Raw genomic sequence first — 57,671 nt, 5'->3', positions numbered from 1 at the left:
TTTAAACCCGCTGAAACCTAATTTCTGAGATAAATTGATAATCACCGTTTTGGAAACAAACGTTTTGGCGACTAATTCATTAATATTTAACCAGGGAATATCGGCAATATTTTCCGTAAGATATTTTAATACTTTCTTCTCACTGACGGTTAAGTTGTCGTAATTCTTCAGAAAATCCAGCATATCCGGCACTCCCCCATTTCAGCAGCGGTATCTCTCAATAATACCTCATAATGATGATAAACAGTGGGATATTATAAAATACAAACCGGCCAGACAAAAAAAACCCGTAACCAATCAGGTTACGGGCTTTTTCAGCAAACAATTGCAGTCAGACTACATGATTACATCATGCCGCCCATACCGCCCATGCCGCCCATACCACCAGCTGCACCTAAATCCATTTTGTCGTCTTTAGGCAGTTCAGTGATCATCGCTTCAGTGGTGATCATCAGACCCGCGATAGAACCGGCGAACTGCAGAGCAGAACGGGTTACTTTAGTCGGATCCAGGATACCCATTGCGATCATGTCGCCGTATTCTTCGGTTGCTGCGTTGTAACCGTAGTTACCTTTGCCGCCTTTCACGGTGTTAACAACAACAGATGGTTCTTCACCTGCGTTTTCAACGATCTGACGCATAGGTGCTTCCATTGCGCGCAGCGCAACACGGATACCCACGTTCTGATCTTCGTTATCACCGGTCAGGGCAGTCAGAGCAGCCGCAACGCGGACTAATGCAGTACCGCCGCCGGCAACCACACCTTCTTCAACGGCTGCGCGGGTTGCGTGCAGAGCATCGTCAACACGGGCGCGTTTTTCTTTCATTTCAACTTCAGTTGCCGCACCGACTTTGATAACAGCAACACCGCCTGCCAGTTTCGCTACGCGCTCCTGCAGTTTTTCACGGTCGTAATCTGAGGTTGAATCTTCGATCTGCTGACGGATCTGACCAACGCGTGCTGCGATAGTCTCTTCGTCACCCACACCATCAATGATAGTGGTGGTATCTTTGTTGATAACAATACGTTTTGCCTGACCCAGGTCTTCCAGAGTTGCTTTTTCCAGCTCCATACCGATCTCTTCAGAGATAACAGTACCGTTGGTCAGGGTTGCGATATCCTGCAGCATCGCTTTACGGCGGTCGCCGAAGCCCGGTGCTTTCACCGCAGCCACTTTCACGATACCGCGCATGGTGTTAACCACCAGTGTTGCCAGTGCTTCACCTTCAACATCTTCCGCGATGATCATCAGCGGTTTGCTTGCTTTGGCAACGCCTTCCAGAACCGGCAGCAGTTCACGGATGTTGGAGATTTTTTTGTCAACCAGCAGGATGTACGGGTTTTCTAATTCAACAGAACCGGTTTCCGGTTTGTTGATGAAATACGGGGAGAGGTAACCGCGGTCGAACTGCATACCTTCAACAACATCCAGTTCGTCTTCCAGGCCGGTGCCTTCTTCGACAGTGATAACGCCTTCTTTGCCGACTTTATCCATCGCTTCCGCAATCAGTTTACCGACGGTTTCATCGGAGTTTGCAGAGATAGTACCTACCTGCGCGATTGCAGTGGTGTCAGAGCATGGTGCAGACAGTTTTTTCAGTTCTTCAACGGCTGCAACAACGGCTTTATCGATACCGCGTTTCAGATCCATCGGGTTCATGCCCGCAGCAACGGCTTTCAGGCCTTCAGTGATGATAGACTGAGCCAGTACGGTTGCAGTGGTGGTACCGTCGCCCGCAGCGTCGTTCGCTTTGGAGGCAACTTCTTTCACCATCTGTGCACCCATGTTTTCGAACTTGTCGTCCAGCTCGATTTCACGCGCAACAGACACACCATCTTTAGTGATAACCGGTGCGCCGAATGATTTGTCTAACACCACGTTACGGCCTTTCGGACCTAAAGTAACTTTTACTGCGTCTGCCAGAACATTGACACCACGGAGCATTTTAACACGGGCGTCGTTACCGAATTTTACGTCTTTAGCTGCCATTATTTCTATTCCTTCGAATGCTTTTATGGTTTAAGAAGATCTGAGTACAACCAGTACGGTGTAATTATGCTTCGACAATCGCCAGGATGTCGCTTTCAGACATAATCAGCACTTCTTCATTATCAATTTTTTCAGCTTTTACGCCGTAGCCATCATTGAAAATCACGATATCACCGACTTTAACGTCGAGTGGTTTCATTTCGCCGTTTTCCAGGATGCGACCGTTACCTGTTGCCAGCACTTCACCACGGGTCGATTTACCTGCCGCTGTACCGGTCAGGACGATCCCGCCCGCTGATTTCGCTTCAACTTCTTTACGCTTAACAATAACACGGTCGTGCAAAGGACGAATTTTCATTGATAGATCTCCTGTAAAAAAATCCGTATCAAATAACGTGGATTAAAGGTTCAGGCCGGATACTAATACCATTGCCATGTTTGAGCAGATGGGGTCAGTTCCGGACAAGTTCAAGGGGGCAGAGATGAAAAAAATACGAAATTTCACGGTCTCTGTCCAAACTGTTCAGATATCAGGGTTTATCCTGCGGATTATCATCGTTGTGCGACGTCGGTGACTGGTTGAGCCGCTGTGATGATGTATCACCACGGCGCTCAAACTCCCCTTCGTACACATTCCCACGGTTTGCCGCATTGCCGGCGAACGGGTTCGTCCGCGGCTGATACACGCGGATAAACGGCAGCACACGGGACACCAGCAGTTTCTGTACCGGCGGCAGCAACAGCAGCAACCCTAAGAAATCGGTGAAAAAGCCCGGCAGAACCAGCAGGATCCCGGCCAGCACCAGAGAGACGCTTTTGATCATCTCTGCCGCAGGACTCTCACCCGCCTGAATTTTCTGCTGAATCAGACTCAGATTACGCATTCCCTGATTGCGCACCAGAGATACGCCGAGACAGGATGTCAGCACCACCAGCACCAGTGTCATAAACACACCGATGGCGGATGCCACGTGAACAAAAATGACCGCCTCAATATAGATCAGCAGACAAATGAGGATAAGGGGTAACCAACGCATAACGTCTTCCTTATGTGGTGCACTGTGATGTAAAAAACCGCCCCTTTGTCAGCCTTTGTGAACTACTTCTAAGAGACGCGCTGTAAATTCGATTTTTAGTCATGCATGTTCATAATGATGGGGTCATTTCAGACGTTTTCAAGCGCAGCATGTGCCGGAATCGCACATGATATTTGTGATTTATCGCACATAAGAGTGATAATAGTGCAAACATTTCAGTTAATAAGTGATCTGGCTAAAAGGATTCAACGCAAATACAGAATATCATCACTGAGAATGCAATAAACTAAGTGATACTCTCTATTAATATCGGACAAAATAATATAATTGCTGTCTTTACTATTAAGTAAGACAACCATTCAATCAAAGAAGGTTCTCATGTCAAATAATTTTCGTATCGAAGAAGACCTGCTGGGTAAACGCGAAGTACCGGACGATGTGTATTATGGTGTCCATACACTGCGGGCTATCGAAAATTTCTATATCAGCGACCGTACAATCAATGATGTCCCGGAATTTATCCGTGGCATGGTGATGGTGAAAAAAGCCGCTGCCATGGCGAATAAAGAACTACACACTATTCCGCGTGCGATTGCGGATACCATCATCAAAGCCTGCGATGAAGTCCTGATCCACGGTAAATGTATGGATCAGTTCCCTGTGGATGTTTTCCAGGGTGGTGCCGGTACCTCACTGAATATGAACACAAACGAAGTGCTGGCAAATATCGGCCTGGAACTGATGGGCCACAAAAAAGGGGAATATGAGTTCCTCAACCCGAATGATCACCTGAACAAAGCCCAGTCCACTAACGACGCTTACCCGACCGGCTTCCGTATCGCCGTCTATAATTCAATTACCCAGCTGATTAAATCCGTTGAGTATCTGAAAGGCGTATTTGATACCAAAGCAAATGAATTCAAAGACATCCTGAAAATGGGTCGCACCCAGTTACAGGATGCGGTTCCGATGACATTAGGCCAGGAATTTCACGCCTTTGCCATCCTGATGAAAGAAGAAGTCAAAAACCTGCACCACTCTGCACAACTGGTGCTGGAAGTGAACCTGGGTGCCACCGCGATTGGTACCGGGCTGAACACCGCACCGGGCTATCAGAAACTGGCGGTGGAAAAACTGGCGGAAGTGACCGGTCTGCCGTGTGTGCCGGCAGAAGATCTGATCGAAGCAACCTCTGACTGCGGTGCTTACGTGATGCTGCACAGTGCACTGAAACGCCTGGCTATGAAGCTCTCCAAAATCTGTAATGACCTGCGTCTGCTCTCCTCCGGTCCGCGTGCGGGTCTCAAAGAGATCAATCTGCCGGAAATGCAGGCGGGTTCTTCTATCATGCCGGCAAAAGTGAACCCGGTGATTCCGGAAGTGGTAAACCAGGCGTGTTTCAAAGTCATCGGTAACGACGTCTGCGTCACCATGGCCGCCGAAGCGGGTCAGTTACAGCTGAACGTGATGGAACCGGCTATCGGCCAGGCGATGTTTGAATCTATTTCTCTGCTGAGCAACGCCTGCCGCAACCTGGGTGAGAAATGCGTTTCCGGTATTACCGCCAACAAAGAAATTTGTGAAGCGTATGTGTTCAACTCTATCGGTATCGTGACTTACCTGAACCCGTTCATCGGTCACCATAACGGGGATATCGTCGGTAAGATTTGTGCGGAAACCGGCAAGAGTGTGCGCGAAGTGGTTCTGGAGCGCGGTCTTCTGACAGAAGCTGAGCTGGATGATATTTTCTCAATTGAGAACTTAAAGAATCCGGCCTATAAAGCAAAACGCTTTGATGACTAATATAATAATAAGAAATACATAGAACACAAAAGCACGTCATCGCAAGGTAACGTGCTTTTTTATTACCCTACTACAAAAATTTAACATTTTTCTACGGGATTTTACAGGAGCACTTATGCTAGCCATCGAATTTATTATCGTACTGCTGGCCATTTATCTCGGGGCGCGCCTCGGAGGGATAGGTATCGGTTTTGCCGGCGGACTGGGGGTTCTCGCCCTCGCCGCCATCGGCGTGAAACCGGGCAGCATCCCGTTCGACGTTATCTCCATTATAATGGCTGTTATCGCTGCAATCTCTGCCATGCAGGTCGCGGGCGGGCTGGATTATCTGGTTCAGCAGACTGAAAAACTGCTGCGCCGCAATCCGCGCTATATCACCATCCTCGCCCCGATCGTCACCTATTTTCTGACACTGTTTGCCGGTACCGGTAATATTTCACTGGCTACCCTGCCGGTGATCACCGAAGTTGCCAAAGAACAGGGGATTAAACCTTCCCGTCCGCTTTCCACCGCTGTTGTGGCCGCGCAGATAGGGATCACCGCATCACCGATTTCAGCGGCGGTGGTGTATATGTCATCGGTCATGGAGCCGATGGGCGTCAGTTACCTGCATCTGCTGATGATCCTGCTGCCATCCACCTTTGTCGCGATCATCCTGATGTCCTTTATTGTGTCCTGGCTGTTTGATGACAGACTCGCCGATGACCCGGTCTTTAAGAAACGCCTTGCTGAAGGCGTGGTGGAACTGAACCGCAGTGAAAAAGCCGCCATCAAACCGGCTGCCAAACTGTCTGTTCTCCTGTTCCTGCTCGGTGTCCTGTCCGTTGTGGTCTTTGCGGTTGTCAACAGTAAGAGTGTCGGGCTGTTGTCTGAACCGATTATGTCCACCACCAACGCCATTCTGATTATCATGCTCAGTGTCGCGACACTTATTACCCTGATATGCAAGGTAGAGACGGATATCATCCTGAACTCCAGCACCTTTAAAGCCGGGATGAGCGCCTGTATCTGTATCCTGGGTGTGGCGTGGCTGGGCGATACTTTCGTTCAGGCTAACCTGGAGTGGATCAAACTGACTGCCGGTGATTTAATCACGCAGCATCCGTGGCTGCTGGCAGTTATTTTCTTCTTTTGTTCTGCCCTGCTCTATTCACAGGCAGCCACCGCCAAAGCGCTGATGCCGATGGCACTGGCGCTGGGTGTCACACCACTGACTGCCATTGCCTCTTTCTCTGCGGTTTCCGGTCTGTTTATCCTGCCGACCTACCCGACACTGGTCGCGGCGGTTCAGATGGATGACACCGGGACCACCCGTATCGGCAAACTGGTCTTCAACCACCCGTTCTTTATCCCGGGCACCATTGGTGTCGCACTGTCGGTCTGCTTCGGCTTCCTGATCGGCAGTGTCGTTCTGTAATTCCCTACACTGATAAATCCGCCCTCCCGGGCGGATTTTATTTTCCCGCGTCTCTCGCCTTTCATCAGCACTCACGTTATTCTGGATCATATGCCTTTATCAGGGAGAACCTGCTGTGCAACGTGAAGACGTCCTCAATCAGGCACTGAGTCTGCTGGAAAACCACGGCCTTCTGATGTCTGAAGCCACCCTCAACGATAACCTGGATATTGATCCCGAACGCCTGCGGATTTTCTGGCCGACCCGTAATGACCTGCTCTACGACTGCCTGCGTTACCACGGTAATCAGATTGACATCTGGCAGCGCCGCGTTCTGCTGGATGAGTCTCTGTCCTGTGAAGATAAACTGCTTGCCCGTTACACGGCACTGGCGGAACGGGTCCGCGAAAACCGTTTTCCGGGGTGTCTGTTTATCGCGGCCAGCAGCGCATTTCCTGATGCGGATCACCCTATCCATCAGTTATCCCGCCAGCAGAAACAAAGTGCCTTTGCATTCACCACTGAGCTGCTCAGAGAGCTGGATATTGATGATTGTGATATGGTGGCCCGTCAGCTGGAACTGATTCTGGAAGGATGCCTGAGCAAACTGCTGATATCCCGCAGTACCGATGATATCGCCACCGCCCGGCGGCTGGCAGAAGATGTGCTGACTATCGCCCGCTGCCGTAAAAACGGCGCACTCAGCTGATTTATTCACCACATGCATAAATTGCGTCCGTATTCTGCATAAAAAGAGCACACTCACACTTTTTTTATGGTTTTTTGACAGAAAGGCATTGACGCAAACCACGGAATACGGTTTAATGCGCCCCGTTGCCCGGATAGCTCAGTCGGTAGAGCAGGGGATTGAAAATCCCCGTGTCCTTGGTTCGATTCCGAGTCCGGGCACCAAATTCATGTCAACGGACCTCTACGGAGGTCCGTTTTCGTTTATAAAGCCCGCCAGATATCTACTTCTCCGTAGTTCTTCATTCAACCCAACTCAACCAAATTCTACCCGCATCAAGTCACTTGCGCGGGTACAAATGAGGGTATACCCTGATTCGACAGGAATTTGTACCCTCTCGTCTTCCGGAGACCCCTTTTATGGCACTTACTGACGCTAAGATTCGGGCTGCAAAACCACAAGAAAAACCCTATAAACTTGCTGATTCCGGCAACATGTTTTTACTTGTTCATCCCAACGGCTCACGTTACTGGCGACTCCGTTACCGCTTTCAGGGAAAAGAAAAAACATTGGCTCTGGGAATTTATCCTGAATTATCCCTTTCTGACGCACGTGATAAAAGAGACAGTGCACGTAAGCAGATTGCTGAGGGTATCGACCCTTGTGAACAGAAACGGATAAAGAAAGCTTTACCAGACGCTTCACAAAGCTTTGAAGCTATTGCCGGACTTTGGCATAAAAGCAACAAAACCTGGTCAGAATCCCACAGGGAAAAAACATGGAAAAGCCTTCAGACGCATGTTTTTCCTTATATTGGTTCACGGGATATTACATCACTGAAAACACCTGATTTACTCATTCCGGTTAAAGCTGCTGAAGCAAAAGAGATTTATGAAGTAGCAGCCCGCCTTCAGCAAAGAATCTCAGCTATCATGCGATATGCCGCACAGTCTGGGATCATTGATTATAATCCCGCTACCGATATGGCGGGGGCGCTGGCCACGGTTAAACGGCAGCACAGACCTGCATTGCCACTGAGTCGGATATCTGAGTTGCTGGAACGTATTGATACTTACCGGGGGCAAATCATGACCAGATTGGCAACACAACTTTCTTTGCTGATATTTATCCGCTCCAGTGAATTTCGCTTTGCCCGCTGGCCTGAGATAGATTTCGAAAAAGCTATGTGGACTATCCCTCCGGAACGGGAACCAATTAAAGGCGTAAAATTCTCTCATCGTGGTTCAAAAATGCGTACAGAGCATCTGGTGCCACTCTCTACTCAGGCACTGGATATTCTGCGGGTAATCCACACTATCAGCGGTGAACATGAATTGATCTTCACAGGTGATCACACCCCCTGGAAACCGATGAGTGAAAATACAGTAAATAATGCATTACGACTTATGGGATACGATACGAAAGTTGATGTTTGTGGTCACGGTTTCAGAGCTATGGCCTGCAGTTCATTGATCGAATCAGGATTATGGTCAAGAGATGCGGTAGAACGCCAGATGAGTCACCAGGAACGTAATGGCGTACGTGCAGCTTATATTCACAAAGCGGAGTTTCTTGAAGAACGCAGACTGATGCTGCAATGGTGGGCTGATTTCCTGGATGCTAACAGAGAGCAAACCATTTCCCCTTTTGATTATGCAAAAGTAAATAACCCAATGGATATCAATAAACAGAATTGATTCGTAGTGCGTACAAGAGTTTTTCACCACGCGACGAGCACGATTTTGCATGAGAAGGTCTATAACTCTGCCTGGATTGAAACTTAGCTCGCGCATATCGATAGGAACGCGAGGCGTGGCACGAATAGGCATATCAGTGTTTGGATGGATGCAGTGGTATGCAGACCATATGGAGGAATTGGAGGGAAGCTTGGATAATGTTGTTAATGTGAATTTTAAGTAATTCTTAATAGCCATCCTTACGCCTGGGCGTAAGGATGGCTATAGCGATGTGTTTTATTTTTTATATTATAAAATATGTAAGGTATTTTAGCTGTATGGATAATGATCTCTGAAAGTGAATGGGACTTTTTTCCGAGATACTTACACCAGCACTAGGCTGGATACCATTGATATAACAAATGATTAGCAACAGTATGATGCTTTTCATAATTCCCTTTTTAGATGTTTAAACAGTATCGCTGAATAATAGATAGTGCAAATTTTATAGCTTTTCCCCTCTGGGTGTTACAGGTCGAGGTTTTACTGATTAGCTATATAATGACGGTGGTTATTTCTCTCAGTCCTACATGTGGTCGAAATCATAAAATTACTCCACAGTGTGCCACCCAGGCCCTGCACCCTACTTATTACACCCGCGTCACCCGTGGCGTTGTCGGTACCCATGTATGCCCCCGAGCCGGTGCCCTCTACGGAGAAAAGGGTGGCTGGAAATTCAAGCGTCTGGACAGGTTCGATGTTGATAGCTCAAACGGTTGGGGTGACGCTGCACAGGACAAAGGACCACATACGCCATCGATTCCGGTTATTCGACACATGTCTGGTCTGTTTCGTTTTGGACCAGCGACGCGTTTGTTCATAAAGCCGCCGGACCTTTTCGGGGTGGCTGGCCAGTGCGCGGGGAGCACCCAGCCAGTCAAAGCCCTTCCTCACCTTACCAATAAATGTTTTTCCCGGATGTTTCTCAACCCCTAATGACACAAGATATTCGCTGAGTCGTTTCACCAGCTTGCGTAACTTCCGGCAGGAGTGGGTTAAAATAATAAAATAGTTCATATAATGTCCATAATAATATTTTTTGTTAAGCAAAATTTTTGTGTCATGTGTCATGTGTCATTTGTCATGTGGTCAAATTTATTAAACCACTACCGTCATGATATTGTTTACCTCTGACTGAAATAATCCTCTATCATTGTAGCAGTGTCATAGCGGGGACTGTTATCCGGATCACTGTTACAGGTAAAATCTGAAAAAAACTCGGTAATACTGCATTCAAACAACAGACTTAACCGATAGGTCGTATCTGTACATACCGGATTTACGCCTCTTTCATAACGGGACATCTGAGGCGGTGATACCCCCAAACAATGTGCAGCCTCTGTAATACTGATACATTGGTTACGGCGGGCCTCTCTGACTTTTTTTCCTACAGACACACTTATTTCAGTCATATTGAACAGACTCTCATCTATCTGGTTAATATAGAATGTAATTTTTCATAGAATAATAACCGGTATTATTTTTTAACTGTACCTGCTGATTTCTTTATGCTGACATTCTGTATTGGCTTTATCTCATTAATTCTGTCCTTAGTCTGTTCCCTGCTGTCCTCTATCTGATGTTGCATCTCTTTTGTGTCGGTATTCAGCAGCTTACCAGTACTGTCGAGTATTTGCTGTTTAGCTGCTTCCCCGGCATTGCATTTACCGGAAACTCCTACTTTTTCATCCAGTATCTTATTACGCGTCGCCTTCTTAAAATCACATCCCGCCGATACCGATACCGACAAACAAAGAGAAAAGATAATTATTTTTTCAGCATTTTCAATTCCTGTAATTTTTAATTTTTCAGCCATTATAAGGCTTCGCCTGATATCACATCACAGGATTACACCAGATATATAAATACGTGATATATACCATTGTCGTTTCAGCTCCCGCTCTGTGGAAACACCTATTTTCTGTTTCTCTCTGTTACAATATTTTTCCTGCAGGACCGTCCCGGATATTCTTAGTTATCAATGACACACCACAAAAAATATTGCCGGACCTCCTCACAAAAGGTCTGGTAACTAAATAACTATATTTTATCAAAATAACTATCAATCATAGCTGATGCATCATCATAACAATCTGTATCTTCAAACAGATATGGATATACAGGTACATCAGAAAAAAAACAATCTATATTAATCTTAAAAATCAAACTAAGTTTAAACAGTGTTTCCACACAGATATTATTGACTCCCCGCTCATAGCGGGACATTTGTTGTTGCGACATGCCGATTAAATTTGCAAGTTGCCGGGTTGTTAAACCATGTTCCACTCTCAGTGCTCTTATTTTCTGCCCAACAATTAATGTTATACTATTCATCACACCTTATTCCTATTAGCAATTAAAAAAATATTACAGACACTTAATTCCCCCTGGGCTTTACCTCCCATTTAAAATCAGAATTTATGACTACAGATCAATATTAATTTCACTCAGATAATAAGAGCCCTGAAGTACGGGAAACTTTTCTGTATTTCTTTCAAAGAAATTCTGTTGAATGATTTCTCTGTTTTAATTATTGATAGAGTACAGTCTGTATCTCTGCCTGTACCTGTTTAAGCTGACGTGCCCAGGGGCCGTTCCGCCGGAATTCTGCAGGTAACATTTTTATTGCCTGGTTAGCCGTCCGGACCGTGGCATACTCACCCGCGACAAGAATATACCACTGCCGGTTATTACGGACTGTTTCATATACCATATAGTTAGTCAGTCTGTGGCGACGAGCCTGGCGATATAACTCATCCGGTACTGTCCCACCACTCAGTTGCAGAGTAAAATGACCTCCCGGTGCTGTCTGAATATTCCCCCCGAGATTATGGTTCAGGGTAGTATCCGGTGGAGATGGTGTCTTTTCACGGACGGGTAACAATGATGCAGCCGTCAGTGTGTCCGCTTCCTGTTCAGAAACTGCGGTGGTGGTCTCTGAGTGTTGTTCCTCTGAGTGTTGTTCCTCAGGAGGTTGTTCCCCCGGGATATCCGCCACCATATTTTGAGAGGCAGGACCGGATAACACGGCTCGCACGGAGACCACCTCACTCTGCAGCATCATTGCGGAAGCTATATATGCCTGTATCCGTTTCAGTAATTCTTCAACGACAGGCAATATTGCAGGAGCATTGATTAATTTCTGCTTCAATAACGACAAAGATATACATCCGGAACCGGTACTACTGGCAAGCTGTCTGTATCTGTACGGCATAGCGTCTGGTGTCTCCTTCAGATCACCTTCTGCACGTAATGATGATAAAGAACTATCCGTAATACCGGCTGAGGTTGATACAGATAACATTCCGGTCCCGCCGTTAAGACGGGTATCCGGTACAGGTTCAGTGATATCAGTGACGAGAATTTCATCCGGAGCTTCCGGTACCTGTTCCGGAATTGACAACGATCCGCAATCCTCTTCCGTAAGCGGCCGGTACACTTTAGGGCGTAACCGTGTTGTCATATCAAGAAGGGACAGTGCCTGCAGAGCCTGGTTACCTACGTCTCCGGAGTCCTCAGCCGCGGCCTTAAGCCAGTAATAAGCACACTCAGTATTGCGCTCACCACCGATCCCCTCCTGAAAAATGATGCCCAGACTGTATTGTGCCAATGGATAACCCTGCTGAGCAGCACGGGCTATCCAATACCGGCCCGACACGGTATCCTGTGTAACACCATCCCCGTTAATATACATGACACCATAGTCATACATTGACATAAGCTCATCATCACGCGACACAACAGGCCCGGAGGCTGGTGCTGCAGCATGAAGAAAGGACAAAGGTGCGCCGGACATCAGCAATACCAGAAATAACCGGCGTACCGGGACAGCGATCCTGAAAGCGGACTTTTCCATAGAATATTTTTTCATACATCATGGTGAAAGAAAAATAAGTATATAAAGGTACGACAGGTATAAGCACCTATTGTACCTCTGGTGCATTACGGCCAGGTCAGGGTAGCGGTGACTTTAGCCGAACCTTCACCCCGGGCGTTGCTCCCGTTACTGCAGAGGTACCACGTTACAGGGAAAGGCACGGTACCTTCCTTAGCCTCCACGGGGTACTGATAGGCCGCACCAAATTGGATTCGGTCGGGATCGTTGTCACAGGTTCCGGGGCCCGCTTTCATAACGCCCCTAATTTCTGCAAGCGCAGTACCCGCAGCGTCGTTCAGAGCCACTGTGTCCGTATACCGGCCGGGAGTAGTCGTGGAGAACGAGATTTTGATATTGTTCTCATCGCCCGGGTGGATAGAAGTACACGACACGCCGATCGAGCTTTGGTAGTCAGCAAGGACTTGAGTATCCTCCCCGGGCCGGGCCGGGACTTCACCGAACTGTACATTAGGATCAGGCGAAGAGACGGTGCACGACGTGGAAGGCTGGACCGTGACTGTGCCGGCGGGAACGATGATCGTACTCGGGGCCGAACCCAATGATCTCGCGAGACGGGATAGGGCTAGGGGTTTATTGGGGTAAGTGCCCAATGCAGCCAGCGGACCTGCATGGACGAACCAGGACCCTACAAATTGAGCAGGATCATTGTAGACCACCACTGTCGTATTGGCGGCAAACAGCCTACCACACCATATGAACCTGGGGTCATAGTTAGGGAAGTCGGTAGAGTAGGCACCTTTTTCAGACCACGTGCCCAGGACTACGGAGGTACGGTCATCCGGCGAGGTCGGACCGGTGGCGGTCCCAGTAAGACCTAGTACGACATCGTTGGCGATGGTCATACCGGAATAGCCGTCGCTGGTTACGGAAAAGGGGTAAACCGCTTTGGATTCACAGTTCGGCCATGTGGAGACGTCGGCTTTGATCAAGAACCCGTAGGGGGTCTGCGCTGCAAGGGTGATCTTGGTGGGGGGGGACGCAGGGACGCCAGGAATATAGGTCCAGGTTCCGTCCGTACGAACAGTGTCTCCGGGCGCGACTGTGATTGCATCACAGTAGGTCGTCGGGATGTAGGCAAGAGCGACAACCAAAATTTTCCATCGATTCCGGTAATCCAACACACGTCTGGTCTGTTTCGTTTTTGACCAGCGACGCGTTTGCTCATAAAGCCGTCGGACCTTTTCGAGGTGGTTGGCCAGTGCGCGGGGAGCACCCAGCCAGTCAAAACCCTTCCTCACCTTACCAATAAATGTTTTTCCCGGATATTTCTCAAACCCTAATGACACAAGGTATTTGCTGAGCCGTTTCACCAGCTTGCGTAACTTCCGGCAGGAGTGGGTTAAAATAATAAAATAGTTCATATAATATCCATAATGGCATTTTTTTTGTTGAGAAAAGAAGTTATCAACAGCCCGAAGATGCAACGTGCCCATCCGCGGGCTTAATACATAACCCTGGGCTGTAAATCCCCCCGTCTTCCACACTGTAATGAATATACTGAGTTAATATATTCAGATATATAAGGCGGGCAAGGTGTTGTCCGGGGCAGGATAACAACGTATTTTTATTTGCCGCCCCGTAATAATCCTTAATATCAGTGTGACAGCTCCACCGCCCCCATAGTCCGGCGACGGCGACCGACCACCGACATGGGAGATAAGCGGTAATCACCCTACTGCAACTGTCTGAGAAAAGTTTCCCGGTATGATGGCCAGCGGTGACGCTCCCGGATACCGGCATTTGCCGGAGCCGTTTTACGCAACTCACATAACCAGGCCCGGACCAGGCCTGAATGCTGTGCATCAATGATGCTGTCATAATGCGGGAGGGTCTTCACGGGCACACTCCGTTTTACTTTATTACCCGTCATTTTTTTTATCCTCTTCAGCCATTCCCTGACAGGTATACGTTACCTGTCGTATCGGCATCTCCGGAGATGTGTTCACGCCGGTCAGATCAAAGCTGACCCGGCACTGATGCGCTGATGTCTCTCCCCATTTCACTCGCAGCATGCCTTTCTCCGGTAACCCTGTCAGATACACCTGGCCGCCATCGCCCACAATACTGCCATTAGTCTCACTGTTATCCTCCCCCTCAAATGCCGCAATAGCACCGAACGGAACCACACCGGTACCGAGTTTCAGCGTCATCAGCACCTGATAGCCCACCTGGGTCGCAAACCTGGTTTTGACCACGGCGCCTTTGGTTGGGTACACATTGAGATTTGTCTGGGTAATATCCACCCCTTCAGGCAAGGAACTGGGATCGATCCCCACATTGTTCCGGGTATAATCCGTCAGATACGGAACTACGGCATACCCCCGCCAGTCAGTAACTGCCGAGCCGCCGTTAACTCTGACACCGTCTGCGCCGGGAGCACTGATTAATGCCACCGAATCCCCCATCACACGGGAGAACGTAATCCCTTCGGAGTGGACAAGAACGCCCCCGCTGGCATTCATATTTATCGTTTGTGTATCGCTGTTATAACTGTAACCACCGCTGACACTTCCCTTGCTGCCCTGATAACCCACATTCATATTACTGTTACTGCTCTGTCCCTGGTTTCCCCAGTTCTGTGACGCACTGTAAGACAGTTTACCGTCGAGCAGACTGCCGCTCAGCCCGGCTTGGTTCTGAGTACGTCCCGAGTTATCATGCGTGACTGAGGTGGTGGCATACATTGACTGTAAATTACGGGAGTAACCGAAAATACTGAACGGAATACTGACATTAAAGGATATCTGACGATTTTCAGGCCAGCTGCCACCGGTACCTTTCATCCGGTCAATATTGTAGTTCACCCCGTAACTCACTCCTTTCAGGCTGTTACTGTAACCGAGTGACAATCCGGTCAGCGTCTTATCCGACCCCCAGTAATCGTCGCGGTTAGCCCGGAAATTCAGCGTACCCCAGTCGTTCATCTGCTGGCTGATTTGTGTCTGAAAACTGCTGCGGCGGCGCTGTAATAACCACGGGCTGATCCCGTCATTCAGCTGGTGCCCGCGGCTGTTAAATTCACTGAAATTATAATAGTCCCGCGTGGAATAACGCAGTGCCGTCAAATCGACAGATGTCCCGGTGGAAAGCAGACTTTTGGAATAACGCAGGCGGTAAGACTGTCCTGTACTGGTCGGCATATCGTCGAATTTTGCAGATGAGTGTGTCATATCTGCTGACAGGGCCCCGATACTTCCCAGCGATATCCCGGTTCCGATATTGAGAGCCTGATAGTCTCTGGCTGCCAGGGCCCCGCCATACAGCGTTATGTCATCAGGCAGGCCGTAAATGACGGTCGCCAGCATGAAATTAGCGCGGCGGGAGCCGCTGGTCAGATTGCCGTCGTACTGCCCGGCAGTCACCTCATATTTCCAGCCCCCCGGGCGTAACATCACAGGAAGGGAAGAGTAAGGTACAATAAACTGCCGTTCCGTCCCGTCAGCTTCCGTCACTCTGACGTCGTAATCACCCGACAGACCCGCCTGCTGGATATCATTAATATAAAACGGCCCCGGTGCCACATACGTTTCATACACCACATTACCGTTCTGACGGACAGTGACACGGGCGTTACTGTTAGCCACTCCGCTGATAGCCGGTGCATAGCCCCGCATCTGGCTCGGCAGCATCTGTTCGTTGGAGCTGATTTTCACCCCGCGGAAGGGAACACTGTCAAAAATTTCATTACCGGTGCTACTTTCCCCCATCAGTAAAGCAGAGCGTAAACGCCGTATATCACGGGAAAGGTACGTATTGGAGAAACGGGTACGGGTTTGCGTTGTCTGAGACTGATGACCGCCGCTGTATTCGAACCTGGTGTGAGTCACCGTACTGCGTAACCGCCACGGGCCGGTATTAGCGCCGGCACGCACAGTGGCAAACAGGTTATTGCTGTGTGTGTTCCGGCCTTGTGCCGAGTTCGTGGTACGTCCCGCACTGAGGTTATAGTTGGCCGTCAGCGCTGAAATCCCGTCCTCCCACTGCTCCGGGTCAACTGTCCCGCGAATCTCCGGTTGCATAGCCACCTGAGGTACACTGATATCCAGACGCAGCTGAGCCAGATCCAGACGGGTTGAGGCCTGCGGTATAAGCGCACCGAGGTTATCAACCGGGGTCTCTGCTGACAGGTCTTTCATTTCGGGTAACTGTCTGACATTGACTCCCAGAGTCTCTAATTGCGCCGGTGTCAGAACGGGGGCTATCTGCCCCTGAGCATTTTTCCGGAAATTCAGAGTATATTGCCCGGCATTACGCTGATTAATAAACACCCAGACAGTATATTCTCCTGCCGCCACGCCACCGGCCTCAGAAAAGGCAGACAGGTCAACCCGGGCACTATCTTCCCCGCTGCCGAGGAATCCCGGGTCAAAATAGTCACCGGCCCGGACAGAACTGACACCCAGTAAAAGGCATAACCCCAGCGGAGGGTACAGAAAATAATGCCTGAAAGGTATTTCGGGCAGACAACTGTATATTCTCATAACAGACCTACTCATTATACGGATAATAATAAATCAAATACGGGGACCGGTAATCACCATCAGTCAGTCCAGTTCCTCAATACGGGTTAATCTGATAACGGACGATACTGTGCAGGTGTCACACGACCTGTTCCGTCAATCAGCCGCCAGACGATTTCCCCCTGCGCATCAGCAGGCAGGGGATACATCTGTTCGCCAAATGGAGGGATCCACTGAGATAATGACTCTGCTTCCACAGGTTGTGTCCCCACTGACAGTGAGCGGAACGTTATGTAATAAGGTGTCGGGTTGGTGATCATCAGATGAGTTCCCTGCCGGTGAAAGCGCAGCTGTCCGGCCAGTTGCCCGGCACTGTACTCAGGCAGTCCCTCCGGACGATAAAACAGCTTCAGGTTATTCTGCACAGCCAGTACCAGTTGTGCCGGTCCGGATGGTGCAGACTGACCGGGTATTGTTTTCAGACTGAGTACAAATACCGATTCCCGGTCTACCGGAAGTGTATTCCGTGTCAGCCGGATACGCAGTGTCAGAGTTTCCGACGGCTCAAACCGCTGTAAAGGAGGTAATACAATAAACGGAACACCGGGAGTATCAGAAGAGGCATTTTGTCCGTCATTTTCCCCTTCCGGTTCAGCCATCCAGGGGATAACACGTGCCTGCAGCAGGTATGGTTGTGCAGTGTTATTGGTGAGTGCAAACGTAATACCGTTTTTCTCGTATCCGGGATACACCACACGAGTGGACTGCAGGGTTATGCCGTCTTTATTACTGTTGTTTGCCCCGCAGGCCTGCGAACCGGAGAGGGCCATGCATAACAGAAACAGTGTTCCTGTCACACGCATAATTCCGGTCCGGATATCAGTATACCGGTCACGGTATGCAGCAAAAGATATTCGTTTCATCATCGGACATTATCATCCTGAGTGACGCCGGCGTGATATTCCGCACTCTCGCCGCCATAATCATTGACCGTAGTCCAGCTCACTTTCTGAGCCAGACCGGTTACCGGATAGTTCTGTACTGAAAACGGAGAAATCATGGCTCCCGCCTCAGTATCCCGTACGTTCAGCATACTGCCGTTCAGGCTGAGCCGGGCCAGTGTCACGAAATAGGGGGACGGATTTCCGACCTGCAGGCTGTGACCCGTCTGACGGAAAGTAAGGCTTTCCGCCGCAGCCCCGGCCGGCATTGACAGCCCTGCAGGACGGTAAAACAACTTGATCACTGTCTGTATCCCCACGGATACCCGGGCAGAGACACCGGTGTTATATTCTTCCGCCTGTTTTGCCGTTGCGGGAATAGCCAGCATACTCAGATAAAAAACAGACTCGCGATCTGTGGGTAATTCAGTCGTTCCGTTCCGTACGACCAGTACCGAATGTTGACTGTCCGGCTCCAGACGAAATAAGGGAGGAGTTACCATAAAGGGTGCGGCAGGCACGGTGGCATCCTTTTTTGCCGCATCCGGGTCCGGTGTCGCCAGTACGCCTGTTTTGACCAGGTACACACGGTCACTCTGATTACTGATAGTGGCTTTTGCATTTTTGGCACGGGCATCAAAGATAACCCGGGTCTGACTGAGTTGCAGTCCCCCGTCAGCTCCCGAGGCCTGGCAGCTCAGAAGGACAGTCAGTGCTGTTACGGCAGCAGGCAATATTGCACGTACTACCCTCAGCCTGTTATGCTGATAGCATCGGTTCAACTGGTTTTCCTTTTACTCATAAAGAAACTGAAATGTCACAGCAGCCTTCAGGTTACCGCCACTGAGCCCGGTCCCCGGAGTACAGCTGCCACAGGACAGACGGGCTTCGAATGTGAGTGGTTTACTTTCTAACAAATTGAGCTGCGCTGTTTTTTCGCCAAGTGTGATTACAGATTGATCGGATATCGCAGTATTTTCACCCTGCTGTGTTAACTTCACCCCATAACCCTGCGAGTAACCGCTTTCCGTATCGGAAGTCCGGAATAGTGGTATGCCGGAGGTAATAGTTGTACCGCTGATTTTAATTTTGGGAGTCAGCCCCCATCCGTTACAACCTAAAAATGAAAGGGTAAACGACCTCGGGTCGATCCCGTTTTCACCCGCAGCGATAACCGCCGCGGAAGAAACAGGGTCGAACGTGATATCTTTATTATCGACGGCAACCTTGCAACTTCCGCCAACCAGTGTGGCCGAAAAATTAATTGTTGTATCGGCAGATCCGGCTGCCTGTGCAACGGTAGCAAGTCCCGGCAATCCCCCCCCGCATATGACCGTGAACAACACACAGCAGGTTCGTAATGTCTGATACATTTTTTTATTCCTTCTGTCAGCCTTCAGTCAAAAGACACAGTGAACATTAATGCAGCCTTAATGACCCCCGGAGAAACAGTTCCGCTTCCGGCACGGACCAACCCCAATAAGAAAAATTCAGGTTGCGGAGTGTCTGCAGCACTGACGGGAGATAACGAAAAAGAAGTACCATTATTTATTGCCGTTGATTCATTATAAAAGGAGCTTAAATCAAGGCTCCCTGTATCCCGCTGTACCATAAACCCGGCACCGTCCGCCACTGAGTCAGCATCACGGAAAATAGCCGGACTGGCAGAATAGGGTGTGGTACCGGTAACGGTCAGCTTCGGGGTTGTTGGCCCTGAGCAGGTGACCGTTGCGGTCAGAGGCAGCATCGCCACTGCCTTTGCCGGCTGAAAATCAATAGCTTTATAAACCCCGAACTGAAGGGTATCCTCAGATAACTGAATACCACAGGTACCATCACTGATTTGAGCGGAAAAATTAACCACGACGGAGGAATTATCATCCGCCCATACTGACGCTGAAGCCAGGATGTAAAGCATCATCATACTGAGCAGGCATTTAACGGACGGAACCATGAAATACCTCCGCACCACCATAATCATTCAGCGCTTTCCATTCCACCTTCCCCTGATGCGGGGCACGGTTATAGATACGACTGTCAAAAGGGGCAATCAGCGTGTTATCAGCAGCAGCACTGAGTGGGACTGCCACCCCGGCCACTTTGAGGTCCGCGAGTGTGATGTAGTACGGCGTCGGGTTAGTCACTTTCAACCCAGTCCCCACAGAGGAGAACTGCAACATACTCATGGCTTGCTGCTGTGAGAGAGGCAACCCATCGGGGCGATAAAATAGTTTGACTACCGTGGCGGTGGATACCTGAAGCACCCCGCCAACTGCCGGTGAAGGTATGATATTTTGTTTTCCCCCTGCAGGCATGGCAATCGCACGGAAATAGAAAATGGATTCTCTGTCACCGGGTAATTCAGCAGAATCCGTTTTTTTTACAATTAATACCTGATTTGTGCTTTTAGGTTCGAGGCGAAACAATGATGGCGTTGTTATAAAGGGAGACCGGATATTTCTCCCTTCAGCATCACCCGTTATTAGTGTTTTTACTAAATATGGTGTTGCTGATGAAGCAGAGCTGGTTACACCAATACTTTTTCCACGAAGGCTATTGTCACTCAGGAAAACTATACGGGTACTGTCAATAGAAATGCCAGCAATAGCTGAAGCCATCCCTGCAATAATCAACAGTAATAAAACATTAATATTTCTAAAATTTATCATTGCATCATATGCCGCCCTGAGATTCCCTCAGAGCGGCCCTTAAACATTATATTAGTTTACGAGGTAAGCAACGGTAATCGGAGCACTGTAAGCACCAGCTGGAGCTTCAGCTGTTGCACTGGCCATACCTACTTTGTAAGTATAATTATAAGCAGATTCGCCCGCTGTCCCAGGGACTGTAACTGGCTGATTAGCAACAATATTATCAGTGTTATTTTCAAGTTTAAGCATGAACCCTACCGTCCCTGTTGTCACAGAGGTGAACAGCTTATTGCTTACATCAAGATTCGACGTATTACCCTGAACAACTAAGCTCCCCATTGCAGAGTCCATATTCTCGGTATCATTACAAGTTAGCGCTACCGGTAATGGAGTATCCCCAACCTGAGTCAGCACGCCTGCACCTGTAATGTCAGCAGTTTTAAATGTTCCGACGTTCAGGGTAGCCTGGCCGCCATTAACTGTAATATCACAAGTAGTATTCGTGATAATACCGGTAAGTGTAACGTCTGCGGCAGGTGCCGCATTAGCACTCAGACTTGCTCCGGTAATTGCTGTAAATAACATGGTTGATATTACGTTTGATTTTAAAGACATAAATAAAAGTTCTCTTTTTTAAAATTAAAAAAACAACCCATTTTTTTTAAAAATGGATTTCTTTACACACATATTATAGAACATATGAATCTATAAAAATTAACATCCAATAAAACAGTCTGATATCATAATTATATAGCCGGACACGTGTGGAGCTTCAGATAATACCCTGTACATTCAGACAGAAAAACATTACGGATATCAGGCATTACTGTAATGGTATATTTATAATATGAAGTCATTGTCCGGCTTACAAATACAGTCTGGTGAAAAAAATGATTAAATCACATCTGGTCTCTTTACTATTTCAGCTAACCCCCCGCTGGTAAATAGTGCCGGCAATTGTTCACCGGTATCGCGGTTATAAAGGATGAAGAATAATTTATCTATAAATTGCCAGAGTGTCAGACCAAAAACATTCGCAAAAACTTCTGTCTGAGACAGTGTAAGGTCACAGACCCCGCGTTCATAGCGGGAGATTTGCTGCTGGCTTATTCGGACTGCCTGACCCAGCTCAGCACCACTCATCCCATGCTCATAACGGAGCTTTCTGATCAGAAGACCGGCTGCAACCTGAATAGTCAGAAGATCAGTAGATTCTGTACTGATCTGTTTCTCAGCTTTATGGCTTTTACTCATATCATGCATCCTCTTTACCAGTATTCTTTTTTGTGCAGTAAAAAAAGATACTTTACTTTTAATAACTGACCAGCCATCAAATATAGTCTGCAGCTTTATTTTTATTACCGATAAATATTTACAATAATAAAATCTTTGTAAAAAACATGGTGTTAATAAAACTGTGAAATGAATAAAAACATCACTCCATCATGATATTTTATTAGTCTTTCTAATTAAAGGACAGACTATTATCATTCCGACAACCAGACATAGTAATACAATTAAATATTGATACTCCCTGCCAAGTATCATCTTATTCTTGTATAAAAGAATGATGAAGCATATCTATAAGTTCCCAGAATGTCAGATCAAACGCATCAGCAAATCGCCAGAGGAGTTCCAGTGTTAGTCTTCCCCTTCCGGTTTCATAACGTGAAACTTGTTGCTGACTAAGCCCGACAATATGTCCGAACTCCTTTCCGCTGATTCCTTTTATAGTACGCAGGTTACGAATAAGTTCGCCTGCATTTTGGGATAAACGCGTTTTATCGCCTGTATGTTTTTTAGTGTTATAAGTCATGACTACTCCGGCTGACAATACCTTTTCTACCACAGAATACTATTGCAACCTTTCCCGTGAATACGGGTTACCGTTTCAGAACATAATCCCAGTACCTAACAGTTTATCTGTATTACCATGCAACCTTTCTGCTTTTAGTTTTCGCTTTTAGTTTTCACGGTTACTTCAGCCTGTGCCCGCCAAAAACCCTGTGGGCAAAAATCCTTATCAGTTAAAGATCAACAAAGTGATACATAATGTGCGCCCCCCCCTCCGCGATGTTATATTTTATGAATTTTATTTTTATTTAATATAATGCTCTTAATTAGTAACTAAAAATGAATAACGCAGCATTATAAACTAGTGCTGCTTCATGGCTAAGTGGTTTAAAAAATAAATAGCGGCACTACTTTATACTCTATAAACAGTTGGTTAGCAGTATAAAAGAAACCTGTTTGTGTTTGTTACAATCTGAAAGATCCGAAAAAACAAGGAGTAGTGAGGGTTGCAGATTACCGAGAATCCTAAGTAAAATACGATCGAAATCAGTAATCAACATTATGTATCATTTTGTTGCATTTGTGAAAACAAAATCCTTCCACATCCCTTTGAATCTTAATGGATTACTTGCCGTGTATCGCACTGTATGGGAGATATTAATATGTCCGAGATAATCCTGAATTAAACGAGTATCCATCCGTCTGTCAGCTAATGCATAACCACATGCATGTCTCAGCATATGAGGATGTACATCAACACTCAGTCCGGCTTCTTTTCCTGCCTTTTTAATCATACGGTAAACCGTATACCGTGATAACGGCTTACCTCTGGTAGTCAGGAATACAAAATCGTCACTTTCTTTGCCTACATACCGGTACCTGATCTCCAGCCACTTCTTCAGGAAAACAAACTCTTCAGGCGGGATAGGATGTACAGTAGAAAACCCATTTTTCAAACGTGAAACGAACATTTCACGAGCATGTAGGTCAATATCAGAAAGACGCAGGCGGCATACTTCGCTGACCCGGAATCCATGGATAAAACTCATATAAATCAGACAATAGTTTCGTTCTGAATGGTATGTTTTTTGTGCGGAGTTCAGTAGAAGTTTGACTTCAGAAAAGGTTAAATAATTACGCATAACTACCCAAATTAAATTGAATTGAATTGAATTGAATTGAATTGAATTGAATTAAATTAAAAAAGTATCAACTACAGAAGATACAACATGTGCCCACAAGATACACAAACATACTCCCAATGAGGGTATGATATTGTAACAAAAATTACATTATCTTTTTTCGGGTTGATCTCTTCCCTTTCTTCAGTACCGGTATAAAGTAGAGTTTTCCTGCTTTTTTTCTCCTGAAAAAAGAGGTCATCTGACATGAAAAAGACACGTTATACCGAAGAACAGATAGCATTTGCCCTGAAACAGGCTGAAACCGGTACCCGGGTAGAGGAAGTGTGCAGAAAGATGGGTATTTCTGAAGCCACTTTTTACAATTGGAAGAAAAAATTCGGTGGTATGGGCGTGACAGAACTTCGCCGCCTGAGACAGCTCGAGGAAGAAAACCAGCGTCTGAAGCGCCTGGTGGCAGATCTGAGTCTGGACAAAGAGATGCTGCAGGAAGTCATCAAAAAAAAGTTCTGAGACCAGCCCAGAAGCGGGAGGCGGTAACCTGGTTGCTGGAGGCCTACCGTATCGGGCTGCGGCGTGGTTGTCGTCTGATGATGCAGAGCCGCACGGTCTACCACTATCAAAGCCGACGTGACGACCGCGCAGTCACGCAGCGGATAAGGGAAATAGCGGAAACCCGCATCCGCTACGGCGTGCAGCGCATACATATCCTGCTGCGCCGGGAAGGCTGGCTGATTAACCATAAGAAAACCCACCGTATTTATTGTCAGGAAGGGTTGAATCTGCGGACAAAGCGACCCCGGCGACATGTCACAGCCAGGCACAGACAGGAGCGTCCGGCAGTGACGGCAGCCGATCAGTGCTGGAGTATGGATTTCGTTGCTGATAATCTGTTCAACAGGCGCCGGATCCGGGCACTGACTGTAGTCGATAATTTTAGTCGGGAATGTCTGGCGATAGAAGTTGGACAGGGTCTGCGGGGTGACGATGTGGTTGCGGTAATGGCGCGTCTGAAGCAGTTACAGCACCGTGTTCCCGAACGGTTTCAGACCGACAACGGCAGCGAATTTATCTCAAAGGCGCTGGATAAATGGGCATATGAAAACGGGGTAACGATGGACTTCTCCCGGCCCGGAAAGCCGACGGACAATGCGTTAATCGAATCCTTCAACGGTAGCTTCCGTGACGAGTGTCTGAACGTTCACTGGTTCCTGTCGCTGGAAGATGCGCAGGAAAAGATCGAATGCTGGCGGCAGGAATATAACCGGCAAAGACCTCATTCCTCGTTAAATAACCAGACTCCGGAGGAATTCATCCGAAGTCTGCAAAAAGGTCCGGATCTCTGATTTAACCTGGCGCTGAATTGGGGAAGAGATCAATTTCCTGTAAACCAAATAACCCCCCCCATCGTTATTACAGATAAAACTGTACTCAGAAAGAGAGTTGAAGCCATTTCCTGTTCCCCTATTTTATACTCTACTGCAAAAATAACGGCTATCGAAGCAGTTGGAATAGCTAGCGTAACAGAAACTAAGCTTAGCTCCACATGAGGAATCGCCAGTATAGTCATAATGATAAGAACAATTAATGGTAATAGAATATTTTTAGCTATAGTATTTATTAGTACAGGAAATGATAAACTAATCTTTTGAGCATATAAGATTGCACCAACTGCAAATAATGCAACTCCTCCGGTAGACTGACCTAATAACACAAAGGAACCTTTTAAAAAAACTGGCATATCAAAGCCAATAAGTAAAAAAATGAATGCCAATATCGGAGCCCATACCACAGGCTGAATTAATGAATTTTTTAAACTCTCAGAAATAACAGAAAAAGCACTTTTCTTAACTACATTAGTATTTTTCACCAAAAACATTAAAGAGACAGGAACTAAAACTAAATTTAAAACCAGACTACCAACAGCAATTGCAATGTCTGCATCAATAGGGAAAAGCACTCCCAGAACAGGTGTTCCTATAAATGGAACTGCCGGGCCTGCAATAGCAATTGCACGTAATGATGCCATGCGACAATCTGATTTAAACATAAACCTGGAAATAATAAAAACTAAAGAAAACCCGCCTACCATTCCTATAAAAATCCATATAAAAACCATTATATTTTTTATTATTTCACTTAATGGGGTGCTAAGTATTCCTGAAAACAATAATAATGGCAAAGCATATAGCATAACCATACGATTCAAAATAGATGCTTGATCTTTATCAAAATCATGTCTACGCCCTGCAAAAAAACCAAGTAAAAGTGTAACAATAACTGGTAACAACGCAGTAATAATAATTTCTAGCATTAGATATACTCTTCATAACTTTATTATATATGGAATACAGGTATCTTAAATTATATTCTGTATTTCTAGCTGTCGTTTACAGTATATAAACACCAGATTCCGGTTCGGAATAAAAAGGAAGCACGGGATTACACTTAAATTTATTTATAATTTCGACATTATTCAATATACAACCTTAAAATATTAACGTTAAATCCCAGAAAATATAACTTAACATTATCCTATATCATTTTTAATCCAGTAAAAAACTTAACATAAGCAACACTCCATTCTTTATAGTGTTCATAAATTATTCACCTCCCACTCTACTTTAAAAAATAATTTTACATTTACCTTATCAATAAGACTTTATAATTTATAAAAGCATCCTTGCTAAGATCCCCATAAGATAGACTTTAAATTTACTAATCATCGTCTGATATATCAACCGGCTCATTATTTCTATGTAGTAAATAATAAACAGAACGAGCCCTAGGATGAATAAAAAAGTAATTCTTTGGTGAATTATGTGTTTTTATGTGCACCATAGAAATCATAGTTCTCTTACCTTCTTTATTATGAAGAGCATAAATAATAAAAGGTACCAAGAAAATCACTACAAAGCTAATGCCAAGTAATGTTATATATATTTCATTATTTGCTCCTACTGGTAGTGAGCTCGGTGGAAAGAATGAAACAACGAAAGCTAAGATGGAAATAATAAAACCAGTAGATGCAATAATTAACTTTAAGCTCTTACCACCAGGTATATTAAAAGCACGTTTTTTCTCTGGTTGTTTACAAATCAAACTTATGTAACTTAGAAATAACATAAAATAACTACATAGATATATAACAACCGTCAGTGCTAATGCAATTAGAAACGACATATTACCACCACCGCCAGTGTTTGTTAATACAATAATCGCTACTGTCGTAATTATTAGCTGAGAAATAACCAATATAGTAGGTACCCCATTTTTATTAACCTTAGCAAAGGACTGAGGTAATATCCCTTTTTGTGCGGCAACATACATGCCACGGGAAGGACCAACAATCCAGGAGGCAATTTCGGCTAACACACCAAGTAGCAATAATGCCGCAATGATTCGCACAACCCACCCAATCGTTGGATTAAAGTGACTCACTAATAGATTAAATGTTTGTACAACACCCGCAGAAAGATTTATTTCACTATTAGGTATTACTGTAGCAACAGATAAACCACCAATAGAACTCAAGAAAATAGCAACAATCATCAATAAAAACATTGCCACAGGATAATCTCTGCCTGGATTTTTCATTTCATTAATATGTGTAGCTGATGCTTCAACCCCCATATAACTCAGAATAAAAGCCACAAAGACAACAAGAGTCCCAATTTGAGTGAAATCTGGAAAAAAAGTTGATACGTTCATTTCAATTGCCAATGGCGCACCACTTGTCAGATAGCTAATAGCTAATACAACAAGAATCAATGCAGGTAATAAAATACCGGCAAAGAAGCCGGCTTTGGCAATAGTTGCTGTATATTTTGTACCACCAAACTGGGTAAATGCTAAAGCCCACAGAATTATCAGAGCAGCAATAGTTTTAATAATAGGATCAGTATTTAGCTCCGGCCAGTTTAGAATATATGATAATGCACCTAATACAAAATACAGCATAGGAATAAAGCCAACAGCAATTTGTAAATAACCAAACGAAATAGCAGCAAATCCCCAGCGCTCTCCCAACGTATTGGAGACCCATGTAAAAATCCCACCTTCTTCCCATCCTTCTACAGTTGCCATTTCGGCTGCACAGAGTGCAACAGGAATAAACCATAACAGGCCACCTAATAATAAGAAAAAAATCAAGCTAAAGCCTGAAGTTGCAAATGTTGGGTATTCATACACCGCCATAACCATGGATGCAGTTATAGAGAAAAAACCCAACAATGTTAGTTTATTAGCCGAAATTTCTGTTTTTGGTATAGCCATATACATTCTCTTAAAATATATTAATTAACATAGTACAGATATTGAAAAGAGCAGAGATGAACTAAAATCTCTGCCCTATTTTTCAATATATATTATTAACTATGATTAAAACCACCACCTTCGTCTTCAGACAACGGCGTACTTACCGGATGTCTATTGAAGTAATCTAAAACACGTTTAAAATCTTCAATTAACAAGGATGCAAGATCTAAACTGACACCATGACGAACAAGAATACGTTGTACAACTAAATCTTCACGGTGTGCCGGCATAGAGTATGCCGGTACCTGCCACCCACGACTACGTAGTTTATCTGCAATATCGTACAATGAATAATTGGTATTTACGCCTTCTTTGATTTTCCATGCGAGAGCAGGAATACCTTTCTGGCTGTCGCCATCAAAGAGCATTTCAAACGGACCCAATTTCTCAATTTCACCAGCAAGATAATGCGCTGTCGCATAGCAGGCATTATGAATTTTCGCATAACCTTCACGTCCTAGACGCAGAAAATTATAATATTGTGCTATGATTTGTCCGCCAGGTCGCGAAAAGTTTAATGCAAAAGTCGGCATATTACCGCCTAAGTAATTTACATTAAAAATAAGTTCTTCAGGTAAATCTTTCGCTTCCCGCCAAATAACCCAGCCCGCACCAATTGGTGCTAAGCCAAATTTATGACCTGACGAATTGATAGATTTAACCCGGGGTAAACGAAAATCCCACTCAAGATCCGGTGCACAGAAGGGAGCAAGAAAACCACCACTTGCTCCATCAACATGAATCGGAATATCTAATCCGGTTTCGTCCTGAAGTTTATCCAGTGCATCGTGAACCGCTTTTACTGGTTCATATTGACAAGTAAATGTCACGCCCAAGGTTGGTACTACACCAATAGTGTTTTCATCAACACGCTTTAAAACCTCTTCCGGAGTCATAATCAAACGATTTCCGTCAAGGGGGATTTCTCGTAGTTCAACGTCAAAGTACCGGGCAAATTTATGCCAGCAAACCTGAACAGGTCCACAAATTAAGTTTGGTTTACTTGTTGATTTTCCCAATGCGATTTGCTTTTTGCGCCATTGCCACTTTAATGCGAGTCCACCCAGCATTGCTGCTTCTGATGAACCAATAGTTGAGCAACCCAGCGTATTTTCTGCATCAGGTGAATGCCAGAGATCGGCTATCATATGCACACAACGATTTTCTATTTCTGCTGTTTGAGGGTATTCATCTTTATCAATCATATTTTTATCGATAGATAAATCCATCAGTTCCCGGATTTCACTGTCAACCCAAGTTTGGCAAAAAGTTGCTAAGTTTTGTCTTGAATTACCATCCAGCATTAATTCATCACGTATTGCACTGAATACATTACGGGGTTGACATTCTTTTTCTGGAAAATGGTTCTTCGGTAATGACTGAGATAAATCGACAGAAGAATATATATCGTCCAATTCACTATAATTACAATATTTATTATTCATAATTGACTCCATTAAAATTAATTTCAAAATATATCAAAACATCATTAAACTTACTTTAGGCTATGCCTATTTTTATCCTATGTCACCATTTCCATACAAGACAGCCTCACTCATACTTAGCCAATTTTGTACTTCAAAATGAAATGAAATATTTTGACATAGTGGGTAATCACTTGATTAATATTTTAAACTTCGTTTTTATATTCTCTATGAAGGACATACTGCCCAGTAAAGCCACAATAGAAAATATTAATTAACTCGCATAAAGACCATATAAAATATAAATACATTAAGAATAAAGACTGTGGCAGTTTAATAAATTTTCCCACCTAAACAGAGATGACATTGTAAGGACCCCGTTCCACTTCAGTGCAGAATTCAAACGTAAATCAGCCCAGCTAGTTATGAATCAGTTCTATACAGTTGTAAATGCCACAACAGCCATGAGCGTCGGGCTTTCTACGATGACCCTGTGGCAAAATAGTTACAGGATGAGCCGGTGAGCAAAACACCAAAAGCATCCCCCTATTACCCCAGAGCAAATTGAGATACGCGAACTGAAGAAAAGATACAACATGTTGAAATATAAAATGAAGCATTAAGAAAGACTACTATTGATTCAATTGGTCAATGCAACAGTTATGTGAAAACATGTAGTTGCGAAGGACTGCTGAATGAGACGGATATTTAAGCTCCTACAACCATTGACATGGGACGTAGGAATGGAACTAGCCAAGCATCAGGAATTTACTGCCGGCGCAGGAATTAAACCTTACAGGGCCCCTGACAACGGGAAACAAATGAGAATACTAATAGGCTAATCCGATAGCACTTTCCCAAAAAAATATGCCTTGACTAATATACTCAAAATCAGCTGAATCAAGTTACAGTTCAGCTAAATAACAGACTCAGAAAGATACTGAAATTCAAAATACCGAAAGAGATAATTGAAAGAAGTGTCTCGTTGATAGATTAAATCTACAGAGTTTTTTTAATATACTTTGTTCTTCAGTAAATCTTTTTTTAAATCAACGAATTTCATCATTTTCATTGGATAACCGTACATACTTCTGCTCAGTGAATAAAAGTCACGGATGAGTGCCAGCAAGCGCTGGTTATCCTTATCCCGTGATGAGACTGGTTTTGCAACCACGTATAAAACCAGGCCCGAGTGACACGCAGTACCCGGCACATCGTTATAACACTCCATACAGAGCGGTGTTCATTGATAATGTGGTACTGAAGAAAGGGAAGAGATCAATCTGACGGATCATTTCTTCCTTAAATTCAGGTATCAATCGTGGTGTACACATACGCTCCTCCTATTGCTCAAACTATGGGGCAGGATCGTCTACCGGGGTGGGGTCAGTCCAAACAGAGAAGAAGGTTGCTGGCAGCAGGCAAAACAAAAATGCAGGCACTTGGTACGGCGATGAGAAATCTGATTCAGACTTGCTTTAGAGTGCTGAAAACGTAGACTAAATACCAACTCCAAGTGACCTTAAATTAGGTTTGCCTACAGTTACGAGAGATGATATTTACATACCGCCTACAGGAGAAAAAGCCGCAAGTTAATTACGCTTTTGCAGAACCTTTCTGTCGCTCGGCGGAAAGATATTGCGAACCCATTCATCACTTCGCATCACTAAAATGCTATCACTGGCGCTCGATTGGTGAGTCTGATTGGTATGGTAATCAACCTGTTAACAAAATCTGGATGATGCTCTCATCTGGTAATTGATTATTTTTACCTATACTTCAGGAAAGGATAATGTTTTTAGCTGTAAGAATGCTATTTTAAGGCTGTACCTTCCCACAGTGTTCCAGCAACCGGAAAATTACAGAACACAAAATTACTGGACTTTGACAAACTGGCATTAACGTTCATTAACTAGGAGATAATAAATTGGCATATAGTGAAAAATTAATTTTTAGCCTGATAATTTGTACGATGATTTCGCTGGTAAGCGGGTGCCAAAAAATATACACAGAACAGTCAGGTGACACATCCAGAGAAAATATCCCTGTTTTGGTTGTTCTGGACTCGATGAGAGATACTCTCCAGGATTCTGTGACTGACTTAAGCATATCTCAGCATGTTAACGGTGGTGAATTCCCGGACAAAGCAGAGATTGTTGTCGAAGAATCAGGATTACAGGATGATTCTATTGTTGCTGAAAAAACTGTTTTTACAGTACATTACAGAGAAAATAAATGGCAGATAATTAAACGGACAAAAATGCAACAATGCCGAGATGGTCGGGGACATTCTGACTTTTCTGAACAACCATGTCAGTAAAAAATAATAGGCAGATACAGTAAGCTGACTGTATACCATTCCTTAAAAAATAGGCTCTGCGTACTTGCCAGAGCCTTCAGTTAAATAAGGACCAGAGAAATCAGCTGAAATCTATACAGCTGAACATTTTGATATTTATCTTAGCATACTATTTCATAACTTTAAATTCATCAATGTTAGCATCTGAAAAACACTCTATACGCTCACTTACATCCCTGCTGTCACATATTCTAGATTGTTTCATTATTTTATTATGATGTAATTTGAGCTCATTTCTCTCTTGTTCAGTATAATGAGTATATGAGTTATTGCAAGCGGATAGCAAGAGAGAGATCGTAATGATTAGGGATAATTTCATAATGGGTATCAACCTTACTGTTCTATTGCTGCATGGTGAAAATATAGCACTGACTATTCGCTTTCTGCAACAGAAATAAAGTGAGCCCCTCTTAACAGAAAAGAAATATTCTTTATTATTCAATATGTTAATATAAAATCATGCTTAAATATATAGTTATAGCGGATTATTGAATAGTACATACATTTACAGTGGAAGAGAAAACTTGAATTCAATTTATGAAAGAGCGGAGTTGGCCTCAATGGAAGTAAGCATTCATTTTTACATCTAACATGACCTGAACAGAAGGAAATCCACACCAGACCGCCATTGAAAAAAGTATTCGTGAATTTGCTTTCTCAATTAATCGTTCACTATCTACAATATTCCAGAATAATTCAATGCAACCATGGAAAGCAATAATACAAAGCTGTCAATATGAATCGCCACGGATAATCTAGACACTTCTGAGCCGTTGATAATACTGGTTTTCATATTCTGTCGGTGACATCTGATTGCTCGAACCATGCCGACGCTTACTGTTATAAAACATTTCGATGTAATCAAAAATATCGCTGCGGGCTTCTTCCCGCGTTCCGTAGATCTTTTTCTTTATCCGTTCGCGTTTCAGCAACTGGAAAAAGCTTTCTGCAACCGCATTATCGTGACAGTTACCGCGACGGCTCATGCTGCCCTCCAGGCCGTGTGATTTCAGGAACGACTGCCACTCATGGCTTGTGTACTGACTGCCCTGATCTGAATGAACCAGCACCTGTTTTAGAGGATTACGTCGCCATATGGCCATCAGAAGCGCATTCAAGACAATGTCCTTTGTCATCCGGGATTGCATTGACCAGCCGATAATTTTGCGTGAGAACAGATCAACAACCACGGCAAGATACAGCCAGCCTTCGTGGGTCCTGATGTAAGTTATGCCCGTTACCCAACGCTCATCCGGAGCATCCGGATTGAACTGTCGCTGGAGCCTGTTGGGCGATACGATACTGACCTCGCCTTTGTGTGCCCGCGGGCTCCGGTACCCGACCTGAGCCTTTATCCCGGCACGATTCATCAGTCGCCAGACTCTGTTCACTCCGCACTGTTGCCCGCTATCCCGCAAGTCCAGATGGATCTTGCGATAACCATAAACGCAACCGGACTCCAGCCAGAACTGTTTGATCTGTCCCGTCAGTCTCAGATCTACCTGGTGGCGCTGAGAATACGGTTGCTTAAACCAGGCGTAAAAGCCACTGGGATGTACATCCAGCACCCTGCAGGGCAGACGAACAGGCCAGCAACGGGAATTGTCACGAATAAAGGCGTATCTCAGTCGGACAGCTTTGCGAAGTACGCCGCGGCTTTTTTTAATATGTCACGTTCGTCAGTAACCCGCTTCAGCTCCTTCTGGAGTCGGCGGATCTCGGTCTGAGCATCTGACTGCTCTTTATTAGTGGATGAGTCCGGACCGTACTTCTTTATCCAGGCGTAAAGGCTGTGGGTGGTGATATCGAGACGTGTTGCAACGCTGGAAACAGAATGACCGCGATCAATAACCTGCTTGACTGCTTCAATTTTAAACTCTTCGGGATAACGTTTACCGCTCATGGGCACCTCTCTTTAAGTCATCTTAAATGACTCTGAGGTGTCTGTTAAACCCGTGGCGATTCAGAAGCTTTGTCGCTGTCCATCGTCTGCTTTGTGTAATACATAGCGGCTGCGTATGGTTTCAAGCGATTGATAGTTGAGTTGAGCGTCTTCGCCGACTGACTCCAAAATAGCTTGAATCAAAATCACTGATGTCGTTAAGCGCTGTTGCCCATCGACAATGTAGAAGGGTTTGAATCCAACGCCCTCTATAATCCATTCGTCTTGTTCCCACTTTTGCCATAATTTTTGTGCAACAGGTTCTAGTGTCACAACACCAGTATAATGAACTCGTCTTGGATCAAGTTGAATGATGTCTTCCCAAAAGTCATCAAGTTGGATTCAAGACCAAGCATAGCCGCGTTGGTAATCAGGAACCCTGAGTATTCGTCGTTCAAAAATATCGTTTAGACTTTGTAATTTCATTATTATGATTCCTGAAACTTTGGGGAACTGGTCGGAGTCATTACTGCTCCTTTTATCACCGCTAACAGCCGTTTTCTTTCAGAGACAATTCAAGCCCTGCACACTCAGTGCAGGCAGCATTTTTTAAATTTATTACCACTGCCGCACGGACATGGGTCATTACGCCCCGTCAGTCCAGCCTCACGCCGGACGGGAGCGGGACGCACTGCGTTCGCAGATATCCGCTGCACCAGCCTGATCCTACCCACCAAATGTAGACACTGCCCTAAGTGGGGTATTGGTTTTCAAACTGTTCAGGGCTGATCCCGCCGCAGGCGCTGTGACGGCGCCATTTATTATAGTCGCATTCGATATAATTAAATATCTCTGACCGCATCGCTTCTCTGTCAGCAAAATATTCACCGTGGATAAATTCCACTTTTAGTGAGTGGAAAAAGCTTTCCACACAGGCATTATCATAGCAGCATCCCTTTGCACTCATGCTGCCGGTCAGGTTATGCCGTTTTGTAGTGGTTTAATAAATTTGGCCACCTGAACAGAGGTGATATGCTCACCTCAGGACAACACAGGTGCTTTAATGAAAAAACGAAATTTCAGTGCAGAATTCAGACGTGAATCCGCTCAGTTAGTGGTGGATCAGAACTATACGGTTGCAGATGCCGCAAACGCCATGAATGTCGGACTTTCCACTATGACCCGGTGGGTAAAGCAGTTACGGGATGAACGTGCCGGCAAAACACCTAAAGCCTCCCCTATCACGCCGGAGCAAATTGAGATACGTGAGCTGAAGAAAAAACTCCAACGTATTGAAATGGAAAATGAAATATTAAAAAAGGCTAACGCGCTCTTGATGTCAGATTCCCTGAACAATGCTCGATAATCGGGAAACTCAGAGCGCATTATCCTGTGGCCACGCTTTGCCACGTGTTCGGGATTCACCGCAGCAGCTATAAATACCGGAAAAACCGTCCTGACAAGCCAGATAGCAGGCGAGCCGTATTACGTAGTCAGGTTCAGGAATTGCACGGTCTCAGTCATGGCTCCGCTGGTGCAAGAAGTATCGCCACGATGGCCACACTCAGGGGCTTCCGGATGGGGCGATGGCTTGCCGGCCGTCTCATGAAGGAGCTGGGGCTGGTAAGTTGTCAGCAACCTGTTCACCGATATAAACGTGGGGGACACGAGTATATTTCTATCCCGAATCACCTCGGACGTCAGTTTGCAGTGACAGAGCCTGACCAGGTATGGTGCGGCGATGTGACGTATATCTGGACGGGTAAACGCTGGGCTTACCTTGCTGTGGTACTCGATCTGTTTGCGCGGAAACCCGTGGGGTGGGCAATGTCGTTCTCTCCGGACAGCAGGCTGACCACCAAAGCACTGGAAATGGCATGGGAAAGACGCAGTAAGCCATCCGGGGTCATGTTCCACAGTGATCAGGGTAGTCACTATACAAGCAGGCAGTTCAGGCAGTTACTGTGGCGATACCGGATCAGGCAAAGTATGAGCAGGTGCGGAAACTGCTGGGATAACAGTCCGATGGAGCGCTTCTTCAGGAGCCTGAAAAGCGAGTGGATGCCGGTGACCGGTTACACCAGCTTCAGTGAAGCTGCTCATGCAATAACGGATTATATCGTCGGGTATTATAGCGAACTCAGGCCGCACGAATATAACGGTGGATTACCACCAAGCGAATCGGAAAACCGATACCGAAAAAACTCTAAAACCGTGGCCAGTTTTAGTTGACCACTACAAACTAAACGCTACAGCAGTACCGAACGCTCATTCGGCTGTAGTCAGGGCTAATATTCCATACACCCTTTTTGCTGGTGGCGATTTATTTACGTCACAACCCTATAGTGTTACAACCATGGGACTGTATCAACAGCCCGCACAGGCTTACTTCCTTTTCTAGCACTTCTTAACTGACCCGCCATTCACACTCTGCCCGTACAGGGACGGCTGACGCCTGCGTGTCGTCTGGCGGTAAGGCACAATACTATGTTTGCAAAATCATTTATTGCTTTCGACGGTAGCGGTCATCTGAACGCTATTGCCTGACATATTGTACTGGCGACTTTAGCAACATGCAGGAAGAGATAACACCATGAGAAAACTGCTTATCGCTGGCCCCACAAAACCTGCAATGATTTTTTCGATTAATGAATATCACTCATAGTCCCAATCCTTTTGCCAATGATTATCAACAAGCACAAACCCGTTAACATACCCATATCTCTTCATGTCTAACGGATCAAAATGCTTAATCAACAGGTACAAACACGGTCGGCTACGGCTAAAAATACCGGTCTATCATTTCTACTCATTCTGAGCGCCCTGATGGCTGTGACCTCTTTATCAACCGACATCTATCTTCCGGCTATGCCCGTCATGGCAAAGGATTTACAGGGTGACGCAGAGCTGACAATTACAGGGTTCCTTATCGGTTTTTGCATTGCACAACTGATTTGGGGACCGATTAGCGATCGTTATGGTCGTCGACTGCCGCTGTTTATCGGTTTAGGTCTATTCATCGTCGGCTCGGTGGGCTGCGCGTTATCAACGGATATCGTGCAAATTGTCTTCTGGCGCGTTTTTCAGGCGTTAGGTGCCTGTACCGGGCCGATGCTGGCTCGAGCAATGATCCGTGACCTGTTTAGCCGTACTCGTGCAGCACAAATGCTTTCGACTCTGATGATCATCATGGCCATCGCGCCGATTGCCGGGCCCCTGATCGGCGGGCAGATGATTAAAGTCACCTCGTGGCATGCCATTTTCTGGCTGCTGGCGATTATCGGGACATTAATGCTGATGTCTTTATTCTGGTTACCCGAAACATTACCTGCTGAAAAACGCTCGCAAGCCTCCGTAACCAGAGCCTTTCAAAATTACTATGCCTTGCTAACTAACGCTAAATACATGCGGTTTACGCTATGCCTGACGTTCTACTACGTTGCAGCATACGCCTTTATCACCGGTTCCCCGTTTGTGTACATCACGTACTTCGGCGTTGATCCGCAACACTACGGTTGGCTGTTTGCAGTAAACATTGTGGGATTAATGGCTGTGAGTATGGTCAACAGACGTCTGGTTCACCGCTATCCACTGGAAGCGTTGCTCAGGAATGCCGTATTCATCGCCACTATTGCCGCAATAGTGCTGGCGGTCACCACCGGCCTGGGTGTAGGTGGAATTACCGTGATTGTCGGCGCTGTGTTCGTATTCTTCTCCATGAATGGCATCATCGCGGCGACATCCACGGCTTGCGCATTAGATGCAGTGCCAAATGTGGCTGGCTCCGCATCGGCGCTAATGGGGGCACTACAATACGGCAGCGGCATCATCTCTTCACTGCTTCTCGCTCTGTTCAGTGATGGCACGCCATGGACGATGGGCTGGATAATTGCGTTGTTTACGGCAGCCAGCGCCTTGATGGCTCTGACCGTTCATCTAAAAAAATGACTACCACATATCCACCACGCTTATGAATTTAGCTCATAGCGCCTATTCAAGCTGCGTAATTATCTTTAACCGCAACTTCGTTAATCTGGATATACCGCGTGAATATGCAACGTGAAATGCAGCGGAAACCGGCTACAACTGATAGGCATACCCCAGCCTGCACGACTGGGGCATCATCGGAGGCTAGCTAAATATTCTTATCGAAGAAGACGTCTAACTTTTGCATTGCCTGGTCAACGTATTTTGGCACCCAATACGTCTCGATATGGGTAGCGCCATCGATTAGGAAGAGTTCTTTGTCCTTCGTACCAGTGGCTTTAGCGAACGCATCTTCAGTCATATAGAGCGTATCCGCTTTTGTACCGGCAATCATCAGCAGTGGTTTATTGATGAGATTGATATGGTCCGTTACGTCAAAGCTCATTAAATCCAGAAGACTGCTGGTGGTGTATTTAAACGTAGAGTTCGGGTGTGCGTGGGTTTTCCAGTAGTACTCGTAGCCCTGGCGATATAAGGCAAAAGGTAACTTAGCAATCTGCTCATCAGTCAGGTTAGCATCGCCGGAGTAAAGTACTTCGCCTCCGGCGGCTTCCTGAGCACGTGCGTCAGAAGCCTGCTGAAGACGCTGCTGGATACTATCCAGCTGTGAATTCTGAAAACCGTTGCGGCGCACAAGGCCTGAATTAAACATGCTGATGGTTGCAATCGATTTGAACCGTTTGTCCGTTTCGGCAGCCACGAGTGAATACCCGCCGCCTCCGCAAATACCCAACAGACCGAGGCGGGAAGTATCTACACCTGGATACTGGCTGATGTAGTCAGCCATGCCGTGGATATCTTCGATGCGATTCGCGGGTTTATCCACGCTGCGAGGCATCCCGCCGCTAGCGCCCTGATAAGCCGCGTCGGCGGTAATCGTGATGTAGCCCTGTTCGGCGAGACGCTGGGCATACAACCCGGCGACCTGCTCTTTTACGCCGCCATTAGGATGCGCGACCACCACGGCAGGGTATTTTTTGGCAGGATCGTAGTTAGCAGGGGTATAGACATTCGCAGCAATCTGGATGCCATGCAGATCGTACTTCACGGGGTGAATATTGACCTTACCTTCGGCGTTTTCGGTGATGGCACCGTCATAGGCCAGTGTAAAAGGGTTTTGTTTGTAATCAGCCGCATTGACTGAGGTCACTCCAGCCATTGCCGTGAGTAGCATTGCACTGATAAGCGTGAATTTCATGGTCTCTCCCGATGAGTGTCGGCCTGATTATTCAGGCTCGCGGAATCAAATTTGCAGGCTCAGATTAGGCGGAGAGCGCTGTCAGCAGCGTGACGGGGAAATAACATTTTTGTCAGGAAACAAACTGGGATGGGAAAGCATTTCTGACAGCGCTGTCAGGAAACCGTCAGCTTTATGTTGGCAATCAGGAGGCACAATGGTTTCGATTGAAAAGTTAAAAGGAAGTCTCTTATGCGCCTGTTGTTAGTCGAAGATGAAGAAAAAACGTCAACCTATCTCAACCGTGCGTTGAGTGAGTCCGGATTTACGGTAGATGTCTCTGCAGATGGCGCTGAAGGTCTTCATTACGCGCTGGAGTTCGACTACGACGCGATAATCCTGGATGTAATGCTACCGGGGATGGATGGTTACCGGGTACTTGAGGGTGTGCGGGCAGCCAAACAGACGCCGGTGCTGATGCTTTCGGCTCGCGGCTCGGTCGATGAACGCGTTAAAGGGCTTCGTCTTGGCGCGGATGATTATCTCCCCAAGCCCTTCTCGCTGATTGAGCTGGTGGCGCGGATTCAGGCGCTGGTGCGTCGCCGCGCTACGGATGGCGCAGACATCACCCAGCTGCAAATTCACGATCTGCATCTCGACCTGCTGGCTCGCCGCGTATTTCGTGGTGGAACACGGCTGGAACTGACCGCGAAAGAGTTTTCCCTGCTGAGCCTTCTGGCCCGGCATCAGGGGGAGATTCTGTCAAAGATGATGATAGCTGAGCAGATATGGGACATGAACTTTGATAGCGATGCCAACGTGGTTGAAGTTGCCATTAAACGCCTGCGAGCCAAGGTGGATGCGCCGTTCGACGTCAAACTATTACATACCGTTCGTGGCATGGGTTATGTCCTCGAAGTCAGGCCTGAATAATGAAGGGGACAAGCATGCCTAAGCGTTCCATCTCCGTTCACCTGGCGCTGATGTTTGCCTTATCCGCGCTGCTGATTGTGTCCGTTATCGGCATTCTGCTCAGAAGCTCTTTGCATGATTCTTTGCAGAAGCAGATGCACAACGAACTGCTATTCCGGGAATCATTAATGAGTCCGTGGATCACCGCCCGAACCTCGGCTGACGGCTGGTCGACGCTTGCCAATAAATTCACTGTGTTAACCAATTCTGAAGGTGAGCGCGTTCGCTACTGGATAGTGAGTGATAACCCACGCTTTAGCATTGGGGGAACACCGCCGGTGGGTGTTCAGTGGTCTTCTTTGCAGGAAGGTTTTAATAAAGTACCCGGCGCATCGGAAGGTGCCTGCTCGCTGTTTCTGTTAGTGAAAACGATCCCCGCCAACGGTGAAAGGCCTGAGCTGCGCTATATCGTTGCCATCGACTCCACGCCGTATATGGGCACACTGAATGCCTTCACCCGGACGCTGTTAATCATAGCCGCGCTGGGCGTCGTGATTGTCGCCTTGCTGGGATACATCGTATCAAGGATCGGTCTTCGTCCCGTTCAAGCACTCAGTAAAGAGGCCGAGCATCTTGCACCGGGAGACCATGGCCAGCGCCTGAACACCCGCGCTTTGCCCGAAGAACTGCAGCAACTAGCGTCATCATTTAATGGCGTGTTAGAACGTCAGGAAATCGCCTGGCGTCAGCTCGACAGCTTTAACGCCGATGTTGCTCATGAACTCCGTACCCCGCTGACAAACCTTATCGGCCAGACGCAGCTGGGTCTCTCACGCCGACGTTCGCATGATGAACTGGAAGAATTATTGGGTTCCAATCTGGAAGAACTCGAACGCATGACGTCTATCGTTAACGACATGCTGTTCCTGTCCCATGCCCACGCGGGTGAACATGCGTCCCAGTTGACCCAAGTGTCACTGCGAGAAGAAACTTTGAAAACAGCGGAGTATGTGGAACCTTCTTTTGCTGAAAAACAGCTTTCTCTGGATGTGGAAGGCGACGTCACCGCACATATCGACCGGCGGCTGTTCCACCGTTCACTGGCTAATTTACTGGAAAACAGTGCAAGGCATTCGCCGTCCAATAGCACAGTTACGGTGCGGTTAAGCGAAAAAGGTCATCAAGCCTGTGTTGAAGTGTCAAATCCGGGCGATCCAATAGCACCAGAACACCTACACCGGCTTTTCGAGCGATTCTATCGCGTTGACACCTCCCGGGCCAGGAGTGATACCCACCATGGGCTGGGCCTGTCGATCGTACGCGCCGTCGCCATTATGCACCGGGGGGATGTCTTTGCCCTGAGCGAGAACGGTATTAATACCTTTGGGCTGACGTTTGCTAAACAGCCTGACCCTGTCCGCACAAAGGAACCCATGTCAGAGCGTCTTCTCTCTAAGCCTGCTGACAAAATTGTCAGAGAGCCGTCAGTCTGATGTCAGGCTAGCTGCGCCAGAATCACTGCTAAGACTCACCACTGCTGATTAAAGGAAGGAAACAGTGAGAATAAGAAAGGTATTTAGCGGGTTTCTGGCGATGATGATCATGGGGCTTCTGGGACATCCCGCGTTCGCCGCAGAGAATTCATCCACACCGTCCCGCACGCTGATTATCTGGTTTTCCCAGCCCGAGGAAATGAAGCCCGATGCCGTGGACGGTTTTTCCGGGGCCAGCGTATTACAAAAATACACACCGGAGACCGGCAGTACGCAGTTTGTTGCGCAGTTGATTCAGAAGCAGACTGACGGTGACATGTTTCGCATTGAAACCGCCACCCCCTACCCTCGCCAGCATGATGCACTGTTACGGGTTGCCGAAAAGGAGCAGCAAACTAACGCCAGACCATCACTTAAAACGCCACTCCCCGACCTCAGCAATTACGACACCATTTACGTTGGTTATCCCATCTGGTGGTATACCATGCCGATGGTGATATATAGCCTCTTTGAGCAAAATGACTTTACCGGTAAAACGGTCATTCCTTTTACCACCCACGGCGGCAGCCGGTTAGCCGACTCCCTGCGACAAATAGCCCGCATGCAGCCGCAGGCCAGATTAGTCACTCGTGCGCTCTCGATCTCGCACAATGATGTTTCAGGCCCTGACGTACCCGCGCAGGTTGAGCAATGGGTAAAACAAGTCCAGCCAAAGCAATAATCCATCGACATGAAGAAAATTTATATTTTCCAGGTCATGCAGGATACGCTGATGACGTTACTTCTGCTGGTACTGATGGGGTTTCACCTTCATGGTGAAATCGTGCATGAATGGGCGGGGATTATTTTTACGCTGCTCATTATGTTGCATTTATATCTTAACCGACGTCGACTATGGTCACTGTCACCGAATATTCCGTTAACGATGCAAAGAGTTAACAGAGTCATTAATGCAGTGACGTTCGTTGTCATTCTGACCGCAATTGTCTCTGGCATGATGCTGTCCCGACATATTCTTCTGGCGCTGCCGTTCCACAACCCGGCGAACTGGGTCAGAAAAGTACACATGACGTCGGTCCACTGGGGAATGCTTATTCTGGCGCTGCATATCGGGCTGCACTGGAAAATGCTGGCCACGTTTTTCTGCCGGATCCTGAACATCTCCGGCAGCTCACAAGTTGTTAATATCATTATGCCCGGTGTTTTTTCACTCATCGCACTACTGGGATTGTACGGATTACTGAACACGGACTATCTCGATTATTTGCTGATAAAAGTCGATTTCTCCTTTTTCGATTACGATGAATCTGCCCTTCTTTTTTATTTCCGCTACCTGGCCATTATTATTTTATTTGCATTAATGACGCGATTTTTTCTTTGGTCTTTTATTTTTAGAAAATGCAAAGCGATGTCACCCCAATAGGGGTTAACTGACAGAATTGTCAGGCTGGCGTCAGTCTGACGACATGTCACCCTGATTAGAATCATTGCAGACCCTCCCCCATCATCGTAGATAAGGACGCTTTGCATGATCAGACATTTACGTTACCTCGGGCTATTACTGCCCCTATTCGCATTTTCATCCTAGGTAGCGGGGCAAAATCCTGCTGTCCATATCACCCCCGCAGGAAGTCAGAACGCGGTGTACGGGCCAGCCGAGAACTTTACCGGTCGCGTCCGGGTTGATCCTCTCTTCAAACCGGATAACGACATCAGTGTTTCCGGGGCTTATGTCACGTTTGAACCCGGAGCTCGTTCCGCCTGGCATACGCATCCGGCAGGTCAGCGGCTGATTGTGACCTCGGGTGCTGGGCTCACCCAACAAGAAGGCCAGCCGGTGCAGGTTATCCGCGCCGGTGACGTTGTCTCTTGCCCGGCGGGCGTCAAACACTGGCACGGGGCGGCACCCGGCAGCGCGATGACGCATCTGGCGATAACCGGGATTGTGGATGACAAAAGCGTTAACTGGATGGAGAAAGTGACAGATGAACAATACCACGCCCATTAAAGCATTAGCGGCAGCGGTACTGCTGACCTTTGGTTTTGGTCTCGCGGCACATGCTGCGCCCGTCAATAAAGGAGCCTCAAAAATGAACCACGAACAAAAGGTTTCAGATACGCTGTCAGCTCGCCAACAGGCCATCCCGTTGATTGCGGCATCGATGGCCAGCAGTCAGATGGATAAGCTGAATGCAGCCCTGAATCAGGGACTGGATGCCGGGCTTACGATAAACGAAACCAAAGAGATTCTCGTCCAGCTTTATGCCTATACGGGCTTCCCTCGTAGCCTGAATGCGCTTAATGAACTGATGAAAGTCGTCGAAGCACGTAAACAACGTGGTATCAAAGACGTTGAGGGTAAAGAACCGGTTGCCCCGATCCCTGTCGGGGATGAGCTTCGCCGTGTCGGTACCGCAAACCAGACAAAAATCTCAGGCGCTCCCGTCCAGGGCCCACTGTTTGATTTTGCCCCGGTGATTAACCAGTTCCTGCAAACGCACCTTTTCGGCGACATTTTCGCCCGTGATAACCTCGACTGGCAAAGCCGCGAGCTGGCAACGGTTGGCGCATTAGCGGCCACACCGGGCGTCGAATCACAACTACTGTCGCATACGCGAGCAAGCATGCGGGTCGGCCTGACGGCGTCGCAGCTGCGCCAGCTGGCACAGGTTCTGCGTGAACATGGCGAAAGTGATGCAGCAACGCGAGCTGAAAAGGCGCTGCAGCAGGCGCTCGCAAACAATTAGGAGTGGATTATGGAGCATGATCCCAACCGCAGAATGTTAATCACCGCACTTGCCGGGCTGACGCTGGCGAACGTTTCTTTTGCCTCAGCTGCGCCCGGAACCGCAAACGTGCAGGGTAAAAGCCGTGTTCTGGTGGCGTACTTTTCCCGCAGCGGAAATACACGGGTGATTGCGGGCGTCATTCACCGCAGCCTGAATACTGATCTGTTTGAAATCGAACCGGCTACGCCTTATCCGGAAGACTATTTTCAGACCGTTGAACAGGCGAAAAAAGAGCGTGAGCGAGGCGTAAAACCGGCATTAAAAAATAGCGTTGCAGATATCTCACGCTACGAGACCGTGTATTTAGGCTTTCCGATCTGGGGGACCAGCGTGCCGCCTGTAGTGCAAGCATTTCTCAGCAGCCACAACCTTGCGGGAAAATTACTCATCCCCTTTATTACTCACGGTGGCTACGGTAAAGGAGACAGCGACGACATCCTTGCCAGTCTCGCCCCAACTGCGCGTCGGGAAAAACCGCTGGTCATTGAATGCGACCAGGAGCGAAGAACCACTGAAACGGTCACCAGCTGGTTAGAGACGATACGCAGTTAATCGTTCGCATTCATGAGTCTGCCAAATAAGGGCAATCAGGGGTGCTAAATAATTAACGCTGACAACTCAGATATGATTGAACAGCAAAACATAAGAGAGGATGCAATCTTGAAGACAATTTTAAAAACGCTGGCCATCTGCGTAATGGCGGGTGGTCTTGTAGCTCAGTCGGTATACGCCGAACCGCTGGTCATTCAGGAACAGGGAAGTTTTTCTGCTGGTGGCACTATCATCACCGCACCAGGAACATTTGATGCAAAAAAGCCGCTGGATTCAGCTGGCCAAACCTATCATGGCGATCATGCCTCAGTGTTCTACCAAATCCCGGAGAATCCGCATAAATACCCTATCGTCATGCTGCACGGCGCAGGTCAGTTCTCCCGTACCTGGGAAAGTACCCCGGATGGTCGCGAAGGGTTCCAGAACATTTTCCTGCGTCGCGGGTTCTCAACTTATCTTGTCGATCAGCCGCGTCGGGGCAGCGCCGGACGCACGACTGTAGAAGGTACTGTTACGCCTAAGCCGGATGAACAGATGTGGTTCAATCAGTTCCGCGTTGGCGTGTGGCCAGAGTATTTTAAGGGCGTTCAGTTCTCTCACGACAAAGAAGCGTTGAACCAGTATTTCCGTCAGATGACCCCGAACACCGGGCCGTTTGATATCAATGTCATCTCTGATGCGATGTCCGCCGTCGTGGATAAATCCGGCCCCGCTACCCTCTTCACCCACTCTCAGGGTGGCGGACCTGGCTGGTACACGGCGATGAAAAATGACAAGGTCAAAGCCATTGTCGCCTTCGAGCCCGGCAGCAGCTTTGTCTTCCCGGAAAAAGAACTCCCTGCCCCTATGCCAAGCGCGTTCGACACGCTGAAGGGTGAGCCTGTTCCGATGGAGCAGTTTATGGCTCTGACCAAAATCCCGATTCTGATTATTTACAGCGATAACATACCGGATAAGCCCGTCGCCATGCCCGCGCAGGACAGCTGGCGCGTACGTCTGGCGATGGCTCGTGAGTGGCGCGACGTGGTGAACAAGCATGGCGGGGATGTGACGGTGACGCATCTGCCTGAAGTGGGAATCAAAGGGAATACCCACTTCCCGTTCTCTGACCTCAACAATGTGCAAGTTGCTGATTTGGTAAGTCAGTTCCTGAAGGAAAAAGATCTACAGTAGGAAAAGATAGTATTGAGCCTTCATAAATGAAGGCTCAATACACACATCAGTTTGATCAAAAAATAAAATGGCCTAATGTTGGTGCGAAGCTATGGAACATGACTGTCTGTTCTGAGCGAATAGCTGATTTGAATAAGGCGTGTTTAGATAGCCGATGTATAGAAGAAGTATACCTGACAGGGGTCGCTAGGGATCTACGCATAAAGACGCGCAAATGACGTCCTATGCCTCCCCCGGAATAACAATGTCATCATGGTGCTGGCCTCATTTAACCCTTCGGTTACCCTGAAGTTTAATGTGCATGATAGGATGTAGAGGTTTCGTGTTCTGACCAAGGAGAGGCTTATCAATCCACTGCGTGGCTCTCCTGCAGACTGATAAACCGCCTCTCTTTGTTTTCTAAAAGGTTCTATATCTGCTGGCTGCGATGATACAGTTCAGCAATCCAAGGTGAATGTTTACCCTTTTCATAAACCATGTGCAGCTCTTTTCTGGGACGGGTGACTCCTACATAAAAGAGGCGACGGGCCTCGCGAAGGGCATTATCTGAAGCTAGATCTCGCTTACTCGGGAAGTCATATTTATTTACCCCAAACATTATGGCTACATCAAATTCTCGGCCTTTTGCACTATGAAGAGTGCTAAGGGTGATGCGCCCAGTTCCTTCTACTTTCCCAGCGAATACATCCAAAGCCACATCCAGTCCCCTGAGGGGATCGGTTCGTTTCAGTAACTCAGATATGACATCCCATTCCTGCTGAGTGTTCTGTGAGATACCCATCCAGTCGGTGAAGATCTCATCATTTAAACGTCTCAGCCACTCGTGAGCACTTTCCGCTTTATCAATTCCGTTTCGTAAAAAAGTGATGAGCTGTACGGTCAGTAATTGTTCTTCAGCACGGCTCGCGCGGCGGCCATAAACAAGAAAGAGCGCCTGACCCAGTAAGAGATTAAATGGTGGAGAGGCTTCTTTCCATCCCCCAGTTACCCACTGACTGCAGGCTTCGATGAAACGGGCAAGACGAGAATTGCGCTTAATGAGAGCATTACTGTCAGCACGTATTATGGCAATATTTCTGGCCTTGAACTCATCCGCAACTTTATCGCCAAGCCAGGCTGCCCGGTAAAGAACCCCGATGCGTTCAGGCTGAAACTCTCTTTCAAACAACGAGGGAATTAGATCATGAGCGATAAAATGCGCCTGTGCGTCATAATCGCCATTAATCCCATGGAATCCTAATTCACCCTCTGGATTACCATCGGGGCCAACATAATCGCGGTCTTCTCCCAGCGCCCCTAGTGATGCCCTAATAATTTTCGCACCAGATCGATAGTTGAAGCGAAGGCGGAACGGTCTTACATCTGCCCGTGAAACAAGACTATCCAGTAGCCCTGGATTTGCACCATTAAATCCGTAAATGGACTGATCTGCATCACCGACCGCAAATAATCGTATTCCACCGTTAAAGCACAGCAGTAGAACCAGCTCATGAAGAGCATGCCCCAGATCCTGATATTCATCTACAAACAAAACAGGATAGCGCGACCGGATAGCATTACGTACCCATTCATGCTCGCTAATAATACGAAAAGCGATGAGTGGCATATCATCGAAGTCAATCAGTCCTAAGCGCCGAAGTTCTGCCTCATAACCTTCAATAAAATCTGCCAGCTCCGGATTGTTATTCCGCCAAGCCGGTAGGAGTCGGTTCACATCCCGGCGTCGTTTCTCTTCTGCAAATTTCCACCGAGCATGAGGATCTCCTACAGCTCCGAATCTAGCCTGGTAAGCCACTTCAACAGCCGCGCGACTCTCATCTCTGGTCGCCACACGAAAATCATCCGGCAGCAAACCCGGTATACATCGTGAGTAGGGGATTAAAACCTGATTTAATGCGAAGCTATGCACGGTACCAATAAAGTTCCGATCATCGCCAATGACGTTAAAGCATGCCAGACGTCCTTCAAGTTCAGAAGCACATTCATTGTTGTAAGTAATACAGGCCACCCCTCGGGGGTCAGCGACCTCTTCAATCAGGGCACGTGCCATGGCGGTCGTAAGTGTTTTGGTTTTCCCGCTGCCTGGCCCAGCAATAACTACACAGTGGCCGGGGTATGTGGCCGCAGCGTATTGCTCTCTGTTCGGCAATAGCTCATTCAAAGCCTCTGAAAGTGCGCGCCGGTCAGACATTCGACACCACATATTGAATAGCCGAAGCAATATACTCCGGCGGCGCAAGCCCTGGTGCTTTTTGCTTCAGCTTGGCAGCCAACCGTCCTTTACCTATGTCAGATATCATCGCGAGAAGTTGCGTCGGGTCTGGAACCATACCGGCACGCCATGAAGCAATCCTTGATGAACGTAACACACCAAATCCCTGTTCATCGAGGATATCCAGTAGCGCTTCTTTGAGCTCTGTCGTATTGGCCACGGCGACTTCAAACGTCTGATCGTTTAAAAAAATTCCAATCTTTTCAAATGTAGGCTTACACTCTTCATAAGAACCATTATTGAGCCAATTAATATTCCCAGGAGTTAGTTTTTTAAGTTTTCCCGATACATCGCTAAATGCCTGCCAGATACCAATTGAACGTGTTTTACCCATCGGTTGTTTCGTACCATCAAGTGGGTCCCAGTCGGTTACGACGGAAAAGGGTAGTCCGAGGCTGGCTGCCAGCTTCACGTATGGTTCAAAATTAACTCCCGCTACGTTACATACCGTAATCCCAAGCTGGTCGAGATTGATCCCCATGGCCTGTGCGAAACCTGGAAGTAAAACCTCCTCAGCATCGCCTTCAACAAATATTACACCGTTAGCAAAAAGCAGCTCCGATCTGGTTGCTGTTAGATACCGTTCAATGTCGTCGAGTTCTTCACTGGTTACTGGCAGTTCAGCTAGGGAAAAAGCTCGCGATCGCCCTTCAGGATCCCTGCAAATGCGAACGACAGAACGAAGAGGAGCAATGGTTGCCAGCGTGGGAGAATGGCTCGTTACAATCAAAGACTGATCTTTGGCGGCATTATTGAAGAGTTTGTCAAAAACAGCGCGCTGAAGCTGTGGGTGAAGGTGTGCTTCGGGTTCTTCAATACAAAGCAGGGAGAAATTACGTTCATTCTTTTCACGTCGCCATGCAAACTCTGCTAGCTTGAGTGATATCAGAGCCACGTTCGCAGAACCTAGGCTCGCTTCAACAATGCCTCGCTTTCCATCATCAATGAACATAGAGATAGAACGCATCAATCTGAGCGGGTCAGCAGGTGCAAAACGGAGGCGAGCATCTAAATCGTGAGCAGTTCCAGCCAGGTCAAGAATGCCACCACGCAGAGAATCTTCGAGATCCTTAATTGATGGGAACTTCTCCATAGTTTCCGTTGCTGCCTGAAGCTCAGTTGCTACGCGATCCAAATCGGCTCGGCTCAGTGAAGAGAATGCATCTTCCAATAAGGGGCGTAGCGGAGAGTTTCGCCAGGAAGCAAGTTGTGCTTCTGCATCGCGTAACGCGTCCAGCATATCAATGGAGATCCGCCGCCTGACGCGTCCAGGAATGGCTCGCGATTCCTGACCTCCGCCAAAAACAATAAACTCACAGTCCTCACCCGAACGTGGAGCCCTATCGACTTCTTCCTTTTTACGAAAAATGTAGCTCAACCTTGCTACGGTAGGATCCTCTGCGATGCGAAAATCGGTCAACAGAGCTGAGAGGGAAGGGTCACTGTCGAAATCGGCGAATTCAAGGTGAACCTCAATTTGAGGGTTTGATTCAAGGTCGCAGCCATCCCAGAAATCTGACAGCTTAAGCTGCCTGGCTGAATCAGGCAGAGTAGAATCAATAACCAGTCGAATTGCGAAAAGCAGATTACTTTTACCGACACGATTTTCCCCTAATAACACAACATTACCTGCCAGGGGAATATCAGCCGCCTCAAAATTTCTAAAGTTGCGGATTCCGAGTTTTGATAAATACATAAAACTCCCTCTAAATGCATTACATAGGATTTGGAAAGACGTTCTTCTGGCAAAAAGCTCATAAAATTTAACAGCGAAGGTTCTGAGCGATTTTACTTTATTCTTTTCTTATCATCGGCCGTTAATTGCAAGAGTTCAACACTTGGATTTAGGACTTGCTGTTGCGGAGACAGCCACAACATCTATATGTGGCACAAAGCCGACCTTCAGCCCCCTCTAAATTAATGAACATACCTAATAAACCCTAGCTAATTACCCCATCTAATCGAATAAATCAGTTTGCGTTATGATTTTCCAACACAACAGCTGAAGGATAACGTCATGCAAACTGTAAAACTGAACAACGGGATTGAAACGCCCCTGCTGGGCTTTGGTGTGTTTCAGATGTCTGATGCCGCTGAATGCGAAAGAGCCGTTATTGATGCAATCGATACGGGATACCGCCTGATCGATACCGCTGCGTCTTACCAGAATGAAACCCAGGTCGGGAACGCTCTGAAACAAACCGGTATCGCCCGCAACGAACTCTTTGTAACGACCAAACTTTGGCTGCAGGATACCAATTACGAAGGCGCTAAAGCCCAGTTCGAACGCTCCCTGAATCGGCTGCAACTTGATTACGTTGACCTGTATCTGATTCACCAGCCTTACGGCGATGTCCATGGGGCATGGCGTGCTATGGAAGAACTGCAACAGGCAGGCAAAATTCGCGCCATTGGCGTCAGCAACTTCCATCCTGACCGGCTGGCCGACCTTATCGCCTTCAATAAGGTTGCCCCTGCGGTGAACCAGATTGAAGTTAACCCCTTTAACCAGCAGCTGTATGCGGTTCCATGGAATCTAAGCCATGGCATTCAGCCGGAAGCCTGGGCACCGTTTGCTGAGGGTAAAAATGGCCTGTTCCAGCATCCCGTGTTAACAGCGATTGGCCAGAAGTACGGCAAAAGTGTGGGTCAGGTTGTGCTGCGTTGGATCTTCCAGCGAGGCATCATTTCACTGGCGAAATCGGTGCGCAAAGAACGCATGGAAGAGAACATCAACATCCTCGATTTTGAACTCAGCTCTGAAGATATGCTGCAGATTGCCGCCCTCGACACCGCAACCAGCGCCTTCTTCTCTCACCGCGACCCGGCGATGGTGGAATGGCTGACTGGCCGCAAACTTGATGTTTAAGTCGCGATCAAAGAGGTATTCATTCAATGCAAAAACGTTATCTGGGTAAATCCCGACTCGAAGTTTCCGCGCTTGGGCTCGGTTGCATGGGCTTAAGCCACGGCTACGGCCCGGCGACCGATACCCGACAGGCTATCGAGCTCATTCGCGCAGCGATTGAACGTGGCGTCACCTTCTTCGATACCGCCGAAGTGTATGGCCCCTTCCTTAATGAAGAGGTTGTTGGCGAAGCCTTAAAACCGTTTCGTGACCGCGTGGTCATCGCCACTAAGTTTGGATTTACTTTTGGCGGCGACAACAAGCAGCAGATTTTAAACAGCCGTCCGGAGCATGCCCGTGAGGCGGTGGAAGGCTCATTACGCCGTCTTAAGACTGATGTCATTGACCTGCTTTATCAACACCGTGTCGATCCGGATGTCCCGATTGAAGATGTTGCGGGAACGGTGAAAGACCTGATCGCTGAAGGCAAAGTTAAACATTTCGGTCTGTCCGAAGCGGGTGCGCAAACCATTCGTCGTGCGCATGCCGTACAACCGGTCACTGCGCTGCAAAGCGAATACTCTATGTGGTGGCGCGAGCCTGAGCAGGAGATCCTGCCGTTGCTGGAGGAACTGGGTATTGGTTTTGTGCCCTTCAGCCCATTAGGTAAAGGCTTCCTGACGGGCTCGATTAAACCAGGAACTACTTTTGGGAAAGATGATTATCGCAGCACCGTACCGCGTTTCGCCGAACAGGCGATTGAAGCCAATGAAAAGCTGGTCTCATTGCTGGGTGAACTGGCGGCAGAGAAAGGCGTGACGTCTGCACAAATCGCGCTGGCATGGTTGCTGGCACAAAAGCCCTGGATTGTTCCTATCCCAGGTACCACCAAACTACATCGGCTGGAGGAAAACCTAGGGGCTGCCGACATCATTCTTTCGCAGGATGACTCACGGCAGATAACCCAAGCGCTTGAAACGATTAAAGTCGTCGGCGAACGTTACTCTCCTGAGCATCAGGCCCGTATAGGCCGTTAATATCCGGACGGGTCCGCTGAGATTGGCGGACCCGTTATTCCTAGTAGCGAAGTGCATCGATCATCAGTGCAAAAGCGGGCGGATGCTGCTTACGGCTCGGGTAGTAGAGGTAATATCCGGGGAAAGATGGAGACCAGTCCTGCAGAACCTGAATAAGCTCTCCTGACTTTATATAATCCTGCACCCTGTCTTCAGGTATGCAGGCGATACCAAAACCGGATAACGCTGCATCAATCCTTTCCGCCTGCAGATTAAACGTGACCTGCCCTTTCACTCTGACCCTTAACGGTTTCCCTTCCTTCTCAAACTCCCAATGGTAAAGCCCACCGGCTGTCGGCAGGCGCATATTGATACACCGATGATTTTGTAGCTCGTGCGGCGTTTCAGGTGCAGGATTTGCAGCGAAATAAGACGGCGCTCCTACCACAGCCATTCTCATATCCGGCCCAATTCTTACTGCAATCATATCCTTATCCACACTTTCGCCCAGACGGATCCCGGCATCAAAACGCCCCTCAACAATATCGACAAAGTCGTTATCAACCACCAGTTCGAGATTAATTTCGGGATATTCCCTGAGGAAGGGTTTTAGCTTCGGCCATACCAGACTTCGCGCGGCATGCTCCCCGGCAGATAAACGGATATTGCCGGAGGCGGTGCCGTTCAGTTGAACAAGCGATTCCAGTTCCTGCTCGAGATCGGCAATACGCGGTTCAAGGCAGGCAATAATTCTCTCACCGGCCTCTGTAGGGGCTACGCTTCGGGTCGTACGAGTCAGAAGGCGGATATTTAGCCTCTCCTCCAGCGCCTTCATCGCATGGCTGAGTGCAGACTGAGAAACGCCCAGTTTGCCCGCCGCTTTGGTAAAACTTCGCTCCCTTGCCACCACAAGAAAAATTTGCAGTTCGTTGAAGTTTTCTTTGAGCATCGGCGATTTCCTTATGGAGGCATTCCCTTCATCGCATACTCATGAAGGGTATTCATAGACACAATCATTTTAGCCCTATTACTGACAATAATGATAATTGATATTCTGACCGTATCAAAAATAAGTCCGAATTATCAGAAGGTTTATTATGAAAATACTCGTTGCAGGCGCGACAGGAAGTATTGGTCTTCATGTCGTGAATACCGCTATTGAAATGGGCCATCAGCCCGTGGCACTGGTCAGAAATAAACGCAAAGTAAAATTGCTTCCTCGTGGAACAGATGTTTTTTATGGCGATGTTTCAATGCCGGAAACACTAACCGAATTGCCGAAAGATATTGATGCCATCATCTTCACGCTCGGTTCCGATGGTCAGGGTCGTATTGGTGCCAGAGCGATCGATTACGGCGGAGTACGTAATATTTTACGAATTTTCAAGGATACGTCTGTTCGTATCAGCCTGATGACCACGATTGGCGTGACTGAGCGGCTCAGCACCTGGAATCAACGAACTGAGGTTCATGACTGGAAAAGACGTGCCGAGCGTCTGGTCAGGGCCAGCGGTCATCCCTATACCATCGTCCGGCCCGGCTGGTTTGATTACAACAATGATGATGAACACAGAATTGTTATGCTTCAGGGGGATCGTCGCCACGCAGGGACACCGGAAGATGGTGTGATATCCCGTGAGCAAATCGCAGAGGTTCTGGTCAGTGCCCTGACCAACGACGAGGCAAAAAATAAAACGTTCGAGCTGGTGGCTGAACGAGGTGAAGCACCACAGGATCTTACCCCATTGCTTGCAGACCTGCAGACTGATGATGCACAAAAAAATGATGGAGTTTTAGACATAGACAATATGCCTCTCAGGGAAGAACCGGAGTGCATTGTTAACGAGCTGAATTTGTATTCAAAAAATTAACTAATCTACAACCCTGACAATTTTGTCATATAGCGGTCAGTCTTATGACAGTTTAGGTCTGTATATTTGAATATACAGACGGGGTAATTCCCCTGGTACGAATCCAGTTTTAAACGTAGATTTAAAAAGAGGTATTAGATATGAAAACACTGAGGGCTTTAAAAAAGTCTGGCAACTCCTCAACAGTAAGGAAGGGGTAATGCTTCGATTCATGTCCTGACATCGCGCTGGTTAGATCCGCTGCAGGATTGTATTCGGCACGACCAGTAACGATGGCGTAACGAAAGACTTCGCTGCAGCGCTGGCGAACCTTCTTAGCCTTTTCTGTCGCGCCACGACTTTCCATTCGACGCAGCACATTCAGCAGAACAAGAGGCTTAATTTCGTTGACTGGCTGCTGGCCGATATAGGGGAAAATATCTTTATTAAAGGCCTCCAGAATGTCAGAAGCATACCCTTCTGACCATCTGCTCACCTTCGTACCGTGCCACTCAAGCGCTACAGCCTGGAACGTATTATTGATCTGCACATCACGAACCAGATTTTCTTCTTTCTTGGCAAAAGATGGATCGATACCCTCGGCCAGCTTTTTCTTGGCTTCATCACGCAGTGCCCTCGCTTGTGCAAGGGACACTGCCGGATAGACACCAAAAGCCATACACTTCTCTTTTCCATTGAAGCGATATTTCATCCGCCAGTATCGAGAACCAGAGGGAACGACTTCAAGATACAAGCCTGCACCATCTGCCAGCTTATAGGCTTTATCCCTAGGTTTAGCAGCATCTACCTGTCGTGCATTAAGCTTCATTGGGGGCATCTCCCTGGACCGAACACAGAATGCCCCCACTTATGCCCCCAACTGTAACTTGATTCTGGTTGAGTCCAGTTGATAACAGGAGATAAAATACGGGCTATAAACCGCAGTATACGGGCTTTTAGTTGATTTCGATAGACTTGGGAAGAGTTTGAAATGGTGCCGATAATAGGAGTCGAACCTCCGACCTTCACATTACGAATGAAAGCAACACCCAATTATGCCTATATAATTCTGGTCTCTGATGGAAAACAGTTGTTCACGGTCGATTCTGCCGATCATTACAAAGTGCCGGAAGCAAGGTGACTCAGCTTCATGATTACTCACGGGACTCTGCAATACGGGCCTGCAGCCAGGCGTCAACCTCACTTGTCAGCCACCGGGAACGGTTTCCCAGCTTAATTGGTTTCGGGAACTGCCCTTTCTGGATCAGCTTGTAAAACCACTTATCCGTTAATCCGGTTAATTTCGTGATCTCTTTCATCTCCATGAGAGGGTCGTCAAGCAGGAAAGGGGTAGTGGTGGTATTGATGGTATTCATGGGGAATCTCCTGTCTTTGTTTAATTAAGGCAGAAGTGCTATCGATGACGCAGCGGATATCACTTCTATAAGATTCCCCTTGTCTGTAAAAAAAGATTTACCGGCGTGTTTTACGCCGTTTGTTTCTGATGGTTCCCCGCCAGAATGTCCGGTCGATCCCCGGCACCTGCAGTTTCACCCACTGGTCTGTTTTGCAGATATAGTTCACAGCGGTCATCAGGCCTTCCCGGCGGCGACTCTCACTGCGGTGCAGCATGCCGATGCCGCAGATACGGTAATCTGATTTATAACGGTTGCAGTTAAAGTAGAGCCCCTGTCCGTCGGTGATGGTTTCCTGCCAAAACTCACCGATGAGCCTGGCTATCGTGATATCCTGTCTGACATGCTGGCCGTTGAAGAAAAACAGGCAGTGGTAGTGAAAGCCTTTCTCACGACCGTATTCCAGTTTCAAGATATAACCGACGCAGTGTTTAAACAGGGGTAACCGCTGTATTGCTTTGTACAGGGCAATCCGGTGACGGGTTAAATCCCCGGCAGTAACTCTGTGGCTGACCCGTTTTCCGTAAGACAGGTCTGTCCGTACCACCAGCAGCTTTGCATGGTGTTCAAACAGGTTTTCAATATAGCGGCAACAGAACCGGTAATTCTTGCGGGCACTGTTCTTAAAGGTACTGACAGCGTTTTTATACTCCTTGCTGTCCACTGACTGAATAAACTCACAATAGGCGTCATTTAACTGTTTAATATCCTCCTCTGAGTCAGGATAGTATTCCGACAGCATCGGAACATAACGAATATGATATTTATCAGCAAGAGAAACAATGAGCGGAATAACCGGATGTAATTTACGCCGGTTACCGGTGACACGGGAAAGTGAAAGGATGTTTTGTATTAATTCATAAAACAACTGACCGGTTTTAGTGGCCTCGATTTGTAATTGATCACCAAAGCAGTGCCCTTTGAAAGGTAAAGACTGACTCTTTCTTTTAATTAATGCAGTGGTGTGTGACGCGATTAGCCGGAATAACTCACGATCTGTTGTGTCATCGGTAATCTCCGTACCATTATTGTAGATTTGTGACAGTGCTAGTATTTCACTGGTTATATCGTTATTCATGATTAATTTCCTCTGGTTGATGATGGTGTTTCTGTTCATACAACAGAGGGATGCATTTATTTTTTTACTGAGGCGGAAGGTTCATAACAGATGGATTTAAAAGATGATTAATGACATCCATTCTGAGTGATCCTTCAGATGTGGATAACAACTGAATTTACCCACTGAGATTAATTAATGAAAATTATTATTTATGAAGAAGGGTAAGCAATTCAGGGTTATGTCACTATTATCTGTATCAGTAACAGGAGTGCCATCAGATATGTTTGGTTATTCGATAAAGAGATGCGGTTATCAATAATTAAAAAGATAAGTATGAGAATAGATGTCATGATTAATCTGATAACAATAACTCCGAGTAAGATAAATATAATAATAAATAATCCTTTTTGATTGCTACCTGAGTTTATTAAAACAGTATGCACAGACAGTATTTACAGCAGGCTTCACGATGAACAAGATACCTGAAAGTTAGTCTCCTCTCAGAAGTAGTCACGGGAAAAAATAAGTAACCGTGAACATCATCTTTTCCTGTAAAAAGCACTTCCTGACCCATTATTTTCAGGATAACTATGTAAATTAAATGATAAAAACACTTCATTTTCAACTCATGAAAAAGATCATAAAACTATTCTTAATCTACGTTATCACGACAATATCACTTTTTCAGAGACCAAAACAAACTACAATAACGACATATCAACTACACAGTGTGGGCAAATAATGAACGATAAAAACTATGAGATTGATGAGTTGCTGAAAGTGAAAGACCTGAGAAAAGCGAGTGTTTTTGTATTTTTCATGTCAACAGAGCCCAGATTTGAATGGGTTGAAAGTAAATATTTCTCAGGTGACAGAAATGACAAATCACGTTTAAGAGATTTAATCAATGAAGTTATTGGCATGGCGAACAGCAATTGCAATTACCTTACCAATAAAGTTTTAAATCATGTAAACAATAATCTTATCAGTATTGAAAGATTTGAATGGATTAAAGAAGATAGCATTGCCTCTGCATATTGCTGGGCAATGTTAAATAATATAAAGCCATTAACCTCCACAAATGATAAATATACTCAGGCAATTCAACAGGCAACAGCATTAAAACCTGCTGCTAATAGCTGGTTGAGTGATAATGAATTCAGAAATCCATCTGTGTCACAGCAAATAAAACACATCAAAAGAAAATTTGGCATAAAAGATAATCATGTCAGTACTGAAGAGATGTATCGCGATTTCCAGACTATATTTGATCATATCAGCCTGGAGATTGGTGAAAAAGAACATGTTATAAATATGCTTAAGGATGAATGGATAAAATCCTTCACAGCAGTAAAAAATATAAAATGGCTGAGTAAGGATGATGATGATGCCTGTAACTGGATATGGGATTATATCTGTAACTACTCCGTCGATAATATAAAGATACCTGTCTGGCCTCTCCGGTTCTTTAACCCCGAAAATTCCGGAGATAAATATATTTGTTTTTATGCCGCCCTGCGGGCATGGAATGATAATCCCGGAGGGAAGAAGTATTTTTTATACTCTCTTAAAAAGGCATGGCAGCAGCGTTCTTTCCGGAAAAAACAA

50 protein-coding genes, 1 tRNA gene and 7 pseudogenes (1 of these 58 running past the window's edge) are annotated in these 57,671 nt (G+C 46.8%); 23 read left to right on the top strand and 35 right to left on the bottom strand.

From position 1 onward, the window contains the following. The 4 genes from ACSBQN_RS00290 to ACSBQN_RS00275 form a co-directional block, all read right to left on the bottom strand. A protein-coding gene (locus ACSBQN_RS00290) for a MurR/RpiR family transcriptional regulator (protein WP_024474449.1) crosses the window boundary here: on the bottom strand, positions 1-183 show its beginning. Its footprint begins 558 nt before the window's first position; the window shows 183 of its 741 coding nt (coding positions 1-183); the start codon lies at positions 181-183; the stop codon falls past the left edge of the window. A 161-nt stretch (positions 184-344) separates the two neighbouring features. Next, positions 345-1,991 (bottom strand): chaperonin GroEL, encoded by a 1,647-nt coding sequence (gene groL / locus ACSBQN_RS00285; RefSeq protein ID WP_004234968.1) that lies wholly within the window; start codon positions 1,989-1,991, stop codon positions 345-347. A gap of 64 nt (positions 1,992-2,055) precedes the next feature. Continuing rightward, a complete protein-coding gene (locus ACSBQN_RS00280) occupies positions 2,056-2,349 on the bottom strand; it encodes a co-chaperone GroES (protein ID WP_024474448.1) in 294 nt (97 codons plus the stop codon). Positions 2,350-2,521: 172 nt separating this feature from the next. Beyond that, the gene (locus ACSBQN_RS00275; RefSeq protein ID WP_024474447.1) at positions 2,522-3,028 is read right to left on the bottom strand and encodes an FxsA family protein; all 507 of its coding nucleotides are present in this window, start codon (positions 3,026-3,028) and stop codon (positions 2,522-2,524) included. Positions 3,029-3,406: 378 nt separating this feature from the next. Here ACSBQN_RS00275 and aspA point away from each other — a divergent pair, with 378 nt between their 5' ends. The 5 genes from aspA to ACSBQN_RS00250 all read left to right on the top strand — a co-directional run bounded on the left by aspA (position 3,407) and on the right by ACSBQN_RS00250 (position 8,612). Then, the gene (aspA, locus tag ACSBQN_RS00270; protein WP_004234963.1) at positions 3,407-4,831 is read left to right on the top strand and encodes an aspartate ammonia-lyase; all 1,425 of its coding nucleotides are present in this window, start codon (positions 3,407-3,409) and stop codon (positions 4,829-4,831) included. Positions 4,832-4,946: 115 nt separating this feature from the next. After that, positions 4,947-6,248 carry an anaerobic C4-dicarboxylate transporter gene (locus tag ACSBQN_RS00265; protein ID WP_024474446.1) on the top strand — a complete coding sequence of 434 codons (1,302 nt, stop codon included), beginning with the start codon at positions 4,947-4,949 and terminating at the stop codon, positions 6,246-6,248. Between the two features lie 115 nt (positions 6,249-6,363). Then, positions 6,364-6,936, top strand: a complete 573-nt coding sequence (gene dicD, locus ACSBQN_RS00260) for a division control transcriptional repressor DicD (RefSeq protein WP_024474445.1) — start codon at positions 6,364-6,366, stop codon at positions 6,934-6,936. Positions 6,937-7,063: 127 nt separating this feature from the next. Further along, a tRNA-Phe gene (locus tag ACSBQN_RS00255) sits at positions 7,064-7,139 on the top strand. Positions 7,140-7,334: 195 nt separating this feature from the next. Next, on the top strand, positions 7,335-8,612 hold the full coding sequence (locus ACSBQN_RS00250; RefSeq protein ID WP_434991524.1) for a tyrosine-type recombinase/integrase: 1,278 nt from the start codon (positions 7,335-7,337) through the stop codon (positions 8,610-8,612). Positions 8,613-9,359: 747 nt separating this feature from the next. Here ACSBQN_RS00250 and ACSBQN_RS00245 read toward each other — a convergent pair. The 16 genes from ACSBQN_RS00245 to ACSBQN_RS00170 form a co-directional block, all read right to left on the bottom strand. After that, entirely contained in the window at positions 9,360-9,722 is a 363-nt protein-coding gene (locus tag ACSBQN_RS00245; RefSeq protein ID WP_434991523.1) for a hypothetical protein, read from the bottom strand. Positions 9,723-10,128: 406 nt separating this feature from the next. Continuing rightward, positions 10,129-10,467, bottom strand: a complete 339-nt coding sequence (locus ACSBQN_RS00240; protein WP_434991522.1) for a hypothetical protein — start codon at positions 10,465-10,467, stop codon at positions 10,129-10,131. A gap of 224 nt (positions 10,468-10,691) precedes the next feature. Next, positions 10,692-10,985, bottom strand: coding sequence for a helix-turn-helix domain-containing protein (locus ACSBQN_RS00235; protein WP_434991521.1), 294 nt, complete (start codon positions 10,983-10,985; stop codon positions 10,692-10,694). A gap of 196 nt (positions 10,986-11,181) precedes the next feature. Beyond that, positions 11,182-12,507, bottom strand: coding sequence for an SPOR domain-containing protein (locus ACSBQN_RS00230; RefSeq protein ID WP_434991520.1), 1,326 nt, complete (start codon positions 12,505-12,507; stop codon positions 11,182-11,184). 86 nt (positions 12,508-12,593) lie between these two features. Next, positions 12,594-13,910 carry a hypothetical protein gene (locus ACSBQN_RS00225; protein ID WP_434991519.1) on the bottom strand — a complete coding sequence of 439 codons (1,317 nt, stop codon included), beginning with the start codon at positions 13,908-13,910 and terminating at the stop codon, positions 12,594-12,596. Positions 13,911-14,221: 311 nt separating this feature from the next. After that, positions 14,222-14,386 carry a hypothetical protein gene (locus ACSBQN_RS00220; RefSeq protein ID WP_434991517.1) on the bottom strand — a complete coding sequence of 55 codons (165 nt, stop codon included), beginning with the start codon at positions 14,384-14,386 and terminating at the stop codon, positions 14,222-14,224. Positions 14,387-14,408: 22 nt separating this feature from the next. Further along, positions 14,409-17,030 (bottom strand): fimbria/pilus outer membrane usher protein, encoded by a 2,622-nt coding sequence (locus ACSBQN_RS00215; RefSeq protein WP_434991516.1) that lies wholly within the window; start codon positions 17,028-17,030, stop codon positions 14,409-14,411. Between the two features lie 86 nt (positions 17,031-17,116). Beyond that, the gene (locus ACSBQN_RS00210) at positions 17,117-17,872 is read right to left on the bottom strand and encodes a fimbrial biogenesis chaperone (RefSeq protein WP_434991514.1); all 756 of its coding nucleotides are present in this window, start codon (positions 17,870-17,872) and stop codon (positions 17,117-17,119) included. Positions 17,873-17,931: 59 nt separating this feature from the next. After that, a complete protein-coding gene (locus tag ACSBQN_RS00205) occupies positions 17,932-18,732 on the bottom strand; it encodes a fimbrial biogenesis chaperone (protein WP_434991513.1) in 801 nt (266 codons plus the stop codon). A gap of 12 nt (positions 18,733-18,744) precedes the next feature. Continuing rightward, entirely contained in the window at positions 18,745-19,323 is a 579-nt protein-coding gene (locus ACSBQN_RS00200; protein ID WP_434991512.1) for a fimbrial protein, read from the bottom strand. Between the two features lie 23 nt (positions 19,324-19,346). Beyond that, complete coding sequence (locus tag ACSBQN_RS00195) at positions 19,347-19,904, bottom strand: fimbrial protein (RefSeq protein ID WP_434991511.1); 558 nt, start codon at positions 19,902-19,904, stop codon at positions 19,347-19,349. Further along, positions 19,888-20,619, bottom strand: coding sequence for a fimbrial biogenesis chaperone (locus ACSBQN_RS00190; protein ID WP_434991510.1), 732 nt, complete (start codon positions 20,617-20,619; stop codon positions 19,888-19,890). The genes ACSBQN_RS00195 and ACSBQN_RS00190 overlap by 17 nt, the downstream gene beginning before the upstream one ends. A gap of 51 nt (positions 20,620-20,670) precedes the next feature. After that, positions 20,671-21,216 (bottom strand): fimbrial protein, encoded by a 546-nt coding sequence (locus ACSBQN_RS00185; RefSeq protein ID WP_434991509.1) that lies wholly within the window; start codon positions 21,214-21,216, stop codon positions 20,671-20,673. A gap of 279 nt (positions 21,217-21,495) precedes the next feature. Next, on the bottom strand, positions 21,496-21,855 hold the full coding sequence (locus ACSBQN_RS00180; protein ID WP_434991508.1) for a helix-turn-helix domain-containing protein: 360 nt from the start codon (positions 21,853-21,855) through the stop codon (positions 21,496-21,498). Between the two features lie 295 nt (positions 21,856-22,150). Next, complete coding sequence (locus tag ACSBQN_RS00175) at positions 22,151-22,417, bottom strand: helix-turn-helix domain-containing protein (RefSeq protein WP_434991507.1); 267 nt, start codon at positions 22,415-22,417, stop codon at positions 22,151-22,153. Positions 22,418-22,961: 544 nt separating this feature from the next. After that, a complete protein-coding gene (locus tag ACSBQN_RS00170; protein ID WP_434991506.1) occupies positions 22,962-23,537 on the bottom strand; it encodes a tyrosine-type DNA invertase in 576 nt (191 codons plus the stop codon). Between the two features lie 246 nt (positions 23,538-23,783). On the opposite strand from ACSBQN_RS00170, the gene ACSBQN_RS00165 reads away from it, so the two are divergent. Further along, a protein-coding gene (locus ACSBQN_RS00165; RefSeq protein ID WP_434991505.1) for an IS3 family transposase occupies positions 23,784-24,883 on the top strand; the annotation gives its coding sequence in 2 pieces (ribosomal slippage) (positions 23,784-24,036 and positions 24,036-24,883; 1,101 coding nt in all). Positions 24,884-24,912: 29 nt separating this feature from the next. Here the strand turns inward: ACSBQN_RS00165 and ACSBQN_RS00160 are convergent. From ACSBQN_RS00160 to ACSBQN_RS00150, 3 genes are all read right to left on the bottom strand, one after another. Further along, positions 24,913-25,851 (bottom strand): AEC family transporter, encoded by a 939-nt coding sequence (locus tag ACSBQN_RS00160; RefSeq protein ID WP_434991504.1) that lies wholly within the window; start codon positions 25,849-25,851, stop codon positions 24,913-24,915. Positions 25,852-26,255: 404 nt separating this feature from the next. Then, a complete protein-coding gene (gene gadC, locus ACSBQN_RS00155) occupies positions 26,256-27,812 on the bottom strand; it encodes a glutamate:gamma-aminobutyrate antiporter (protein ID WP_434991502.1) in 1,557 nt (518 codons plus the stop codon). A 95-nt stretch (positions 27,813-27,907) separates the two neighbouring features. Further along, positions 27,908-29,299: a glutamate decarboxylase gene (locus ACSBQN_RS00150; protein WP_434991501.1), complete on the bottom strand. Its 1,392-nt coding sequence runs from the start codon at positions 29,297-29,299 to the stop codon at positions 27,908-27,910. Between the two features lie 404 nt (positions 29,300-29,703). Here ACSBQN_RS00150 and ACSBQN_RS00145 point away from each other — a divergent pair. Beyond that, positions 29,704-29,883: pseudogene (locus ACSBQN_RS00145) on the top strand (IS3 family transposase); the annotation flags it as partial. 105 nt (positions 29,884-29,988) lie between these two features. Next, a pseudogene (locus ACSBQN_RS00140) lies at positions 29,989-30,275 on the top strand (transposase); the annotation flags it as partial. A 78-nt stretch (positions 30,276-30,353) separates the two neighbouring features. Here ACSBQN_RS00140 and ACSBQN_RS00135 read toward each other — a convergent pair. After that, positions 30,354-30,544, bottom strand: a pseudogene (locus ACSBQN_RS00135) (IS3 family transposase); the annotation flags it as partial. Between the two features lie 661 nt (positions 30,545-31,205). Between ACSBQN_RS00135 and ACSBQN_RS00130 the strand changes: the two are divergent. Further along, entirely contained in the window at positions 31,206-31,598 is a 393-nt protein-coding gene (locus ACSBQN_RS00130) for a hypothetical protein (protein WP_434991500.1), read from the top strand. Positions 31,599-32,392: 794 nt separating this feature from the next. Here ACSBQN_RS00130 and ACSBQN_RS00125 read toward each other — a convergent pair. The 4 genes and pseudogenes from ACSBQN_RS00125 to ACSBQN_RS00110 all read right to left on the bottom strand — a co-directional run. Beyond that, positions 32,393-33,540, bottom strand: a protein-coding gene (locus ACSBQN_RS00125) for an IS3 family transposase (protein WP_434991499.1) whose coding sequence is annotated in 2 segments (ribosomal slippage) — positions 32,393-33,303 and positions 33,303-33,540 — 1,149 coding nt in all. Because the reading frame shifts where the segments join, the coding sequence is not laid out codon by codon here. Positions 33,541-33,600: 60 nt separating this feature from the next. After that, on the bottom strand, positions 33,601-33,921 hold the full coding sequence (locus ACSBQN_RS00120; protein WP_434991613.1) for a GmrSD restriction endonuclease domain-containing protein: 321 nt from the start codon (positions 33,919-33,921) through the stop codon (positions 33,601-33,603). Positions 33,922-34,109: 188 nt separating this feature from the next. Further along, positions 34,110-34,199 (bottom strand): annotated as a pseudogene (locus ACSBQN_RS00115) (SEC-C metal-binding domain-containing protein); the annotation flags it as partial. Between the two features lie 71 nt (positions 34,200-34,270). Continuing rightward, positions 34,271-34,510: pseudogene (locus tag ACSBQN_RS00110) on the bottom strand (IS3 family transposase); the annotation flags it as partial. A gap of 72 nt (positions 34,511-34,582) precedes the next feature. On the opposite strand from ACSBQN_RS00110, the gene ACSBQN_RS00105 reads away from it, so the two are divergent. Continuing rightward, positions 34,583-35,751 (top strand): IS3 family transposase gene (locus ACSBQN_RS00105; protein ID WP_434991498.1). Its coding sequence is split into 2 segments (ribosomal slippage): positions 34,583-34,844 and positions 34,844-35,751, totalling 1,170 coding nucleotides; the frame shifts between segments, so codons are not numbered across the junction. A 513-nt stretch (positions 35,752-36,264) separates the two neighbouring features. Next, the gene (locus ACSBQN_RS00100; RefSeq protein WP_434991496.1) at positions 36,265-37,467 is read left to right on the top strand and encodes a multidrug effflux MFS transporter; all 1,203 of its coding nucleotides are present in this window, start codon (positions 36,265-36,267) and stop codon (positions 37,465-37,467) included. Positions 37,468-37,654: 187 nt separating this feature from the next. On the opposite strand, the gene ACSBQN_RS00095 is transcribed toward ACSBQN_RS00100, so the two are convergent. Continuing rightward, positions 37,655-38,680, bottom strand: coding sequence for an alpha/beta hydrolase (locus tag ACSBQN_RS00095; protein WP_434991612.1), 1,026 nt, complete (start codon positions 38,678-38,680; stop codon positions 37,655-37,657). Between the two features lie 255 nt (positions 38,681-38,935). Here ACSBQN_RS00095 and ACSBQN_RS00090 point away from each other — a divergent pair, with 255 nt between their 5' ends. From ACSBQN_RS00090 to ACSBQN_RS00055, 8 genes and pseudogenes are all read left to right on the top strand, one after another. Beyond that, complete coding sequence (locus tag ACSBQN_RS00090) at positions 38,936-39,616, top strand: heavy metal response regulator transcription factor (RefSeq protein WP_434991495.1); 681 nt, start codon at positions 38,936-38,938, stop codon at positions 39,614-39,616. A 14-nt stretch (positions 39,617-39,630) separates the two neighbouring features. Beyond that, on the top strand, positions 39,631-41,088 hold the full coding sequence (locus ACSBQN_RS00085) for a heavy metal sensor histidine kinase (protein WP_434991494.1): 1,458 nt from the start codon (positions 39,631-39,633) through the stop codon (positions 41,086-41,088). 64 nt (positions 41,089-41,152) lie between these two features. Then, positions 41,153-41,809, top strand: coding sequence for a flavodoxin (locus tag ACSBQN_RS00080; RefSeq protein WP_434991493.1), 657 nt, complete (start codon positions 41,153-41,155; stop codon positions 41,807-41,809). Positions 41,810-41,860: 51 nt separating this feature from the next. Beyond that, positions 41,861-42,511 carry a DUF4405 domain-containing protein gene (locus tag ACSBQN_RS00075; RefSeq protein WP_434991492.1) on the top strand — a complete coding sequence of 217 codons (651 nt, stop codon included), beginning with the start codon at positions 41,861-41,863 and terminating at the stop codon, positions 42,509-42,511. A 105-nt stretch (positions 42,512-42,616) separates the two neighbouring features. After that, a pseudogene (locus ACSBQN_RS00070) lies at positions 42,617-43,096 on the top strand ((R)-mandelonitrile lyase). Next, positions 43,074-43,835 carry a carboxymuconolactone decarboxylase family protein gene (locus ACSBQN_RS00065; protein ID WP_434991491.1) on the top strand — a complete coding sequence of 254 codons (762 nt, stop codon included), beginning with the start codon at positions 43,074-43,076 and terminating at the stop codon, positions 43,833-43,835. The pseudogene ACSBQN_RS00070 and the gene ACSBQN_RS00065 overlap by 23 nt, the downstream one beginning before the upstream one ends. A gap of 9 nt (positions 43,836-43,844) precedes the next feature. Next, positions 43,845-44,429, top strand: coding sequence for a flavodoxin (locus ACSBQN_RS00060; protein ID WP_434991490.1), 585 nt, complete (start codon positions 43,845-43,847; stop codon positions 44,427-44,429). Between the two features lie 108 nt (positions 44,430-44,537). Further along, positions 44,538-45,602, top strand: coding sequence for an alpha/beta hydrolase (locus ACSBQN_RS00055; protein ID WP_434991489.1), 1,065 nt, complete (start codon positions 44,538-44,540; stop codon positions 45,600-45,602). A gap of 409 nt (positions 45,603-46,011) precedes the next feature. On the opposite strand, the gene ACSBQN_RS00050 is transcribed toward ACSBQN_RS00055, so the two are convergent. Together ACSBQN_RS00050 and ACSBQN_RS00045 are read right to left on the bottom strand one after the other, a co-directional pair. Then, a complete protein-coding gene (locus ACSBQN_RS00050) occupies positions 46,012-47,793 on the bottom strand; it encodes an ATP-dependent helicase (protein WP_434991488.1) in 1,782 nt (593 codons plus the stop codon). Beyond that, positions 47,786-49,570: an ATP-dependent nuclease gene (locus tag ACSBQN_RS00045; protein ID WP_434991487.1), complete on the bottom strand. Its 1,785-nt coding sequence runs from the start codon at positions 49,568-49,570 to the stop codon at positions 47,786-47,788. The genes ACSBQN_RS00050 and ACSBQN_RS00045 overlap by 8 nt, the downstream gene beginning before the upstream one ends. A 321-nt stretch (positions 49,571-49,891) precedes the next feature. On the opposite strand from ACSBQN_RS00045, the gene ACSBQN_RS00040 reads away from it, so the two are divergent. Both ACSBQN_RS00040 and ACSBQN_RS00035 read left to right on the top strand, forming a co-directional pair. Beyond that, positions 49,892-50,743, top strand: a complete 852-nt coding sequence (locus tag ACSBQN_RS00040) for an aldo/keto reductase (protein WP_434991486.1) — start codon at positions 49,892-49,894, stop codon at positions 50,741-50,743. 26 nt (positions 50,744-50,769) lie between these two features. Beyond that, the gene (locus ACSBQN_RS00035; RefSeq protein ID WP_434991485.1) at positions 50,770-51,759 is read left to right on the top strand and encodes an aldo/keto reductase; all 990 of its coding nucleotides are present in this window, start codon (positions 50,770-50,772) and stop codon (positions 51,757-51,759) included. Between the two features lie 40 nt (positions 51,760-51,799). Here the strand turns inward: ACSBQN_RS00035 and ACSBQN_RS00030 are convergent, their stop codons facing one another. Beyond that, positions 51,800-52,687 (bottom strand): LysR family transcriptional regulator, encoded by an 888-nt coding sequence (locus ACSBQN_RS00030; protein WP_434991484.1) that lies wholly within the window; start codon positions 52,685-52,687, stop codon positions 51,800-51,802. Positions 52,688-52,835: 148 nt separating this feature from the next. On the opposite strand from ACSBQN_RS00030, the gene ACSBQN_RS00025 reads away from it, so the two are divergent. Next, entirely contained in the window at positions 52,836-53,609 is a 774-nt protein-coding gene (locus tag ACSBQN_RS00025; RefSeq protein ID WP_434991483.1) for an SDR family oxidoreductase, read from the top strand. Between the two features lie 148 nt (positions 53,610-53,757). Here the strand turns inward: ACSBQN_RS00025 and ACSBQN_RS00020 are convergent. From ACSBQN_RS00020 to ACSBQN_RS00010, 3 genes and pseudogenes are all read right to left on the bottom strand, one after another. Next, a pseudogene (locus ACSBQN_RS00020) lies at positions 53,758-54,417 on the bottom strand (tyrosine-type recombinase/integrase); the annotation flags it as partial. A gap of 325 nt (positions 54,418-54,742) precedes the next feature. Continuing rightward, positions 54,743-54,964 carry a helix-turn-helix transcriptional regulator gene (locus tag ACSBQN_RS00015; protein WP_153642967.1) on the bottom strand — a complete coding sequence of 74 codons (222 nt, stop codon included), beginning with the start codon at positions 54,962-54,964 and terminating at the stop codon, positions 54,743-54,745. A 97-nt stretch (positions 54,965-55,061) separates the two neighbouring features. Further along, positions 55,062-56,081, bottom strand: coding sequence for a YagK/YfjJ domain-containing protein (locus ACSBQN_RS00010; RefSeq protein ID WP_434991482.1), 1,020 nt, complete (start codon positions 56,079-56,081; stop codon positions 55,062-55,064). 723 nt (positions 56,082-56,804) lie between these two features. Between ACSBQN_RS00010 and ACSBQN_RS00005 the strand changes: the two genes are divergently transcribed. After that, positions 56,805-57,671: hypothetical protein (locus ACSBQN_RS00005; RefSeq protein WP_434991481.1), on the top strand; the 867-nt coding region annotated here is incomplete at its 3' end.

It is taken from the genome of Morganella sp. B601 (assembly GCF_051172335.1).
Classification (GTDB): domain Bacteria; phylum Pseudomonadota; class Gammaproteobacteria; order Enterobacterales; family Enterobacteriaceae; genus Morganella; species Morganella morganii.
Note: the sequence above shows the minus strand (reverse complement) of the source record. Positions and strands in the feature narration are given on the sequence as shown.

Bases quoted from the DNA above. Each gene is read 5' to 3' on its own strand.
- ACSBQN_RS00275 (WP_024474447.1), bottom strand. From the start codon at position 3,028: ATGCGTTGGTTACCCCTTATCCTCATTTGTCTGCTGATCTATATTGAG.
- ACSBQN_RS00025 (WP_434991483.1), top strand. From the start codon at position 52,836: ATGAAAATACTCGTTGCAGGCGCGACAGGAAGTATTGGTCTTCATGTC.
- ACSBQN_RS00045 (WP_434991487.1), bottom strand. From the start codon at position 49,570: ATGTATTTATCAAAACTCGGAATCCGCAACTTTAGAAATTTTGAGGCG.
- ACSBQN_RS00240 (WP_434991522.1), bottom strand. From the start codon at position 10,467: ATGGCTGAAAAATTAAAAATTACAGGAATTGAAAATGCTGAAAAAATA.
- ACSBQN_RS00085 (WP_434991494.1), top strand. From the start codon at position 39,631: ATGCCTAAGCGTTCCATCTCCGTTCACCTGGCGCTGATGTTTGCCTTA.
- ACSBQN_RS00265 (WP_024474446.1), top strand. From the start codon at position 4,947: ATGCTAGCCATCGAATTTATTATCGTACTGCTGGCCATTTATCTCGGG.
- ACSBQN_RS00175 (WP_434991507.1), bottom strand. From the start codon at position 22,417: ATGACTTATAACACTAAAAAACATACAGGCGATAAAACGCGTTTATCC.
- ACSBQN_RS00200 (WP_434991512.1), bottom strand. From the start codon at position 19,323: ATGTATCAGACATTACGAACCTGCTGTGTGTTGTTCACGGTCATATGC.
- ACSBQN_RS00050 (WP_434991488.1), bottom strand. From the start codon at position 47,793: ATGTCTGACCGGCGCGCACTTTCAGAGGCTTTGAATGAGCTATTGCCG.
- ACSBQN_RS00100 (WP_434991496.1), top strand. From the start codon at position 36,265: ATGCTTAATCAACAGGTACAAACACGGTCGGCTACGGCTAAAAATACC.
- ACSBQN_RS00010 (WP_434991482.1), bottom strand. From the start codon at position 56,081: ATGAATAACGATATAACCAGTGAAATACTAGCACTGTCACAAATCTAC.
- gadC (WP_434991502.1), bottom strand. From the start codon at position 27,812: ATGGCTATACCAAAAACAGAAATTTCGGCTAATAAACTAACATTGTTG.
- ACSBQN_RS00230 (WP_434991520.1), bottom strand. From the start codon at position 12,507: ATGGAAAAGTCCGCTTTCAGGATCGCTGTCCCGGTACGCCGGTTATTT.
- ACSBQN_RS00060 (WP_434991490.1), top strand. From the start codon at position 43,845: ATGGAGCATGATCCCAACCGCAGAATGTTAATCACCGCACTTGCCGGG.
- ACSBQN_RS00225 (WP_434991519.1), bottom strand. From the start codon at position 13,910: ATGAACTATTTTATTATTTTAACCCACTCCTGCCGGAAGTTACGCAAG.
- ACSBQN_RS00035 (WP_434991485.1), top strand. From the start codon at position 50,770: ATGCAAAAACGTTATCTGGGTAAATCCCGACTCGAAGTTTCCGCGCTT.
- groL (WP_004234968.1), bottom strand. From the start codon at position 1,991: ATGGCAGCTAAAGACGTAAAATTCGGTAACGACGCCCGTGTTAAAATG.
- ACSBQN_RS00160 (WP_434991504.1), bottom strand. From the start codon at position 25,851: ATGCTAGAAATTATTATTACTGCGTTGTTACCAGTTATTGTTACACTT.
- aspA (WP_004234963.1), top strand. From the start codon at position 3,407: ATGTCAAATAATTTTCGTATCGAAGAAGACCTGCTGGGTAAACGCGAA.
- ACSBQN_RS00090 (WP_434991495.1), top strand. From the start codon at position 38,936: ATGCGCCTGTTGTTAGTCGAAGATGAAGAAAAAACGTCAACCTATCTC.
- ACSBQN_RS00215 (WP_434991516.1), bottom strand. From the start codon at position 17,030: ATGAGAATATACAGTTGTCTGCCCGAAATACCTTTCAGGCATTATTTT.
- ACSBQN_RS00190 (WP_434991510.1), bottom strand. From the start codon at position 20,619: ATGATAAATTTTAGAAATATTAATGTTTTATTACTGTTGATTATTGCA.
- ACSBQN_RS00095 (WP_434991612.1), bottom strand. From the start codon at position 38,680: ATGCTACTCACGGCAATGGCTGGAGTGACCTCAGTCAATGCGGCTGAT.
- ACSBQN_RS00250 (WP_434991524.1), top strand. From the start codon at position 7,335: ATGGCACTTACTGACGCTAAGATTCGGGCTGCAAAACCACAAGAAAAA.
- ACSBQN_RS00280 (WP_024474448.1), bottom strand. From the start codon at position 2,349: ATGAAAATTCGTCCTTTGCACGACCGTGTTATTGTTAAGCGTAAAGAA.
- ACSBQN_RS00210 (WP_434991514.1), bottom strand. From the start codon at position 17,872: ATGCGTGTGACAGGAACACTGTTTCTGTTATGCATGGCCCTCTCCGGT.
- ACSBQN_RS00195 (WP_434991511.1), bottom strand. From the start codon at position 19,904: ATGGTTCCGTCCGTTAAATGCCTGCTCAGTATGATGATGCTTTACATC.
- ACSBQN_RS00040 (WP_434991486.1), top strand. From the start codon at position 49,892: ATGCAAACTGTAAAACTGAACAACGGGATTGAAACGCCCCTGCTGGGC.
- ACSBQN_RS00180 (WP_434991508.1), bottom strand. From the start codon at position 21,855: ATGAGTAAAAGCCATAAAGCTGAGAAACAGATCAGTACAGAATCTACT.
- ACSBQN_RS00015 (WP_153642967.1), bottom strand. From the start codon at position 54,964: ATGAATACCATCAATACCACCACTACCCCTTTCCTGCTTGACGACCCT.
- ACSBQN_RS00235 (WP_434991521.1), bottom strand. From the start codon at position 10,985: ATGAATAGTATAACATTAATTGTTGGGCAGAAAATAAGAGCACTGAGA.
- ACSBQN_RS00030 (WP_434991484.1), bottom strand. From the start codon at position 52,687: ATGCTCAAAGAAAACTTCAACGAACTGCAAATTTTTCTTGTGGTGGCA.
- ACSBQN_RS00065 (WP_434991491.1), top strand. From the start codon at position 43,074: ATGAACAATACCACGCCCATTAAAGCATTAGCGGCAGCGGTACTGCTG.
- ACSBQN_RS00170 (WP_434991506.1), bottom strand. From the start codon at position 23,537: ATGCGTAATTATTTAACCTTTTCTGAAGTCAAACTTCTACTGAACTCC.
- ACSBQN_RS00075 (WP_434991492.1), top strand. From the start codon at position 41,861: ATGACGTTACTTCTGCTGGTACTGATGGGGTTTCACCTTCATGGTGAA.
- ACSBQN_RS00245 (WP_434991523.1), bottom strand. From the start codon at position 9,722: ATGACACATGACACAAAAATTTTGCTTAACAAAAAATATTATTATGGA.
- ACSBQN_RS00150 (WP_434991501.1), bottom strand. From the start codon at position 29,299: ATGAATAATAAATATTGTAATTATAGTGAATTGGACGATATATATTCT.
- ACSBQN_RS00185 (WP_434991509.1), bottom strand. From the start codon at position 21,216: ATGTCTTTAAAATCAAACGTAATATCAACCATGTTATTTACAGCAATT.